The sequence below is a fragment of the Pseudomonas sp. Y3 TE3536 genome (assembly GCF_053629175.1).
This window is the reverse complement of record NZ_JBRJHU010000001.1, coordinates 5,328,973-5,386,643: the sequence shown is the minus strand read 5'-3', so window position 1 is coordinate 5,386,643 and position 57,671 is coordinate 5,328,973. Positions and strand designations below refer to the sequence as shown.

At 62.3% G+C, this 57,671-nt stretch carries 46 protein-coding genes and 3 pseudogenes (2 of these 49 only partly in view); 19 read left to right on the top strand and 30 right to left on the bottom strand.

The genetic code is table 11. The features are described from left to right. The 4 genes from AB7M33_RS24115 to AB7M33_RS24100 all read right to left on the bottom strand — a co-directional run. Positions 1-811, bottom strand: the 5' portion of a protein-coding gene (locus tag AB7M33_RS24115) for a D-isomer specific 2-hydroxyacid dehydrogenase family protein (protein ID WP_274885248.1). It extends 134 nt beyond the left edge of the window; only the first 811 of its 945 coding nucleotides appear in the window; it begins with the start codon at positions 809-811; its stop codon lies off the left edge, out of view. Beyond that, positions 808-1,944 carry an acyl-CoA dehydrogenase family protein gene (locus AB7M33_RS24110; RefSeq protein WP_454243825.1) on the bottom strand — a complete coding sequence of 379 codons (1,137 nt, stop codon included), beginning with the start codon at positions 1,942-1,944 and terminating at the stop codon, positions 808-810. Before AB7M33_RS24110 ends, AB7M33_RS24115 begins: the two co-directional genes overlap by 4 nt. Positions 1,945-2,078: 134 nt before the next feature. Beyond that, entirely contained in the window at positions 2,079-2,993 is a 915-nt protein-coding gene (locus tag AB7M33_RS24105; protein ID WP_027593377.1) for a LysR family transcriptional regulator, read from the bottom strand. Between the two features lie 97 nt (positions 2,994-3,090). Then, positions 3,091-4,137, bottom strand: coding sequence for a LacI family DNA-binding transcriptional regulator (locus AB7M33_RS24100; RefSeq protein ID WP_454243824.1), 1,047 nt, complete (start codon positions 4,135-4,137; stop codon positions 3,091-3,093). A 260-nt stretch (positions 4,138-4,397) separates the two neighbouring features. Between AB7M33_RS24100 and AB7M33_RS24095 the strand changes: the two genes are divergently transcribed. The 4 genes and pseudogenes from AB7M33_RS24095 (at position 4,398) to AB7M33_RS24080 (ending at position 10,068) form a co-directional block, all read left to right on the top strand. Further along, the gene (locus AB7M33_RS24095; protein WP_454243823.1) at positions 4,398-6,605 is read left to right on the top strand and encodes a TonB-dependent receptor; all 2,208 of its coding nucleotides are present in this window, start codon (positions 4,398-4,400) and stop codon (positions 6,603-6,605) included. 154 nt (positions 6,606-6,759) lie between these two features. Next, the gene (locus tag AB7M33_RS24090) at positions 6,760-8,094 is read left to right on the top strand and encodes an LLM class flavin-dependent oxidoreductase (protein WP_454243822.1); all 1,335 of its coding nucleotides are present in this window, start codon (positions 6,760-6,762) and stop codon (positions 8,092-8,094) included. Continuing rightward, a pseudogene (gene mgrA, locus AB7M33_RS24085) lies at positions 8,091-9,135 on the top strand (L-glyceraldehyde 3-phosphate reductase). Before AB7M33_RS24090 ends, mgrA begins: the two are co-directional and overlap by 4 nt. A gap of 3 nt (positions 9,136-9,138) precedes the next feature. Then, positions 9,139-10,068: an aliphatic sulfonate ABC transporter substrate-binding protein gene (locus tag AB7M33_RS24080; RefSeq protein WP_274885255.1), complete on the top strand. Its 930-nt coding sequence runs from the start codon at positions 9,139-9,141 to the stop codon at positions 10,066-10,068. A 149-nt stretch (positions 10,069-10,217) separates the two neighbouring features. On the opposite strand, the gene AB7M33_RS24075 is transcribed toward AB7M33_RS24080, so the two are convergent. Then, a complete protein-coding gene (locus tag AB7M33_RS24075; RefSeq protein WP_027593371.1) occupies positions 10,218-10,697 on the bottom strand; it encodes a GNAT family N-acetyltransferase in 480 nt (159 codons plus the stop codon). A gap of 125 nt (positions 10,698-10,822) precedes the next feature. Between AB7M33_RS24075 and AB7M33_RS24070 the strand changes: the two genes are divergently transcribed. From AB7M33_RS24070 to AB7M33_RS24055, 4 genes are all read left to right on the top strand, one after another. Then, a complete protein-coding gene (locus AB7M33_RS24070) occupies positions 10,823-11,452 on the top strand; it encodes a LysE family translocator (protein WP_172960357.1) in 630 nt (209 codons plus the stop codon). 21 nt (positions 11,453-11,473) lie between these two features. Beyond that, on the top strand, positions 11,474-12,346 hold the full coding sequence (locus tag AB7M33_RS24065; protein WP_099429241.1) for an alpha/beta fold hydrolase: 873 nt from the start codon (positions 11,474-11,476) through the stop codon (positions 12,344-12,346). Between the two features lie 101 nt (positions 12,347-12,447). Continuing rightward, on the top strand, positions 12,448-13,323 hold the full coding sequence (locus AB7M33_RS24060; RefSeq protein ID WP_454243821.1) for a pirin family protein: 876 nt from the start codon (positions 12,448-12,450) through the stop codon (positions 13,321-13,323). A gap of 202 nt (positions 13,324-13,525) precedes the next feature. Beyond that, positions 13,526-13,786, top strand: a complete 261-nt coding sequence (locus tag AB7M33_RS24055; RefSeq protein ID WP_027593367.1) for a DUF1652 domain-containing protein — start codon at positions 13,526-13,528, stop codon at positions 13,784-13,786. A gap of 20 nt (positions 13,787-13,806) precedes the next feature. Here the strand turns inward: AB7M33_RS24055 and AB7M33_RS24050 are convergent, their stop codons facing one another. From AB7M33_RS24050 to pmrG, 16 genes are all read right to left on the bottom strand, one after another. After that, positions 13,807-14,421 (bottom strand): Yip1 family protein, encoded by a 615-nt coding sequence (locus AB7M33_RS24050; RefSeq protein ID WP_027593366.1) that lies wholly within the window; start codon positions 14,419-14,421, stop codon positions 13,807-13,809. Positions 14,422-14,506: 85 nt separating this feature from the next. Then, a complete protein-coding gene (locus tag AB7M33_RS24045) occupies positions 14,507-14,794 on the bottom strand; it encodes a hypothetical protein (RefSeq protein WP_027593365.1) in 288 nt (95 codons plus the stop codon). 49 nt (positions 14,795-14,843) lie between these two features. Beyond that, complete coding sequence (gene alkB / locus AB7M33_RS24040; protein ID WP_454243820.1) at positions 14,844-15,518, bottom strand: DNA oxidative demethylase AlkB; 675 nt, start codon at positions 15,516-15,518, stop codon at positions 14,844-14,846. A gap of 236 nt (positions 15,519-15,754) precedes the next feature. Next, positions 15,755-17,200: a curlin gene (locus tag AB7M33_RS24035; RefSeq protein WP_238213878.1), complete on the bottom strand. Its 1,446-nt coding sequence runs from the start codon at positions 17,198-17,200 to the stop codon at positions 15,755-15,757. A gap of 16 nt (positions 17,201-17,216) precedes the next feature. Then, positions 17,217-17,690 (bottom strand): curlin, encoded by a 474-nt coding sequence (locus AB7M33_RS24030; RefSeq protein WP_454243819.1) that lies wholly within the window; start codon positions 17,688-17,690, stop codon positions 17,217-17,219. 16 nt (positions 17,691-17,706) lie between these two features. Beyond that, positions 17,707-19,938 carry an Ig-like domain-containing protein gene (locus tag AB7M33_RS24025; protein WP_454243818.1) on the bottom strand — a complete coding sequence of 744 codons (2,232 nt, stop codon included), beginning with the start codon at positions 19,936-19,938 and terminating at the stop codon, positions 17,707-17,709. 32 nt (positions 19,939-19,970) lie between these two features. Next, positions 19,971-21,299, bottom strand: a complete 1,329-nt coding sequence (locus AB7M33_RS24020) for a hypothetical protein (RefSeq protein WP_027593360.1) — start codon at positions 21,297-21,299, stop codon at positions 19,971-19,973. Between the two features lie 224 nt (positions 21,300-21,523). Then, complete coding sequence (locus AB7M33_RS24015; RefSeq protein WP_454243817.1) at positions 21,524-22,660, bottom strand: DUF6708 domain-containing protein; 1,137 nt, start codon at positions 22,658-22,660, stop codon at positions 21,524-21,526. A 133-nt stretch (positions 22,661-22,793) separates the two neighbouring features. Beyond that, a complete protein-coding gene (locus AB7M33_RS24010) occupies positions 22,794-23,930 on the bottom strand; it encodes a DUF6708 domain-containing protein (protein WP_454243816.1) in 1,137 nt (378 codons plus the stop codon). 133 nt (positions 23,931-24,063) lie between these two features. Then, positions 24,064-25,200 (bottom strand): DUF6708 domain-containing protein, encoded by a 1,137-nt coding sequence (locus AB7M33_RS24005; protein ID WP_454243815.1) that lies wholly within the window; start codon positions 25,198-25,200, stop codon positions 24,064-24,066. 124 nt (positions 25,201-25,324) lie between these two features. Continuing rightward, entirely contained in the window at positions 25,325-26,461 is a 1,137-nt protein-coding gene (locus tag AB7M33_RS24000; protein WP_454243814.1) for a DUF6708 domain-containing protein, read from the bottom strand. Further along, positions 26,461-29,133, bottom strand: coding sequence for a T6SS effector BTH_I2691 family protein (locus tag AB7M33_RS23995; protein ID WP_454243813.1), 2,673 nt, complete (start codon positions 29,131-29,133; stop codon positions 26,461-26,463). Before AB7M33_RS23995 ends, AB7M33_RS24000 begins: the two co-directional genes overlap by 1 nt. 11 nt (positions 29,134-29,144) lie before the next feature. Further along, positions 29,145-30,023 (bottom strand): DUF4123 domain-containing protein, encoded by an 879-nt coding sequence (locus AB7M33_RS23990; protein WP_454243812.1) that lies wholly within the window; start codon positions 30,021-30,023, stop codon positions 29,145-29,147. Next, the gene (locus AB7M33_RS23985; RefSeq protein WP_454243811.1) at positions 30,023-32,182 is read right to left on the bottom strand and encodes a type VI secretion system Vgr family protein; all 2,160 of its coding nucleotides are present in this window, start codon (positions 32,180-32,182) and stop codon (positions 30,023-30,025) included. Before AB7M33_RS23985 ends, AB7M33_RS23990 begins: the two co-directional genes overlap by 1 nt. Before the next feature lie 471 nt (positions 32,183-32,653). Next, complete coding sequence (locus AB7M33_RS23980; protein WP_454243810.1) at positions 32,654-33,532, bottom strand: phosphatase PAP2 family protein; 879 nt, start codon at positions 33,530-33,532, stop codon at positions 32,654-32,656. 2 nt (positions 33,533-33,534) lie between these two features. Beyond that, complete coding sequence (gene pmrG, locus AB7M33_RS23975; protein ID WP_454243809.1) at positions 33,535-34,224, bottom strand: lipopolysaccharide core heptose(II)-phosphate phosphatase PmrG; 690 nt, start codon at positions 34,222-34,224, stop codon at positions 33,535-33,537. A 314-nt stretch (positions 34,225-34,538) separates the two neighbouring features. Here pmrG and AB7M33_RS23970 point away from each other — a divergent pair, with 314 nt between their 5' ends. The 8 genes and pseudogenes from AB7M33_RS23970 to AB7M33_RS23935 all read left to right on the top strand — a co-directional run bounded on the left by AB7M33_RS23970 (position 34,539) and on the right by AB7M33_RS23935 (position 44,162). Further along, the gene (locus AB7M33_RS23970) at positions 34,539-35,279 is read left to right on the top strand and encodes a gluconate 2-dehydrogenase subunit 3 family protein (RefSeq protein ID WP_454243808.1); all 741 of its coding nucleotides are present in this window, start codon (positions 34,539-34,541) and stop codon (positions 35,277-35,279) included. 3 nt (positions 35,280-35,282) lie between these two features. Continuing rightward, positions 35,283-37,067 (top strand): GMC family oxidoreductase, encoded by a 1,785-nt coding sequence (locus AB7M33_RS23965; protein ID WP_238213912.1) that lies wholly within the window; start codon positions 35,283-35,285, stop codon positions 37,065-37,067. Positions 37,068-37,079: 12 nt separating this feature from the next. Next, positions 37,080-38,372, top strand: a complete 1,293-nt coding sequence (locus tag AB7M33_RS23960; RefSeq protein WP_454243807.1) for a c-type cytochrome — start codon at positions 37,080-37,082, stop codon at positions 38,370-38,372. A 649-nt stretch (positions 38,373-39,021) separates the two neighbouring features. After that, positions 39,022-40,044, top strand: a complete 1,023-nt coding sequence (locus tag AB7M33_RS23955) for a LacI family DNA-binding transcriptional regulator (protein WP_085272906.1) — start codon at positions 39,022-39,024, stop codon at positions 40,042-40,044. Between the two features lie 63 nt (positions 40,045-40,107). Next, positions 40,108-40,887 carry a sugar phosphate isomerase/epimerase family protein gene (locus AB7M33_RS23950; protein ID WP_454243806.1) on the top strand — a complete coding sequence of 260 codons (780 nt, stop codon included), beginning with the start codon at positions 40,108-40,110 and terminating at the stop codon, positions 40,885-40,887. After that, positions 40,880-41,830, top strand: a complete 951-nt coding sequence (locus AB7M33_RS23945; protein WP_454243805.1) for a sugar kinase — start codon at positions 40,880-40,882, stop codon at positions 41,828-41,830. The genes AB7M33_RS23950 and AB7M33_RS23945 overlap by 8 nt, the downstream gene beginning before the upstream one ends. A gap of 53 nt (positions 41,831-41,883) precedes the next feature. Beyond that, positions 41,884-43,150: pseudogene (locus AB7M33_RS23940) on the top strand (MFS transporter); the annotation flags it as partial. A 37-nt stretch (positions 43,151-43,187) separates the two neighbouring features. Next, positions 43,188-44,162, top strand: coding sequence for a 2-hydroxyacid dehydrogenase (locus AB7M33_RS23935; protein ID WP_454243804.1), 975 nt, complete (start codon positions 43,188-43,190; stop codon positions 44,160-44,162). Positions 44,163-44,180: 18 nt separating this feature from the next. On the opposite strand, the gene AB7M33_RS23930 is transcribed toward AB7M33_RS23935, so the two are convergent. From AB7M33_RS23930 to AB7M33_RS23900, 7 genes are all read right to left on the bottom strand, one after another. After that, on the bottom strand, positions 44,181-45,146 hold the full coding sequence (locus AB7M33_RS23930; protein ID WP_454243803.1) for an endonuclease: 966 nt from the start codon (positions 45,144-45,146) through the stop codon (positions 44,181-44,183). Between the two features lie 197 nt (positions 45,147-45,343). Continuing rightward, positions 45,344-46,981, bottom strand: a complete 1,638-nt coding sequence (locus AB7M33_RS23925) for a BCCT family transporter (protein WP_454243802.1) — start codon at positions 46,979-46,981, stop codon at positions 45,344-45,346. 72 nt (positions 46,982-47,053) lie between these two features. After that, entirely contained in the window at positions 47,054-48,190 is a 1,137-nt protein-coding gene (locus tag AB7M33_RS23920) for an FAD-binding oxidoreductase (RefSeq protein WP_454243801.1), read from the bottom strand. Between the two features lie 5 nt (positions 48,191-48,195). Then, on the bottom strand, positions 48,196-49,389 hold the full coding sequence (locus AB7M33_RS23915; protein WP_454243800.1) for an aromatic ring-hydroxylating oxygenase subunit alpha: 1,194 nt from the start codon (positions 49,387-49,389) through the stop codon (positions 48,196-48,198). Positions 49,390-49,709: 320 nt separating this feature from the next. Next, positions 49,710-50,897, bottom strand: a complete 1,188-nt coding sequence (locus AB7M33_RS23910) for an MFS transporter (protein ID WP_454243799.1) — start codon at positions 50,895-50,897, stop codon at positions 49,710-49,712. A gap of 195 nt (positions 50,898-51,092) precedes the next feature. Beyond that, complete coding sequence (locus tag AB7M33_RS23905) at positions 51,093-52,322, bottom strand: pyridoxal phosphate-dependent aminotransferase (RefSeq protein WP_454243798.1); 1,230 nt, start codon at positions 52,320-52,322, stop codon at positions 51,093-51,095. Next, positions 52,319-52,987, bottom strand: coding sequence for an RraA family protein (locus tag AB7M33_RS23900; protein WP_454243797.1), 669 nt, complete (start codon positions 52,985-52,987; stop codon positions 52,319-52,321). Before AB7M33_RS23900 ends, AB7M33_RS23905 begins: the two co-directional genes overlap by 4 nt. 104 nt (positions 52,988-53,091) lie before the next feature. Between AB7M33_RS23900 and AB7M33_RS23895 the strand changes: the two genes are divergently transcribed. The 3 genes and pseudogenes from AB7M33_RS23895 to AB7M33_RS23885 all read left to right on the top strand — a co-directional run. After that, positions 53,092-53,988: a LysR family transcriptional regulator gene (locus AB7M33_RS23895; protein WP_454243796.1), complete on the top strand. Its 897-nt coding sequence runs from the start codon at positions 53,092-53,094 to the stop codon at positions 53,986-53,988. Between the two features lie 93 nt (positions 53,989-54,081). After that, positions 54,082-54,897 (top strand): alpha/beta fold hydrolase, encoded by an 816-nt coding sequence (locus AB7M33_RS23890; RefSeq protein WP_454243795.1) that lies wholly within the window; start codon positions 54,082-54,084, stop codon positions 54,895-54,897. A gap of 57 nt (positions 54,898-54,954) precedes the next feature. Beyond that, positions 54,955-55,486, top strand: a pseudogene (locus tag AB7M33_RS23885) (alanine:cation symporter family protein); the annotation flags it as partial. Positions 55,487-55,764: 278 nt separating this feature from the next. On the opposite strand, the gene AB7M33_RS23880 reads toward AB7M33_RS23885, so the two are convergent. After that, positions 55,765-56,760: an aldo/keto reductase gene (locus tag AB7M33_RS23880; RefSeq protein WP_099429272.1), complete on the bottom strand. Its 996-nt coding sequence runs from the start codon at positions 56,758-56,760 to the stop codon at positions 55,765-55,767. A 116-nt stretch (positions 56,761-56,876) separates the two neighbouring features. Continuing rightward, positions 56,877-57,671: the 3' portion of a LysR family transcriptional regulator gene (locus AB7M33_RS23875; protein ID WP_085272897.1), read on the bottom strand. It continues 57 nt past the right edge of the window; only the last 795 of its 852 coding nucleotides appear in the window; the start codon falls outside the window, past its right edge; its stop codon occupies positions 56,877-56,879.

Here is a 57,671-nt window from a genome sequence, read left to right as displayed (position 1 = left end):
ATACGCGGGGGTGGTGGTACAGCGGGTGGCCCGCCGGCAACGGTTCCGGGTCGGTGACATCGAGGCTGGCGCGGCCGATCAGCCCGCTGTCCAGTGCTTCGAGCAAGGCCTGCTGGTCCAGTAGGGCGCCGCGGGCGATGTTGATCAGGTGCAGGCCGGGCTTGGCCTGGGCCAGCACCTGGCGGTCGATCAGGCCACGTGTGGCTGGGGTCAGCGGTGCGGCGATGACCAGGTGATCGCTGCCTGCGAACAGGTGCTGCAGGCGCTCGACGCGCTCGACACCGGGCACTTCGGCAATGGGTTGCCCTGGGCGGTTCAGCGCCAGCACGCGCATGCCGAGCGCGGTGGCCTTGCGCGCCAGGCTCTGGCCAATGCTGCCGAAGCCGAAGATGCCCAACGTGCGGCCGCGCAACGGCGCCAAGGGCGTCAGGCGCCAGTCGGCGTCCTTCACCCACAGCCCCGGCAGTTGCTTGGCGGCGGCAAACACCAGGGCCAGGGCAAACTCTGCGACCTGCTCGGCGTTGGCGCCCTTGCCGCTGGTGACTGGCGGCCCCTGGAATACCCAGTCGGGGTAGAAGTCGATGCCCGACGACACCACCTGCACCCAGCGCAGCGACCAGGGCCAGCCTGGCGGCGGGGTATCTACGCGGTTACCGCGAATATTGATCGGGCGCACGATGAACACATCGGCAGGCACATCCACGTGCAACTGGCCGGGGGCGAGGTCGATGACTTCGTGGTCGGGCAGGTGCTCGCGCAGGTATTGATTGGCCTGGGGGTCAAGCTGGCTGGCAATGATCGAGTGGCTCATGCTGCCACCTCCGCCAGTGCGCTGCGCCCGACTTGGGCCAGCACCACATCGTCCTGGGGCGTGTGGATGCGGCTGCACAGCACGTCACGGTAGTGCCGCTCCAGCGGGTTGCGGCGGGACAGGCCAGGGTTGCCGGCAGCCTCGATGGCCAGCTCGACCGCCTGTATGGCGTTGCGGCTGACCAGGTGTTTGATCTGCCCGGCATGGCGCGGGTCAATGTGCCCGGCGACCGCCGAGTCCAGCAGGCTGCGGTTGGCGAACAGCAGGGTATCGATGCGCCCGACCACGTCCTGGAAGCGCGGCAGGCTCGCCAGCGATGCACCCAGGTTGGAGGGTGTGCGGTTGTTGAGAAACTGCAGCAGCCAGTCACGCGCGGCCTGGGCGACGCCGTCATAAAGGGCCGGCAGCAGCACTGACATCCACAGCAGGCCGGTGCCATCGAGTTCGGGCCGCGGCGCGCTGGCAGGGCTGACACTGACGGCGTGGTCCAGCGGGATCAGCACGTCGTCAAAGCGCACCTCGTGGCTGCAGGTGGCGCGCATGCCCAGATGGTCCCAGTCTTCGACGATGTTGATGCCGGGCGTGTCTTTGTGCACCAGAAAACCACCGACCAGCGGGTCTTTATCGTCGCTGCGCGCCCACACAAGGTACCAGGTCAGGCCGTAGCTGCCGGTGGAGTAGATTTTGCGCCCAGACAGCCGCCAGCCTGCAGCGGTGCGCCGCGCCACGGTGGCCGGCAGGCCGCCACGGGCCGGCGTGCCCAGTTCGGGTTCGACACGAAAGGCGTTGATCAGCGCACCGTTGGCCACCGCGTCACGGGCAACCTGCAAGCGCAACTGCTCGGGCCAGCGGGCTTCGTCCTGCAGGCGAAAGTGCTGCAGGTACTGCATGACCAGGATCAGCGCCGTGGAGGGGTCGCCCTTGCCAACGGCGGCAACTACCTGACGCGCAGTGGCCAGGTCGGCCCCGCCGCCACCCAGGGCGCGGGGCACGGTCAGGCTGAGCAGGCCGTGGCGGTGAAGCAGGCTGAAGTTGTCGGCGGGGAACTGACCGCTGCGGTCATAGCGCTCGGCATTGGCGGCAAGGGCCTGGGTCAGCTCGGCAAGAGCAGCGGTGGATGGGGGGTGACTCATGGAGTATTCATCCCTGGAACACGGTGGGTTTCTAAGACCGTATTCGTCTGGATGAGCGCTGTAAAAGTCTTTTTGGTTCTATGCTAATTATTTGTTTGTAGAATTTAAAAAATACTTACTATGCAAATGTTTTATTATGTGTGGTCTCCTGCTGTGGGCGCGGCCTGCAGCCTGTTCCCGGCAATCTCACCAAACAGCTCCACCGGCTCCTGCAGGTTGCCCAGATACCGTGGATGGAACAGCCACAAGTCCACCTGCGGTTTGAAATCCGTCACGTTGACCACATCCAGTGCATCCCGATGGCGGCTGCTCTGCAGCAGCGGCTCGGGCACCAAACCCAGCCCTTGCCCGTTGGCGACCAGGCCCAGTTGCAGGTCGGTGCCAAAGGTTTCCAGGTTGATCGACAGGCTTAGCCCTTGTTCGCTCAAGGCCCGCTGCAGCCCCGCACGAAAACCGCAGCCGTCGGGGTTGAGCACCCAACCGCGGGTGTAACAATCCTTTAGCTTGTAACTGCGCTTGCTGGCGCTGCCTTTGGCGGCCACCACGCGCAGTGGCATACGCGCGATGGAGCGGCTGGTGATGCCCTCAGGGAAGATTTTGCCAGGCGGGAACAGCGCGGCAGCGGCGTCGAGTTCGCCGTTTTCCATGCGTGCGATCAGGCTGCTGCCCCAACCACTGGTGACTTGGGTGCGCAACACCGGGTAGGTGTCGCGAATCTGCGCCAGGGCGTCGAGCAGCACCACGTCCCCCAGGGTTTGCGGCACGCCCAGGCGCAACGTGCCTGACGGGGCGCCGTCATTGGCGACCAATTCACGCAGTGAGTCGATCTCCCGCAGGATCGCCTTGCACTGCTCATACACCCGCAGGCCCATTGGCGTTGGCTTCAGCGGTTTGGTGTTGCGGTCGAGCAGGGTGGCGCCGAGGTCTTCCTCGAAGTTCTGCACGCGACGGGTGATGGCCGGCTGGGTCAGTTGCAGGGCCTCGGCGGCGAGGTTGGTCGACTGGCAACGGATGACCGCCACGAAGGCGTCCATGTCATCGATTTTCATATTCGGCGCTCACATATTGGGGCTGTGGGACATACCTTGGAAGAATAATCCTCATTGTGCGGATTGTCACAGCGCCCGATGCATCAGTGCCTTGCCGTCAGGCGCTTTCGCGGGCTACCAGTTCGCAGGCGAGCAGGTTCAACCGTTGCACCTCACCCTCATGCGCGATGGCGCCCAGGTGTTGCAGGACGCGCAAGGCCGCCACCTCGCCAATCTCCCGCGAGGGCGGCCGCAACGTGGTCAGGCTGGGCAGCAGCATGTCGGCGAAGGGGTAGTCGCCAAAGCCGACGATCGCCACGTCATCCGGTAGCCGCAGCCCCGCACGTTGGCCAGCCAACACGGCGCCGGCAGCCAGGTTGTCATTGGCAAAGATGATCGCCTCGGGGCGTGGCGTGCGGCGGATCAGCGCCTCCATTGCCTGTTTGCCTGCCTCGAACGGAGCGCAATCGGCGGAGGGCACGAACACCCAGGGTTCAAGGCCGGCCTCGGCCAAGGCCTCGATGTACCCGTCACGCCGCTCCAACGCGCTCAAGTCGCCGGCTGCGCTGTTCTGCACGAAGGCGATGCGTCGATGCCCTTTTTCCAGCAAGTAGCGGCACGCCTGCACGCCGACCTGGTGATGCAGAAAACCGACCTGCAACGGCGCCCGCTCGGGGCGGTAATCCCAGATCTCGACCACGGGCACGTCAGCTTCGGCCAGCATCTTTTCAGTCGCCGGGCTGTGGAAATGGCTGGTGACCACCAACGCCGCCGGCGACCAGCCGAGGAACGCACGCACCGCACTCTCTTCCTGTTCTTCGCTGAAATAGCTGGACGCCAGCAGCAACTGATAGCCATGGCGGCTGAGGGTGTCGCTGAAGGCCTGGATGGTCTGGGCAAAGATCGGCCCCGAGATGTTTGGGATCACCATGCCGACAATTCGCCCGCGCGCCGAGGCGAGGCCCCCGGCGACCAGGTTGGGAACGTAGCCCAGCGCCTGCACAGCGGCCTCTATGCGCTGACGCAGAGGCGGTGAAACCTGCTCAGGCTGGTTGAAGAAACGCGACACGCTGATCGCCGATACGTCTGCCGCGCGCGCCACGTCGGCCAGGGTGGCGCGGCCTGCACCACGGCGCTTTCGGGGGGAATCCTTGGCTTGGCTCACAGGGTCGCCTCATCGGGAAATGGCGCGATGGTAGCGCTAACGCAATGGCGCCTGGCAAATAGCTTTATTGCATATCAATCTGACTTTTAAGTATTTGACGTACTAAGCAGCGGCCTCTGATACTTGTTCATGTTAGCGCTAACAAGCGCTGCTGTTGGCAAGCGCCTGCCACTCGCACGAGCGAGACCAGACAACCACAGCACCCTCCGTGTCGGCCCGTGAACGTGGGCCTGGTCTGGTCCCATAAGGCAGTGAGCAGCATGCAGACAACTCCGTTTCCTACTACACAACGCCGGCCGCTGGCAGCGGCCATTTTGTTGGCCGCGTTCGGCCAGGGCGCCCAGGCTGCCGAACCTGCCGAGAGCGCGCCGCAAGCGACGGCCCTCGGCGCGGTGACGGTCACGGCCACACGCCGTGAAGCCAGCCTGCAGGAAGTCCCGGTGGCGGTTTCGGTGATCGATGGCGAGCAGCTCGAACGTGACAACCGCAACAACGTGGCCAGCATTGTCCAGCAGGTGCCGACACTCAACTACCGGGCAGGCGCCTCGAACAAGGACACCTCGCTGTTCATCCGGGGCGTCGGCACCATTTCGACCTCCCCAGGCGTCGAGCCCACCGTGGCTACCGTGGTCGATGGCGTGGTGTTCGGGCGGCCGGGCCAATCTACCCTCGACCTGCTCGACCTGGAGCGCATCGAAGTGCTGCGTGGCCCGCAGGGCACGCTGTTCGGCAAGAACGCGTCGGCCGGCGTGCTGAACGTGGTCAGCAAGGCCATCCCCGAGCAAACCCGCGGCTACGTGGATTACTCGCACTTTGGCGGTGGCGATGAAAACCGCCTGCGCTTCGGCATTGGCGGGCGTCTCAGCGAACAGTTCAAGGGCTCGCTGAGCACCTTGTGGGGCGATTACGACGGCAATGTCGAAAACGTTGCCAATGGCCACGACGTCAATGGTTACCAGCGCAAAGGTGCCCGCGGCAAGCTGGAATTCGAACCCAACGAAGACCTGCGCCTGACCTTGATCGCTGACTACATGAAAGGTGAAGACACACTCCCCAGCGGTGTGATCACAAGCGCCAGTACAGCGTTTGCCAACCAACTGCGCCCGGTCACCCCTAGCGCGCACAACCGCGATATCAACAGTGACTTCAAGACCCACGTCGAAGACGAGAACCAAGGCTTGTCGGCCCAGCTCGACTGGCAACTGGGTGACTACACCCTGACCTCGATCAGCGCCTGGCGCGGCTGGGACAACATCCAGTACCAGGACGGCGACCGCCGTGCGTTGCTCCCCGTGACCGCGTCCCATGACAAGGGCACGGTGGACTACGACCAGTACAGCCAGGAGTTTCGCCTGACCTCGCCCAAAGGGCAGTTCAACGAGTACGTGCTCGGCGCCTTCTACATGCACGGCACGTCCAACGAAACCTACCAGCGCCTGTCGGTCAACGGCGGCGTGGCCAACACGGGGCGGGCAGATTACTCAACGACCAACGACAGCGTCGCGCTGTTCGGTGAGAACACCTTCAACTTCACCGACGACTTGCGCGCCATCTTCGGCCTGCGCTGGACCCACGACGACCTGAAGTACGACCACCGCCGGGTCTCCAGCTCGGCCACCGCGGTCACCGGCATCCAGCCTTCGACCGCCAGTTCCGGCTCGGTGGACGAGGACGGTTGGAGCGGGCGCACCGGCCTGCAATACGACTTCAACGACAACCTCACCGGCTACGTCACCTATTCGCGTGGCTACAAAGGCCCGGCCTACAACGTGTTCTTCAACATGCAGCCGCGCGACACCGGCGCCCTCAAGCCGGAAACCTCCGACGCTTATGAAGTCGGCCTGAAGAGCACGGCGCTGGACAACCGGCTGACCGCCAACCTGGCGGTGTTCCACACCGACTACGACGACTACCAGGCCAACTTCTTCGACACGGTGGCCAATCAGGTGGTAACGCGCTTGGTCAACGCCGGCAAGGTCAAGACCCAGGGCGTGGAGCTGGATGCCAGTTTCCAGGCGACGTCGCAGCTGAAGTTGACTACTGCCGTGGCCTACACCAAGGCCCGTGTCGACCACTTCAACTGCCCGGCAGGGGCCGCGGCCAACTGCAACATCGACGGTGGCCACCTGCCGTTTACCCCGGACTGGAAGACCTACGTGCGTGCCGACTACGTGATCCCGCTGGACAACGGCCTGGATGTCGAGCTTTCCAGCGACTACAGCTGGCAGGATTCGGTGCAGTTCAGCCTGGACCAGAACCCGGACACCGTGCAGGGCGCCTACGGCATCTGGAACGCCAGCATTGCCCTGGCCGACTACAACGACGGCTGGCGTGTGGCACTGCTGGGCAAAAACCTGGGTGACAAGTCGTATGCGCAGATGCTGGCCAGCGGTGGCGATTACATCTACCGCTCCGTACCACGCGACGACGGGCGCTACTTCGGCGTGCAGTTGCGCAAGGATTTTTGAGTCACTCGAATCCTGCGCATGACCTGTGTAGGAGCAGCCTTGTGCTGCGAAGAGGCCGGTACGGCTTATACAGAGGCTGTGGCGTTACAGGCCTCTTCGCAGCACAAGGCTGCTCCTACAAAAGCGCAGCGACAACCCCATCAAGGAGATCGACATGAGCCGTCAACTGAGCCTGGGCGCCTTCCTCATGGCTACCGGGCACCACGTGGCCGCCTGGCGCCACCCGGAAGTACCGGCCGACCCCATGGACTTCAGCAGCTACCGCCGCGCCGCGCAGGTCGCCGAAGCGGCCTGTTTCGACGCGTTGTTCGTCGCCGACAGCGTTGCCGCGCCTACCGACGCCCTGGCCAGCCACAGCGCACGCTCCACCTATTTCGAACCGCTTACCCTGCTGTCGGCGTTAAGTGCCGTTACCGAGCGCATCGGCCTGATCGCCACCGCCACCACCAGCTACAACGAGCCGTACCACGTAGCACGCAAGTTCGCCTCGCTCGATCACCTGTCCGGCGGCCGCGCTGGCTGGAACCTGGTCACCTCGGACGCGGCCGCCGAAGCGGGCAACTTCGGCCGCCAGGCGCATATCCCGCATGCCGAGCGTTACGCTCGAGCCCGGGAGTTTCAGCAGGTGGTACAGGGCCTGTGGGACAGCTGGGCTGACGACGCCTTCGTGCACGACAAGGCCGGTGGGCTGTTCCACCGTCCTGATGGGGTGCGTGCCCTGGATCACGCAGGCGAGCACTTTCGCGTGAAAGGCCCGCTGAACGTCGCCCGCTCGCCCCAGGGGCGGCCGGTGCTGGTTCAAGCGGGCTCCTCGGAAACCGGCCGCGAGCTGGCCGCGTTCAGTGCCGAGGTAGTGTTTACCGCGCAACCGAGCCTGGCCCGCGCCCAGGCGTTCTACGCCGACCTCAAGGGCCGGCTGGCCGCTTACGGGCGGAGCGAGGATTCGCTGAAGATCATGCCTGGCGTGTTTGTGGTGGTTGGGCATAGCCAGGCTGAAGCCGAAGAGAAGTACCAGCAGTTTCAGGAACTGGTCGACCCGCGCGTCGGGGTTGGTTTGCTCGGGCGCATGCTCGGCAATTTCGACCTTTCCGGTTACCCGCTCGACGGCCCGCTGCCCGAACTGCCGCCCACCGAAGATGGCCAGCGCAGCCGCCAGCAACTGCTCACCGAACTTGCCGGCAACGAGCAACTGACACTCGCCCAGCTTGGCCGGCGCATCGCCGGCGGGCGAGGGCACTACAGCCTGGTCGGCACCCCGGCCCACATCGCCGATGAACTGCAGGCCTGGTTCGAGGGCCGTGCCGCCGATGGCTTCAATGTGCTGGTGCCGCACCTGCCCCTGGGGCTTGAGGATTTCGCCAACCTGGTCGTGCCCGAGCTGCAGCGCCGCGGGCTGTTCCGCCGCCAGTACCAAGGCCGCACCCTGCGTGAACACCTGGGGCTGCAGCGCCCTGCCAATCCCTTCTTTACCGAACGAGGTCAACCATGAGCTACGCCGCCCACCCCGAGCGCTACGCGCGCATGCCTTATCGCCGTGTCGGCCGCAGTGGCCTGGTGTTGCCGGCCCTGTCCCTGGGCCTGTGGCACAACTTTGGTGATGCGACGCCTATCGATACCCAACGCGCGTTGCTGCGCACCGCATTCGATGCGGGCATCAACCACTTCGACCTGGCCAACAACTACGGCCCGCCCTACGGCAGCGCCGAGACCAACTTCGGCCGGCTGCTGCGTGAAGACCTGCGCAGCTACCGCGACGAACTGATCATCTCGAGCAAGGCGGGCTGGGACATGTGGCCAGGGCCGTACGGGCAGGGCGGCAGTTCGCGCAAGTACCTGATCAGCAGCCTCGACCAGAGCCTGCAGCGCCTGGGCCTGGACTACGTCGACATCTTCTATTCGCACCGTTTCGATGCCGACACGCCGTTGGAAGAAACCGCCATTGCCCTGGCCGACATCGTGCGTCAGGGCAAGGCGCTGTATGTCGGCATTTCGTCCTATTCGGCGGGCAAGACGGCTGAGGTTGCGGCGCTGCTGGCCGAGCTGAAGGTGCCGCTGCTGATCCACCAGCCTTCGTACAACCTGTTCAACCGTTGGATCGAGCGTGACCTGCTGGCCACCACTGATGCGCTCGGGGCCGGGGTGATCGTGTTCACGGCGCTGGCCCAAGGCCTGCTCAGCGATAAGTACCTGAACGGCATTCCCGCCGATGCCCGCGTCAACCGCGCCGGCGGTGGCTCGTTGCTGCCCCAGCACCTGTCGCCAGACAACATTGCCCGCGCCCGCGCCCTCAATGAAATCGCCCGGGGGCGAGGCCAGAGCTTGGCGCAACTGGCCCTGGCCTGGACCTTGCGCGACCCGCGCGTGAGTTCGGCACTGATTGGTGCAAGCCGCCCCGAGCAAATCATCGAGAACGTGGCCGCACTCGATAACCTGGTGTTCAGCCCCGAGGAGTTGGCGGCCATCGACCAGTACGCCGTGGAAGGCGGCATCAACCTCTGGGAAAAACCCCTCGACCGACTGGAAGAAGTGACCCATGCGTGTGCTACGCCTTGCCGTCCTGTTACTGCTGAGCTTGGCCGGTGCTGCCCAGGCGGCAGACCCTGCGACGTTGCGCATTGGCTACCAGAAGGGCTCGATCAGCCTGGTCCTGGCCAAGCAGCATCGCCTTCTGGAGCAGCGCTTTACTCACACCCAGGTTGAGTGGATCGAGTTTCCGGCCGGCCCGCAAATGCTAGAAGCCTTGAACATTGGCAGCCTCGACATCGGTTCGACCGGTGATATTCCGCCGATCTTCGCCCAGGCGGCCGGCGCCGACCTGCTGTACATCGGCGCTGAACCGCCCAAGCCGCAGGCCGAGGTGATTCTGGTACCGAAAGACAGCCCGGTGGCCAGCGTTGGCGACCTCAAGGGCAAACGGATTGCCCTGCAGAAAGGCTCGAGTGCGCACAACCTGTTGCTGCGCAGCCTGGCCAAGGCCGGGTTGAGCATCCGCGATGTGCAGCCGGTGTACCTGGCGCCTGCCGATGCGCGTGCGGCGTTCGAGCGCGGCAGCGTGGACGCCTGGGCGATCTGGGACCCGTTCTATTCGGCCATCGACTTGGAGGGCAAGGCGCGGCTGTTGGCCGATGGCCAAGGGCTGGGCTTGATCGGGCCTTTCATGCTGGGGGCGCGTGAGTACGTCGAGGCCAACGGGGCGTTTGTCGGTCAGCTACTGGATGCGATCAGCCAGGCCGAGGCGCTTACGCGCAGTGACGAAGCCGGGAGCATCCAGTTGCTTGCACAGTTCATGGGCTTGCCGGAGGCGGTGGTGCGGCGCAGCTTCAGCCATCGGCCGGCGTCGCCGGTGATACCGGTGAGCGATGAGATCGTGGCAGCGCAGCAGCGCACGGCGGAGCTGTTTTTCCAGAACAAGGTGCTGCCCAAGCGGGTGGATATTGCCGGGGCGGTGTGGCGACGGAACTGAGCCAAACACAACGTTCGGCTTTCATTGACCTGGTAGGAGCAGCCTTGTGCTGCGAAGAGGCCGGTGTTGCCACACCATTTATGTGAGCTTTGCCGGCCTCTTCGCAGCACAAGGCTGCTCCTACAGGGGGACTTCGGCGGTATTTGGGGTCAACCCTGGGCAAACGCCAACAACTTCTCGCCATCGAGCCGATATTTAACCCACTCAGCCTGCGCTTCGGCCCCCAGCGACTGGTAGAACCCGATCGCAGGTTCGTTCCAGTCCAGCACACTCCATTCCAGGCGCCCGCAGCCGTTCTCCACAGCCTCGCGGGCAATGTGCCGCAGCAATGTGCGCCCGGCACCATCGCCGCGCTGCTCGGGCGTGACGTACAAGTCTTCCAGATAAATCCCGTTACGCCCCAGCCACGTCGAATAACTGTAGAAATACACGGCAAAACCGATCGCCTGGCCATCCCGCTCGCAGATCAGGCTGTGCACTGTACTGCCCTCGTCGAACAGGCTGCGCTCGATATCGGCGACCGAGGCGATCACCTCGTGGCGCGCACGTTCGTAGTCGGCAAGCTCGGTGATGAAGGCAAGAATCTGCGCGGCGTCGGTACGCACCGCGGGGCGGATAGTGAGGCTCATGGGGCGGGCTTCCTAGAACGAGATGAAATCAGTACAGTATTTGTATCTATTTAATTTAGCAAAACTGTACCGGTCGCAAGGCAGGGCGACTCCGTTAGTGTGACAGCACCAATAATGATTGTGGAATGCCTGCCATGCTTGCCTCTGCCGACCTGCTTACAGCGTTCGTGCTGTTTGCCTTCGTATCCTCCATCACCCCGGGGCCGAACAACACCATGCTGCTGGCCTCGGGTGTGAACTTCGGCGTGCGTCGCTCGATCCCGCACGCCATGGGCATCAGCCTTGGCTTCATGGTCATGGTGCTGGCCGTCGGTTTGGGCCTGGGCGAGGTGTTCAAGGCTTGGCCGCCGTTGTACACCGTGCTGCGCTACACCGGCGCGGCCTACTTGCTGTACCTGGCGTGGAAAATCGCGACCTCGGGGCCAATCGGCACGGATTCGGCCAAGGCCCGCAAGCCGCTGGGGTTCTGGGGCGCCGCCGCGTTCCAGTGGGTCAACCCCAAGGCCTGGGTGATGGCGGTGGGGGCCATCACTACCTATACACCGGCCCAGGGCTACGTGATGAACGTGGTTGTCATCGCCGCGCTGTTCGCCCTGGTCAACCTGCCCAGCGTCGGGGTTTGGGTCATGTTTGGCAGCGCTTTGCGCAACCTGTTGCAGAACCCGCGCTGGCTGATGCTGTTCAATGTCCTGATGGCCTTGCTGCTGGTGATTTCACTCTACCCGCTGCTGTTTGTAGAATCGGCGTTTTCATAGACCGATGAGTACAGCAAGCCGATGCAGTTGATCCCCTGGTCACACCTATGCCCCGAAGGCTTCACCTTGCGCGGGTGGCGCACACCCGCCAGTGGCAAGCCTTTGCTGCATTTTCTGCACGGCAACGGCTTCTGCTGCCTGGCGTACCAGCCGTTGCTGATGCGCCTGGGCGAGCATTTCGACCTGTGGCTGTGCGATGTGCAAGGCCACGGCGACAGCGACCATGGCGGCGTGTTTCGCGGGTGGAACCGCACCGCTGAATTGGCGGTGGAGGCGTTCGAAAGCGGGCGTGGCGAGTATGGCGAGGTGCCGCGCTTTGCCCTCGGGCACAGCTTTGGTGGCGTGCTCACGGGGCTGATCCTGGCCAGCGCACCCACGCTGTTCGAGCGGGCCGTATTGCTTGACCCGGTGCTGTTCAGCCGCCGTATGATCGGTGTGATGGGCGCGGCTGCGCTGGTCGGCCTGCATCAGCGCCATGCCTTGGCGCGCAAGGCGGCCAACCGCCGCAGCCATTGGCCTGATCGTGAGGCGGCACTGGCCTCGCTGCAGGGGCGCGGCATTTTCAAAGGCTGGACCGATGCGGCAATGTTGGCCTATGTGGAGCATGCCATTGGCGATTGTGGCGAGGCGGTAGTGCTCAAGTGCCGGCCCAGCCGCGAGGTGGAAATTTTCAGTTCGTTCCCCAAGCGCATGTGGGCAAACCTGGCCGCGATCCACACACCGACGCGGGTGCTGTATGGCGAACAGACCTATCCCTTCGTGCCGCATTCGGTCAAACGCCTGGCGGCGCTGAACCCCAACGTGAGCGCGCGGCAGGTCGCCGGTGGGCACTGCTTCATGCAGGAGGACCCGGCCATGGCCGCCGAGCAGGTGTTGGCCTTCCTGCAACCGTGACGTTGTCGTTCCATAGGTGAGACGATGCATGCCATTTAAGCTGCCTACCGGCTTATTGGCATCATTGGTAAGGTGATCCCAGCCAAGAGAGGAGACTTCTCATGAAAAAGATTCTGGGTATTCACCGCAGCCCCCACGCCCACTGGGTAGGCGATGGCTTCCCGGTGCGCAGCCTGTTCACCTACGACGACCTGGCCCGCCAGATCAGCCCGTTCTTGCTGCTGGACTACGCCGGCCCGCACGACTTCACCCCTACACGTGACCGACGCGGCGTCGGCCAGCACCCGCACCGTGGTTTCGAAACGGTGACCATCGTCTACCAAGGCGAGCTCGAACACCGCGATTCCACGGGGGCCGGTGGCTTGATCGGCCCCGGCGACGTGCAATGGATGACGGCGGCCAATGGCATTATCCATGAAGAATTCCATTCGCCGGCATTCGCCCGCACGGGTGGCACACTCGAAATGGTCCAGCTGTGGGTCAACCTGCCTGCGCGTGACAAGCGCGCCGCGGCGGGTTACCAGACGTTGCTTGCCACGGATATCCCGGTGGTGGCGCTGGATGACCAGCGTGGCAGCCTGCGGGTGATCGCGGGTGAATTCCAAGGCCACCAAGGCCCTGCGCGGACCTTCACCGCGATGGATGTCTGGGATTTGCGCCTGAATGCTCAAGCGACTTTGCAACTGCCCGTAGCCGCAGGGCGCAACGCCGCCTTGGTGGTGCTGCGCGGGACTGTGCGGGTCAACGATGAACGGGAAGCCGGGCCAGCCAGCCTGGTACTGCTCGAGCGTGGTGGTGAGGACATTGTGCTCGAGGCGCTGGAAGGCGCCAGTGTGCTGCTGCTCAGCGGTGAGCCGATCGATGAGCCGATCGTTGGCTATGGTCCATTCGTGATGAACAGCCAGGCAGAAATCGCTGAGTCGTTCGACGACTTCCATGCCGGCCGGTTCGGGCAGATGCAGGCCGAGGGCAGCTGAGACCGCTCGTCGTCAACTCTGTGCAGCCGATCGAACAGTCCTGGCTGGCCTGTGATCTTCCACTAAGGTGCTAGATGATCCCGCGCACCATCATTGCTCCGGCGCATGGACGGCCGCCTGAGCATGCGCAATATCAATTGGCACCATGCCTGGCAAAGGCGTACCTAAACAACAGGCCATCCAGTACAGAGAGGGTCGTACAATGTCGTTGATAGGCGTTTCAATGCTAGAGATGCGGCAAATGATCGAGCAAGCCTGCCTGCCTGATCGCTGCGAGGTCAGTTGCGCGGATGGCGCCCACCTGACCATCCGCCTGGGCCAGGGGCAGCGCCTCGAAGCGGGCGTTACCCTGACAGGCGTTGCGCTGCAGGACCTCAACAGTTGCCGCGACGTGGTGAACCTGGTTTCGCAGCTGCATGCGCTGCGTGACAAGCCGACCACGCCAATAAGGGCGATTGCCTGAGCCTGCACCTTGTGTCCCGGTCAGCCGAGGCTGGCCGGGCGCACATATTCCGGCATCAGGCCGTTGAACCAGAACAGGATCATCGACACCAGGATGGTCACCAGCACCAATAGCCCAACCCCCCACACACAGGCGGCGAACAGCATGGCCTGCTCCTTGCGTAACCGCAGAAACGTCTGCAGCCCGCCAAACAGCAGCACGCTGGCATAAGCCGAAGCAGCCAATAGCGCGGTCAGCGCCAGCCAGCGAATCGGCAGCAACCCAACCACCCCCGCGAAAAACCACGGCGTGGCGCAGTAAGCGGCAAAGCCGATGCATTGCTGCAGGCTGGGTTGCGCATCGAAGCCGCGTGACATCCAGCGGATCATCACGCCCATGATCATGACCCCGACCACTGTGGCTGCGTACAGCAGGCCTGCCAACTGCGCCGCGCTGCCAATGCTCAGGCGCACGCGTTCTTCGGCGGCCAGGCTCCAGCCGAACGTGGTGGTGCCGACAAACAGGCAAATGGCGGGGATCAGCGCCAGGGCTAGCAGCCGAGGCAGGTATTGCTGCGGATGGTCCTCTTCGGCGCGGCGTATCTCCATCCAGGCATCGGACGGGCGGGTGAAGAGCTTGAGCAGTGGACTGTTCATGACGGTCTCCAAGAGGCATGGGCTCTTTTCTATGGAGACGCGCAGTTGCGGGCAGGTTCAGCGCATTTGATCGCCGTTGATCACCTTATTGCAGCTCAAGCAGGAGGTTCAGCCCGCCATCGCCACATTTGCCCTGGTCACGCACCACCCCGCGGTAGGTGCGGCCATCCCAGACGAACGCCACGCTGTGGGCGCGATCGACCTTGTCGGGCAGCGGCGGGCAGATGTGCAAGCGCAGGGCAGGGCGGCCCTGCAGGTTGAGGGCGGCGAGTTGGCATTGGCATTCCACGCTCTGGGCGACCGGGCCGAACAACGTATCGCGTACGTAATCCAGCTGCACAAAGGTATTGGGTGCGCGGCCGGGCATTTTCATGGGCATGGGCTCCTTGTGAAAGCTGACGCGGCTCCTCTTTAGAAACCGTTCAGGCCCGGATGTTCAAGTTTTTACCTGAGCAGCCTGCTTTGCGCAGGGTCAGGTTGATCCGCCGCTCGCCCATGCGCGGATGCACGCCGGGTTTGATGGGCAGCACGCCGTGAAAGCGCAAGCGATCCTCACCGCCCCATACCAGCACATCGCCATGGCTCAACGGCACACGCTGGGTTTTGTCCGAACGCTGCAGCCCGCCCAGCAGGAACACTGCGGGCAAGCCCAGTGAAATCGACACGATCGGTTGGCTGAAGTCCTGCTCGTTACGGTCCTGGTGCAAGCTCAAACGGGTGCCTGGCAAATAGTGGTTGACCAGGCAGGCGTCGGGCACGAAGCCGTCGAAACCGGCGACGGCCGCAGCGCGGTTTGCCAGGCCGAGCAGCACCGGCGGTAGCGCAGGCCAGGGGTGGCCACTCTGCGGGTCGGTCAGGGTGTAGCGGTAGCCGTGCTCGTCACTGACCCAGCCCAGTGCCCCGCAATTGGTCAGTGCGACAGCCATGTGCAGGCCACCGGGCGTGTGCATGTGCCGGAACGGCGCGGCGCGCAGCACCGGGCGCAAAGCGTCTAGCAAGGCCTCGAGCTCGGCCAGGGCGAAGCCGGGCAGCAGCACGGTATGGCTGGCCAGGCGTTGCGGCTGGGGGCCGAACAGGTCGAGGTCGGACTGGATCATGGAAGCAGCACCAGGCTTACGGTGTTCCATTCTACCCCGGCTCATGCGCTCCCCGTGTAGGAGCAGCCTTGTGCTGCGAAGAGGCCGGTGATAGCAGCGCAAATTTACTGTGTTTTCACCGGCCTCTTCGCAGCACAAGGCTGCTCCTACAAAGGGCGGTGAGGTAGCAGGGAAACAATAAAAAAGGAACCGCGGCACCAGGGAGAGTGAGCACCGCGGTTCAAGGGGGGAGCAGGTTATTTTTGGGTCACAGTGGCCATGTTCGCGCTGCCCAGCTGGCTGATGGTGGCGGTTTGCGCCATGCCGCTCTGGTCGACGAACGCCTTGTTGCCCTGGCCACCCTGGGTCACGTAGGCGACGTTGATGCTGTCGGCCTGCTTGATGGTGGCCTCGTTGCCACTGCCGTAGAGCTGGTTGGTGTAGCTCTGGTTGCTATAGCCGGACTGGTCCAGGTTGATGACGTTGCCGGTGCCCTCGCTGCTGCCGAAGGCATAGTTGTCGGTACCGCGCTGGTCGGCGACCAGGATGTTGTCGGTGCCGTTTTGCTCGAAGAACAGTTCGTTGTTGCTGTCGGCCTGCTTGGTCTGCATCGCGTTGTTGTTGCCGGTCTGGTTCAGCGTGGCCAGGTGGTTGTCGCCGTTCTGCGTCAGGTTGACGCCGTTGCCGTTACCGTACTGGTTGATCACGGCCGTCTGGTTGACGCCGAACTGGCCGCCCATCTTGTCGCCTTTCCAGTTGCTGGCGGTGATCTTGTTGCCGTTGCCTTGGGTGGTCACGGTCAAGTTCAGGTTTTCGCCGTTCTGGTAGGTGTAGTGCAGGTTGTTGTTACCGGTCTGCGAAATGGTGGTGGTCGAGTTGTTGCTCTCGAACTGGTCCGACCAGCTGGCGTTGGCCTTGCCTTTTTGCGTGAGGGTGGCCTTGTTGGCGTCGCCGAAGCTTTGGTCGATGTAGCCTTCGTTGAGCTGGCCGGTCTGGGTGACGTTGGCCTGGCTGCCGACTTGCGTGTCTTGCCAGACCTCCACCGAGTTGCCGGTACCGGTCTGGCTGAGGCCGATGGTGCCACCCTCGCCGTCGCGCTGGTCACCGTAAGCCCAGTTTTCCTTGCCGTCCTGGTAGATCTGGATGTTGCCGTCGTTATGCGTCAAGTGCTCGGCGGCGGCGTAGTTGTCGGCGCCTGCCTGGATGATCATGCTCTGGTTATTGCTGCCGCCGAAGGTCTGCTCGACGAAGGCTTCGTTGCGCTGGCCGGACTGCTGGGTGGTGGCCTGGCTGCCCAGCTGGCTGTCCTGCCACACGGTCGAGCGGTTTTCAGTGCCTTGCTGGGTCTGCAGCGACTGGTTGTTCTCGCCCAGCGACTGGCTGGCGAAGGCATCGTTATAGCTACCTCCGGCCTGCTGGGTGATCTGGCTGCCATTTTCGAACAACTGCTCGGCGTAGCCTGCGTTGTACGAGCCGGTGGCGCTTTGTTGGATATCGCTGGTGCTGTTGGCCTGCACCGCCAGGTGATTGTGGCCCTTGCCGGTCTGCGACTGGGTGGCCGAGGCGAACGGCGCGAGGGTCTGGGTCACTTCGGCAATGTTTTCCTTGCCGTCTTGGGTCTGGGTCGAGGTGCTGTCGGCAGCCATGACCTGGCCTGCAAGGGCGAGGACGATAGCGGCACTGAGGGGAGCGAGCTTGAACATGGTGGTGCCTCCAGGTCTATCGGTATTGGGTGATCTGAACATGCTGGCCATTGCCGGCTTGGGTCACGGAGCTGTTGAGGCCCGTGCCGGACTGCACGATGTTGGCGCTGTTGTTGTTGCCGATCTGGTCGATGGCAGCGCTGTTGCTGCTGCCGCTCTGGCGGATCGACGCGCTGTTGCCATATCCCTGCTGGCTGATGCTGGCCATCAGGTCACTACCTTCTTGCAGGATGTACGCCTCTTGCGCGCCCCCGGCCTGGACGATGCGGCCCAGCAGGGCCTGGCCGTTCTGGTCGAGGGCGGCGCGGTTGCCCGTGCCTTGCTGCTCGATCACCGCTGTCTGGCCGGCGCCGACCGGTAACAGGCGGATGATCACGGGGTCACCGAGGTCATTGCCGGCCGCAAGGTCGGCGTTGTCCATCAGGTCCTCGGCCCAGCTGGCCTGGCCCGCCAGGGCCAGGCAGAGCAACAGTGGATACAGGCATTTCATGGCGTTCTCCCGCCTTCTACTGCACGACGACGTTGACGGTGCGTGTGGTCCCTGGGCTGGTGGTGATGGTCGCCGTCGGCGCGGCGGTCGGGATCACCGTGGTGCTGTTGCTGACCGCCAGGCGCCAGCGCCCGGTGACCGGTACGGTAGTGGTGCCCAGGGTTTGCACGCCGGTGGTGGTGGTGACACGTACGGTCACAACGTTGCCGGTGGTCACCGACGAGGTGCCGCTGATGTCCCAGTTGTACCGGTTGTTGGAGCGTGCCGTGACCGTGGCTGCGGTGACCGCAAAGGTCTCGGCGGCTGGGCGTGGCGACACGTTGACCGTGACGGTGCCGGCGTTGGACAGCGCCCCCAGCGAGTCACGCACCTGGTAGGTGAAGGTGGTGGTAAAGGCCGCCGTCACCGTGGCCGGTGGGGTGTAGGTCACCGTCGTGCCATCGGTGCTGACGGTGCCTCGGCCGGCAGCGGGTTGTGTGACGGCGGCAACGGTCAACGGCAGGTTGCCTTCCGGGTCGGTGTCGTTGGCCAGCACGTTGATGGTCAGCGGCACGCCCAGGGTGGCGACCGTTTCCGGGTTGGCCGTTGGCGCCTGGTTGGGCGCAACGTTGATGGTCACCGTGGCCGGTTCCGACTTCAGGCCTTTGGCATCCACCGCCCGGTAGTTGAAGGTGGCCACCAGCGGTTGCGTGGCACCGGCGGGTGGGGTGTAGGTGACCGAGGTGGTGCCATTGAGCACGACGCCGCCAAGGCCGGTACCGGGTTGGGTCAGGTCGCTGATGGCCAGCGGTACGTTGCCGTCCGGGTCGCTGTCGTTCAGCAGCAGGTTGAGGGTCAGCGGGATGCCGACACTGGTGCTGCCGACATCGGCCTGGGCCAGCGGCGGTTGGTTGGCCGCCTCGACCGGCGCATTGCCGACCACGATCACCGGTTCCACATCGCTGCCGCCATGGGCCGACTTGACTGTGACAGTGGCCGGCGGCTGTGCCAGGTCATTCACGGTCAGGCTCTGCAACGTGCCCGATTTGGACATCCGGCCATAGCCTTGGGCGAGCATGTCGGGGATGGCCACTTCGTCGCTGGAGCGGGCCTCGATAAACAGGCGCTTGTTGGCCCAGTCGTAGCGTGCGGTGCTGACCTTGACCACGTCAGTCAGCTTGCTCGACAGTGCGGTCGGCTGGGTGCCGGCAGTGCTGTTGCTGGCAGTCACCACCACCACGGCGGGCGGCACGGCCTGGCCGAACTGCTGGCTGAAGAACAGCCCGTTGTTGTCTGTCAGCAGGTTGAACTGGCAAGGCGAAGGCGGCGCGCCGATCAGTGCCAGGCCATTGCGCATGCACAGACTAGCGTCATGCGGGGCCTTGGCGAACACCTCCACACGGGTGCCGGAGCCGTTGCGCGAGTAGGTGGCGCGCTCCAGGGTCACTGGCGTTTGCGCACGCTGGTCGAGCACCTTGCCAGACACCGTGAACAGCGACGTTTCGATGCGCCCGGGCGGGCCGTCGATACGGATGAAGTTGGTGTTGAATGGGCTGCCGACCACGGTCTCGGGCCTGTTCGGGTCACCAATGAAGGTGTCGGTGGCGCCGGTGTCTGGGTTGACCTCCAGGTACGGCCCGCCAGCGCCTCTTAGCCATGGGCCAAGCGCACCGTTGAGCGCACCGGTGAAGTTACCGGGGGCACCGATGCCGATGTCACGGGTGATGTTGATCGCGCGCCGGCCAGGGGTGGTGACGTTGACCGTCTCGACACCGTAGGGGTGGGTAATGGTGTAGACACCGGCCCGGGGTACCGAGACGCGGATGCGGATGCGGGCAAAGCTCTGCTGGTCGCCATCCACCGGGTTTTCAGCAGCAAAGGCGGCCTCAAGGCCGGCGACATAGGCGTCCAGCTCATAACCGCTGTTGCCCACTGCCGGGATGGTGGCTTCGGCCAGGAACCAGAACATCTCGGGTGGCCAGTTGTCGGGGAACACCAGGGGCAAGGCGTCGTCGTAGATGCCCGGCTCCGGCAACAAGGTACACATGTAGGACGGTGCACCCGGCGCCCCGGCAACCCGCGAACTGGTGGCGCGTGACTGGCACAGTTCAAGCGACAGATCGTTGCCGTCCTTGTACCACATCGGGTAACCGCCGGTGGCGAAGGTGTAGGGCCCGGGGTCGACATCGGACAGCGCGGCGAAGGCAGCGCTGGTGACAGTGAGGGAGAAACCGGCGGCGAACAGCGCACGGCGTGGCCAAGTGTTCATGCTGCCTCCTTGAGGGCTGAGCCTTTGTCTGTTCATGGCACCAGCACCACGTCTTCGCTGTCGCTACCGCCATTGGCGCTGGTGACTTGCACCTTGGCCGGTGGGATGGGCGAAAGGGATGTGCTCAATGTCTTCACCGCGCCGTTGCCACTGAGGTTGCCCAGCAACGTGCCGTTGCCGGTGTGGGCGGTGAGGGCGGGCGGGCTGGTTTCGTCACTGGTGCTGGCGACCAGCGTCAGTTGCCCGGTGGACAGGTGGTATTCAGCCTGAGTGATGGTCACCAGGTCGGTCAGTGGCAGGTTGGCCGTGGTCAGGCTGCTGGTCGGGATGGCCACGCTGTTGTCGGCGGTCAGTACCAGCGTGGTGGGCACATTCGGGTTGAGTACCGACTGGGCGTACCAGGCACCGGTGCCGTTGGCTTCGGTCAGGTTCAGGTTTGGTGTCTGGCTGGTCAGGGTGACGGCGGCCGGTGGCGGCGGGGCCATGACGAAGACATCTTGCTGGGCGTGCAGGTCGCCATTCTCGGTGCGCCGCGAGTAGGTGGTGCGCTGCGGCATCAGCGGCGTGGGCAGGGCAACATCGGAAAGCTTGCCCGAGATCGAGAACAGCTCGGTCCGCAGGTCGATGCCCCCCGGGCCTTCGATGCGCACGAAGTTGGTGTTGAACGGGCTACCGGTCACACGCTCATCCAAGTTCGGGTCGCCGATGAAGCGCTCGCTGCCTTCGGTGTAGGGGCCATTGACGCTGCGCAGGAACGGCCCGACATCGCCTTTGAGTGCGCCGCTGAAGTCGCCAGCGCCAGCGATGCCAATGTCGCGGGTCATGTTGATCGCCCGGCGCCCACCGGCCGGTACGTCAAAGACTTCGACGCCGTAGGGGTGGGTGACCACGTAGGTGCCTGCGGTCGGCACATCGACGCGAATACGCACCCGGGCGAAGCTGACCTGGTCGCCTTCGACGGGCTCTTCGGCGGCAAATGCTGCCTCGATGGCCGTGCCGTAGCTCAGGTCGATGCCCCGTGCAGCGTCGACGATGGCGGCGTCGGCGGTGAACCAGAAGGCTTCGTCAGGGAAGTTGGTGGGGAAGGCGATGGGTTGGGTGTCGTCGAACACGCCGGGGGTGGGTAGCAGTGTGCACATGTACGCCGGCGCGCCGGGAGCACCGGCGACCCTTGAACTCACCGCTTTGGTCAAGCACAGGTCGAGGGTGCGACCATGACTGTCCTGGTACCAGCCTGCAAAGTTGCCATTGGCAAGGTTGTAGGGGCCGGGGTCGACAGCGTTCAATGCAGCCTGTGCCGGGATCTGGAGCATGCCGGCGAAAATCGCCACTGCCAGCGGGTGGGGTATCGGTCGGAGCATGAGTCAATTCCTCCTGCAAACGGGCCCATGGACTTGGGGCGTCTGGGAGGAGATCGGCAATAGGCGTGCCAAACCGAAATAAATGACTCGCAGGCCGCACACAACGGGGGATGCGGCCGTTTCGTGGGTTTCTTTTACGGTGCTGGCCAATGGGCCCGGTACCCCCAGCATTGGGGAATTGGGTCGGTGGTTGCGACCCACTCGCTTGCCTGTGCGGCCCGCTTCTATGTCGGTGTTTTTGGTGATTTGGAAGTGCGTGGTTTGCGTGGTTTCTTCTCGGGACGCTTGCCGGGTTTTAGCTGCCAACGGTCGGCATTGGCGAGTAGGCGTTCCTGGATGTCGGGCGGGTAGTCACTCAAGGTGGTGGGTGGAGGCACTGGTTTGCCGGGCAAACCTGCCTCACGGATCACCTTTGGCCAGCGTGGTCGCCAGCACAGCAGCAGGCTGACCCAGTGCGCGGTGCCGATGATGACGAAAGCGGGCCAGACCATGAGCAGGGCGAGTTTGAACAGCCAGCTGCTTTTGCGGAAGAAGCGGCCGAGGCCTTCGAATTGGGCGCTGAACGCCTGAATGGGCGAAGGCAGTTGGGTGCTTAGACGGGGGCGGGGGACGGCGTGAGGGCCTTCTTCCATGTAGCGGCGGATGAACTCCCATTCGTCACGGAGTTCGCTGCCGCCTTGGCCTTGCTTGCCAACGAAGGCCATTTCCATGTGGGGGAGGCCGGTATGGCTGGGGTGCCATATCAGGCCTAGTCTCACGCCTACGCTGAGCGAGTCGTCCTCTGGATACAAGCCTGTGCTTCCGGTTGTTCTCCAGGGGAAAGTTACGATGCCGCCGCAATAACTTGGTCGATGAAGGTGGACCTGTTGGGTTTTTCGATTGAAGCGAATGAGTAAGTGACGGCTGGTCAGCATCTCCAAACGTGTGATTTTCATCCCATATTCTGAATATAGATATAGTGTGGTGCCAGCGACTAGTATCATGATAAGAGTGAGCGTCACAGATATAAATGAGCGTGAGGTTTGATCCGTTATATCAACCCAAAGGAAACTTAGTGCGGTGATTGTCGTGACGCCTATGATTGGCATAACTCCGACGAGCATCGCAAGCGTAAGTAGTCCACGTTTTTCTTCTGAACCACCGCAGCGCATCTCTATAAAATCATCGTTGAAGGCGAAAATGGGGCCGCGCGTATTAGGTTTTTCGCTGACAGGCCGGAAATGAATATCTTCTTCCAGATCCCCCTCGTATAAGTCTTTAGCTGATCGCTTCTCTGAAGGTGTCATCTGTGCTTCGGAGGCTTTTCGTGCGGCTTCTGACTCGGTTGCCATCTGCCAAAATCCCCATTCGATCAAATACAATTTGAGACCTCGCTGAAAGCCGAATACGGAGCGCCTAACTCCTCCTGTCGCTCAGATGCAGTTGGCTGTTGCTCGGAGCCGTAGCTGGAAGTGATACACCTGCGCAGGTCGAGCGTGTCGATCATGGATGACATCAATCGAACGCCTTCGACTTTTTAGGCGTACGCGGTTTGCGTGGTTTCTTCTCAGGACGCTTGCCGGGCTTGAGCTGCCAACGGTCGGCATTGGCAAGCAAGCGCTCCTGTATGTCGGGCGGGTAGTCACTCAATGTGGTGGGTGATGGCACTGGTTTACCTGGCAAGCCGGCCTCGCGAATCACCTTTGGCCAGCGTGGTCGCCAGCACAGCAGCAGGCTGAACCAGTGCGCGGTGCCGACAATGACGAAAGCGGGCCAGACCATGAGCAGGGCGAGTTTGAACAGCCAGCTGCTTGTGCGGAAAAAACGGCCGAGGCCTTCGAATTGGGCGCTGAATGCCTGGATGGGCGAAGGTAACTGGGTGCTTAGACGGGGGCGGGGGACGGCGTGTGGGCCTTCTTCCATGTAGCGGCGGATGAATTCCCATTCGTCACGGAGCTCGCTGCCGCCTTGGCCTTGCTTGCCGACGAAGGCCATTTCCATGTGGGGGAGGCCGGTATGGCTGGGGTGCCAGATCAGGCCCAGTCTCACGCCCACGCTGAGTGAGTCGTCCTCTGGATACAGGCCTGTACTTCCGGTTGTTCTCCAGGGGAAAGTTACGATGCCGCCGCAATAACTTGGTCGATGGAGGTGGACCTGTTGGGTTTTTCGATTGAAGCGAATGAGTAAGTGACGGCTGGTCAGCATCTCCAGACGTGTGATTTTCATCCCATATTTTGAATATAGATATAGTGTGGTGCCAGCGACTAGCATCATGATGAGGGTGAGTGCCAAAGTTATAAATGAGCGTGAGGCTGGAATCGTTATATCAATCCAGAGGAAACTTAATGCGATGAATGTCGTGACGCCTATGGCTGGCATAACTCCGACGAGCACCGCAAGCGTAAGGAGTCCACGTTTTTCTTCTGAGCCACCGCAGCGCATCTCCATGAAATCATCGTTGAAGGCGAACACGGGGCCGCGCGTATGAGGGTTTTCGCTGACAGACCGAAAATGAATATCTTCTTCTAGGTCCCCTTCGTAAAAGTCTTTAGCTGATCGCTTCTCTGAAGCTGTCATCTGTGCTTCGGAGGCTTTTCGTGCGGCTTCTGACTCGGTTGCCATCTGCCAAAATCCCCATTCGATCAAATACAATTTGAGACCTCGCTGAAAGCCGAATACGGAGCGCCTAACTCCTCCTGTCGCTCAGATGCAGTTGGCTGTTGCTCGGAGCCGTAGCTGGAAGTGATACACCTGCGCAGGTCGAGCGTGTCGATCATGGATGACATCAATCGAACTCCTTCGACTTTTTAGGCGTACGCGGTTTGCGTGGTTTCTTCTCAGGACGCTTGCCAGGCTTGAGTTGCCAACGGTCGGCATTGGCGAGTAGGCGTTCCTGGATGTCGGGCGGGTAGTCACTCAAGGTGGTGGGTGATGGCACTGGTTTACCTAGCAAACCGGCCTCGCGGATCACCTTCGGCCAGCGCGGTCGCCAGCACAGCAGCAGGCTGACCCAGTGCGCGGTGCCGACGATGACGAAAGCGGGCCAGACCATGAGCAGGGCGAGTTTGAACAGCCAGCTGCTTTTGTGGAAGAAGCGACCGAGGCCTTCGAATTGGGCGCTGAATGCCTGAGTGAGCGAGGGTAACTGGGTACTCAGACGGGGGCGGGGGACAGCATGTGGTCCTTCTTCCATGTAGCGGCGGATGAACTCCCATTCGTCACGGAGCTCGCTGCCGCCTTGGCCTTGCTTGCCGAGTAGGGCCATTTCCATGTGGGGCAGGCCGGTATGGCTCGGGTGCCAGACCAAGCCGAGTCTCATGCCGAGACTGAGTGAGTCATCCTCAGGAGATACAGCGGTGCTTCCGGTGGTTTTCCATGGAAACGTCACGATACCCCCGCAGTATGCAGGTCGATGAAGATGAACCTGTTGAGTTTTTCGATTGAAGCGGATAAGCAGGTGTCGACTGGTGAGTATTTCTAGACGTGTAAAGCGGAATCCATATTTAGCATAAACATAGTAAAACCCACAGCCTATGGACAGCATGTATGTGCTGAATAAAATAGAGAACACTGAAAGGAACTCAGCTTGGGTGGCGTTGATGTAAATGGAGCCAAAGGTTATATGCAGCCATGCGTAGGTCATTGGGCCTAGGCCTCCGAGAGTCATCATTGTGATTACTCCACGTTTCTCTTCCGAGCCGCCACAGCGCATATCCATGTAGGTGTCATTAAACGCAAATACGGGGCCGCGCGAATGCGGAGTAGTGCTCACCGATTTGAAATGAACACCCTCCCGTAAGTCACTCTCGTACAGATCCCAAGCTAGATACTTATGGGTTGGTACTGTCTCAGCATCAGCTGCCGTGCGCGCAGCTTTTGACTCAGTGCATGCCTTCCAGAATCCCCATTCGATCAAATACAATTTGAGACCTCGCTGAAAGCCGAATATGGAGCGCCTAACTCCTCCTGTCGCTCAGATGCAGTTGGCTGTTGCTCGGAGCCGTAGCTGGAAGTGATACACCTGCGCAGGTCGATCATGGATGACATCAATCGAACTCCTTCGACTTTTTGGGCGTACGCGGTTTGCGTGGTTTCTTCTCGGGGCGCTTGCCGGGCTTGAGCTGCCAACGGTCGGCATTGGCAAGCAAGCGCTCCTGTATGTCGGGCGGGTAGTCACTCAATGTGGTGGGTGATGGCACTGGTTTACCTGGCAAGCCAGCCTCGCGAATCACCCTTGGCCAGCGTGGTCGCCAGCACAGCAGCAGGCTGAACCAGTGCGTGGTGCCGACAATGACGAAAGCGGGCCAGACCATGAGCAGGGCGAGTTTGAACAGCCAGCTGCTTTTGCGGAAAAAACGGCCGAGGCCTTCGAATTGGGCGCTGAATGCCTGGATGGGCGAAGGTAACTGGGTGCTTAGACGGGGGCGGGGGACGGCGTGAGGGCCTTCTTCCATGTAGCGGCGGATGAACTCCCATTCGTCACGGAGCTCGCTGCCGCCTTGGCCTTGCTTGCCGAGTAGGGCCATTTCCATATGGGGCAGGCCGGTACGGCTGGGGTGCCAGACCAGGCCTAGTCTCGTGCCTAAGCTGAGTGAGTCGTCCTCTGGATACAGGCCTGTGCTTCCGGTTGTTCTCCAGGGGAAGGTTACGATGCCGCCGCAATAGTTTGGCCGATGAAGATGGACTTGTTGAGTCTTTCGATTGAAGCGAATAAGCAGATGGCGGCTGGTCAGCATTTCTAATCGACTAAGTTTTATGCCGTATTTCGAGTAAAAGTATAGTGCGGCTCCTGAAGCCCAGGCCAAGGTTATCGTGAGCACTACTGCTAAAAAAGAGCTTGAAGCACGGCTTGTGATGTCGAGCCAGATGGAGCCAACTGCTATATAGATTCCTAAGGCAATGCCTGGGAGAATCCCGCCTAATGTGATAAGTGTAATTAGCCCCCGCTTTTCTTCAGAGCCGCCGCAACGCATGTCCATAAATATTTCATTAAAGGCAAAAACAGGGCCCCGCGTGTTAGGCTTTTCGCTGACCTGCCGGAAATGTATGTCCTTCTCCACGTCGCCCTCATAAAAATCCTGATTGGCGCGTTTCTCTCTTGGCGTAATCTCTGCCTCGTACGCCTTACGTGCGGCCTCTGACTCTGTTGCCATTTGCCAGAAGCCCCATTCGATCAAATACATTATAAAACCTCGCTGAAAGCTGAATGTAGAGCGCCCAACTCCTCCTGCTCTTCATATGCTCTGGAGTATCTGCCCATTCGAAAGCAGCTGCGTTTGCACCATTTTTCTAAAGCATCGTCTTCAAAAAGATAAATAATTAGCGTGAGGACGATGCCTGCCCAAAAGAATCCCAGTATTAAGCGCGAAAGAATGAGGCGACTGGCTTGTGTTCCTAGTTTTTTTGAAAGAACTCCCATGGACTTTGCTAACATTCTCACAAATTTGGTTTTGGCGCTGTGGGATAGATAGTCAAAAAAAGGCTTGGCGATTGCAATAGCTGTTCCTATTTCCGTCAATGAGAGTGCTATAGTCGCTAGAGCTCGCATTGCATATGCGGGCGCCAAAATGTCGGAGTTATTTTTATTGTCTCGGTTAGCGCCATCCTGACGATATTTAAAATGCTCAGCCGCATCGGCGAAGTCCCACCACGCCAGTACTAGGCCTCCCATACCCGCCAAACTACCCCCCCAAAGTTTCAACCTTCCCAAGGTCGCCGCCGCCCCTCTCCCGGTCACGCTATTCGCGCCATACCGCGTCACAACTTGGTCCACATAACTGGCGCCAATCTCGAAGCCCGCCGCAGCCGTAGTCATGGCCGCTGCAAAGAGTTCGGTTTTCACCCGTGCATCACTGTCTGGCAGTTCGCGCGCCTTGAAGGCCATCAGCATGCCTTCGAGCAAACACACCAGGCCTGCAGCACGCACCTTGTAGAAGTCGCTGTTTTTGGCCTGCATCAGGCCTTCAGCCCAGGCCTGGTCCAGATAGCGTGCAACCCGGGCACCACTGCGCTGTGGGTTAAAGGGATGCCCACTGCGAGTCACTTCGCCCAGGCGTATGTCGACGGCCGTTTCATGTACCGAGGCGAACAATGTCAGGCGCAGGCCATGGTGCAGCGCGCGGTCCACACTGCTGGGTGCCCCGGTACGCAGCACTTGGCGCCCCAGCGCGACGTACCAGGCATACAAGCCGATGCTGGCGGTGCTGTTTCTGCTTTGTAGCTCCTCGTACAGCGTGTTGATGCGCCCGAAGGCATTCGCCGCGATGTGCGCCTGCCGGGCGAGCGACTCACGCAATGTGAAGGATGTCTCTGAGGCCGGCTCGGCCTTGGCCGCTTCCAGAAGCGCGGCAAGCGCTTCGCGGATGTCATCCTGGTTGTAGCTGATGCCGCGCATTGCCAGATTGCTCCGATGCGCCACATCGCTGCGCCACCAGTGGTCCAGTACCGTCGCGCCCCACTCGCTGAGCTCCATGCCGATTACGCACTGGCCTGTTTGCTCGGCAAAGGCCAAGCCATTGATCAGGTCGGCATTGTCGTAACGGTCCAGGGCCTGCAGCAGGCGTTCGCTGAGGAGCCATCGGGTATGGTCTTTGGCGCGGTCTTCTGCAGCCTGCTGGGCTTGTTGCATCGCTTGCTCGAAGCCTGCGAGCTGATCGTGCATGGCTTGGCGGTCGACCAGATGGCCGTATTTCTGGTCGAACTTCTTGCTGAATTCGCCAGCATCCTGGCGGGCCTGAACCTTGGCCCGGACTTCGCGTTCGTACTGCGCCAGATGAGGTTTCATCCGGGCGTCATGTGCATCGGCCTGCTGGCGAGCGTGGTTGGTGAACCCATAGAAGTCCACAGGCGTCACCGGCTGCTTGCGCACGGCCTCGGCCATGACCTCGCGCTTGACGATGCGCTCGGCCATCATCTGCGGGTAGAGCTTCTCGATTTCCAGAAACGACTGAGCAACAAGCAGTTTGCGCTCATTGTCCACGCCGGGTTCCACAACGCGCTGTAGCCAGTGGGTCTTCACCTCGTCGACGGCTGCATTGCGCCAGGCATTGAGCTCTTGGGTAATGCCGAGGGCATCCTCGATCACGATAGCGGCGCCGCGCGGCTTGGTTTGATTCATGGGCGGTGCCAGGGCTTGCCGTGAAGCGTGCGGGGATACGATCTGAGCGTTGTTGAACGGCTGCAGGTCGAGCAGGGCCTGCAGGTCTGCGTCGTCCTGGGCCTTGAAGTCGGCTACCCAGTTCAGTTGGTCGTGCTTGAGCACATGGGGCTGTGGCGGCGCGTCAGAGGGTTGAATGAACCCTGCGATATCGATCGCGGGCAGGCTGCTGCGGTACTCATCTTCGAGCAGGCGGTAGTTGTCGAGCATGCGTGGCGTGAGCGGGGAGGGGCTGAACAACGGGCGCAGCTCCTGGATGTCGTCCAGGTCGTAGAGCGTGATGGTCCAGCCGAAGGCGCGGATGATGTCCTCCAGGTTGCCTGCGCTAGGGGCAGGCTCCCATGGGGCGTCGGCGCTGATGTACAACAGTGAGCCATTCGGCGCCACGCGGTACTGGCTGTGCCATTCGTGCGCCGGTGCGCTGTGGCGTTTGATCAGCAGGTAAAGAAAGCCTTCGCGCAGCGGACGGATGGCGTAGCTGGAGTGGGTCAGCGCAGCCACCTCCTGAAAGGGGCTGAGGTAGCCCGGCAACTTGGGCAAGCGGGCGCGTTGTGCCGGGTTGCCGCCAACGGCGGCATAGCGCAAGGGCAGCAGTTCGAAGCGGCGGGTGCAGTCGGCGACGGGGCTGTTGCGTAGCGCGGGGCGGTAGCCGGTTGTGATACGTCTGCACAGGTCGAGCGTGTCGGTGAGCGAATCCATGGGCGTGTGTTTTAGTCCTTTGTGCGCAGGCGTCGCTGCACGTTGTCGATAAGGGCGGTGTGCTGTTCGCGGGTGGCGATGATTGCCTCCTGCCAGGCCGGTGAGGTGTTGAGCTGATCACCGTCGCGAGCCATCATCAGTACATAGGTGATGAGATCCTCCTCACGGGCCAGGCCTTGCTCGCGTGCCTGGTCGAGGTAATGCTGGATCAGGCCGACGCGCGTGCCGTGGCAGGCACCCGCCAAGGTTGGGCAGTGCTGAACGTCCTTCAGTACCTCGGCAAGTTGGTAGCTCAGCGGGTCGCCGGCCAATGCTGCCCAGCAATCTTCGTCCAGTGTGATCGGCGTGACGTGCGCAGCGTGAGGTTGGTCGCCGCCCGCTATTTGCAACCACAGCGTTTTGTGTGGATGTGCTACAGGTGCCCACCAGTGATAGATGGGCGCCAACCATTCGCTCACCCCAGGCAAGTGACGGTGGCTATCGAGCGCTTGCAGTGCAGCAGCGGTGTGGTAACGCAGAAGGTACGAATGGCCATCTGCGCCTGTGACGATGTTGGCCTGGCTCAAATGCAGCGCGAGTTCGGCAGGTGGCAATGCGCTGATTATCCAGCCACATACCGCGCCCTCTGCACCTTGTTCGAGCTGCCATTTAAAGTCGTACTGGGCTGAAACATCGGAGCCGGGACGCGAGCCGAACAGCCAGGGGCCCACTGCCCGCAAATTGCTGAATTGGGCTTGCTGTAACAGTGGCCAGCAGCGCTGCGAGTAATACTCGAGCAGGTTGTCCCGAGCCTTCGGTGAAAGATCGGCCATTTCCACAACCGCGCTCAGGCGGTACCGGTCGGATACTCGCAGGGCCTTGACCAGTGCTCTGACGAATGGGCTGGGCATCAGTGTGCTCCCGCCATACGGATCATGGTGTGGCCGTTTGTGATCGCTTTCCGCAAACAACTGAGGCAAACGGGCTCGCCGGGTTCAGGAATGCCAGCGGTCGAGGTTGTGCGTTGGCTGCCCTTTGCCTGCTGGTGGATCGGCCCTTTGAAGGCCACTGCCACACCGTCCAGCGTGACACCGGCCCCATCGATTCGCAGCAGCCCGCCTGGGCTCCGGATCGTGAGGCTCTCGCTGACCTGTATGTCATAAACCTTGGTGGTGTGCCGGATGGCTTCGCCGGTCTGCAATAGGTGATGACCGCCCACCACCTGTTCGAGGTGGCCACCAATTTCTACCGTGTGGTTGGCTTTGGTAATGTCCTGGCGCTGGTTGCCAACCGTCTCGATGCGGTCCTGGCCGGTGACGATCGTGTGCGTCCGGCCAATCTTCAAGCTGTTGTCATTGCCGATGTCGTGAATCCGATTTTGGCCGATGCTGACGGACTCGTCCCGGCCGACGTCTTCCCGGCGGTCCTGGCCAATCGAAACCGTTTCGTCACGTTCGACCCGTTCGGCGCGATCGTTGCCGACCTGCGTCGTTTCGTTATGCTTTACAACGTTGTTCTGGTCCCTTTCTGCATGGATGAACACCTCCTGGCGACCCAGTTCGTCCTCGAAACGCAGTTCGTTGAAGCCATCGCCCTTGTGGGTCTGGCTCTTGATGGTCATGCGCGTCTTGTGCTCGGGCAGGTCGTACGGGGGCAGCTGATTGCCGCAGTAGGTGCGGCCGGTGATCATCGGCTGGTCCGGGTCGGCGTTGACGTACTGGATGATCACGTCCTGGCCAATACGCGGGATGGCCATCGAGCCCCAGCTGCCACCGGCCCAGCCTTGCGACACCCGCACCCAGCAGGAGCTGTATTCATTGTTTTCGCTCTCCCTGTCCCAAGGGAAGCTGACCTTGACCCGGCCCCATTGGTCGCAATAAATCTCCTCGCCAATTGGGCCGACGACGGTGGCCATGTGCGGGCCGTCGATGCGTGGCTTGGCCAACGGCGCCGGGCGCCACTCGGTTTTGCCTGGCACCAGCACGGCGTCTTGCGTGTAGCGCGTGCCTTGCCTGGCGCTGGCGGCTTCTTCCTGCAGGCTGGTGAACTGGGTACCTTCGTGGTGCACGTTGACCACACGCCAGTGATCGTTCAAGTCTGGCCGCGGGTGCCCGATCAGGGTGAAGCTCAGCCCCGGTTGCAGGCGCATGTCATCGCCTTGCACTTCGGCAATGCGGGCATCATGGCGCAGCGCGGTGATCCGGGTGGCGGTGAAGGGCACGCCGACCGCATCACGCTTGTAGCGGCCGGGGTAGTCGAAGCGCTCGTACGCGGTGGATTGGTGCGTCAGGCCACTCGCGTCTGCGCGGTGTTCCTGGCGGTATTCGGGCTTGGTGAACGTATAGTCGCGTTGCACCTGTCGTGCAGTGCGCACCTGCTCGCTATAGCGTAGGCGGCGTAGACAAGGCTTTGCCTGAGCGCCGCCGCTATTGGCGTGGTACAGCACTAAGTTGGGGTCGATGTCATCGTCATCACCGGTCTTGTTGCCACCCTGGCTGATCTGACCCAGCGAAAGCAACCGATCAGTAATGACCAGCATGTGGTGTTTGGGTGTGTGCTCGAAGCGGTAGATAAAGCCTTCTTCGGCTGCCAGGCGGGCGATGAAGTCCAGGTCGGTTTCACCGGCCTGCACGCAGAACTCCCGTACCGCATGGTCACCGCAGCTGTGCAGCTCAAAATGAAGGATGCCTTGGCGCTTGAGCATGAGCTCAAGAATCTGCGGGGCGGTTTTGTTCTGGAAGATGCGCCAGTTCGAGCGCAGCCCGGCACGCGCCACCGTGGGTTCGACCAAGGCGCGGTAACGCGTACGGTGAATGCTTGTCTCACCTTGGCTGAAGGTGCTGACCAGGCCGTGTACGTAGCGCAGTGGCTGGTCTCCCCGCCAGAGGGTGAACAGCACCGGTTTGTCGAGCAGCTGGCCAAAATCGACATCGTCTTGGTAACTGACCAGCTCCAGGTTTAACTGGAAGGGTGTGCTGATCGCTTCGTCGAGCTCGAACGAAACCACTTCAAACTCAACCTGGCCAACCAGCGGCTGGAAGGTGAAGCGCAAATCGGATTGGCTAGGCATACGGATTCCCCCAAAAGTGCCTGAGTACGGTCATGACGAGCACTTGCCCGCTACTGCTGCAAGATGACGTTGAGCGACTCGAGAACTTCGGCGGGGATGACGGAGAGTACCTGCGGGCTCCAGGGTGTTGCCGACAGCTTGCGCAGTGGGGGGGCTTTCACGTGGTGGACGGCTATGCGACGGCTGCTCCCCACGCGCGTCTTCAAGCAGGATTGGCTGGTTGGTGGGCACTGTTTTACCAATGCCATCGGGCTCACTGAACATTCCTGGTCCTCGTGTTTGGGCAGGCAGCGTATGCACTGGGCATGGGCCGACCGTGTGGCCAGACGCAAGCATTTAGCTGAAGCCTGAACACTAACGAGGAATCAATTCATGGGTGAGTACTGAGCGTCCTATAAACGTGTAGGAAAGTTCGATTTCTATTCTGTTAAGAAACAATTGGTTGCAGGTAAACAAGGGCGAAGGGTGTGTTCAAGCATCTCGATTCGGCTCTTGCTCGGCGCAAAGCTGGGCTTGCAAGGGTAGTGAGCTGATCGAATGAACTGGGGAACAATGCCTTGCAGGGTTGTGATTTGGCGCCTGCAGGGCCAGGCGCCCATAGAACAGCAAGGCAGTGGCCCAGGTGGTGAACCAGACGAACAGCCCTGCCCAGAAGGTGTGGGACATGTAGTGCCAGCCTTGCAGCACGCGGGTGGTGCCGTAGACGAACCCCAGCAACAGGATCGCCACCAGCAGCTTGCGCGCATGCATCCAGCGGTGGCGTAGCGCCACGAAGTACAGGGCCAGCAAGGTGAATCCACTGGACGCATGACCGCCTGGCCAGCATCGGCCATCGCCGGCCTTGTCCAGCCAGGAGAAGTGCTCGAACCACTCGACCCGCGCCTGCTGGCCGCCGTACAGCGTCGTTTCCACCGGGCAGTACACGCTGGTATGGCTTTTCAGGTAGTGGATGACCGTGGTGCACAGCGCGAACGCGACCACCACGAACAACAAGTCGCGGCGGTGGTGGGTCGTGAAGCGCAATACGGGTGCGATTCGGGCGGTTTCCAGCCACCGCGTAAGGCCCCATTGCGGGTGATTGGCCAGGCGCGGCCAGGCGAACGACAGCAGCGAGCCGATCACGGCCAGTTCACCGGTCCAGTTCGGTAATACCCGCGGCCACTTGTGGGTGACCTTTTCGAACCATTGATTGTGCAACAGCGGAAACTGGCCGGTGGCCGGGTCGATCAGCAGGTTGCTGATCCAGCGGTCGAGTTCGGTCAGGTCGAAGGCGACGAAGATGATGCCCGCCAGCAGCAGCGGTAGCAGCAGGTTGTTGCGGTAGAAGGCGGCGCGTGAAGGTACAGGCATGGTCAGATTTCCCGGGCATCAGCGAGTTTGCGCCACTGGCTGGCATCCATCTGGCCCAGCACGCGGGCCTTGCCATCTTCGCCCTGGGTGATGAACAGCGCGCTGGCGTAGCGGTTGGAATCCGCGTCAGTGTCGACGTTGAGCTGGCGCTCCACCTGCTCCAGGCAGCCGCTGTGGCTGACCAGCACCAGGTTGCGGCCGGGTTGCTTATGGGCGAAGGCATTGCTGGCGAAGGTGTGGTCACACTGGTTGAGCCAGTCCTGGGTGGTGATGGCCTTGCCGAACATGAACTGCGCGGTCTGCCGAGTGCGCACTTCCGGGCTGGCCCACACATCGGCGCTGAGCAGGCCAAGGCGTTGCAGGCCTTGGCCGACGTCGGCGGCTACCCGGCTGCCCGCCAAGGTAATACCGGTGGGGTCGTCCAGGCAGGCACCGCGTGAGCGGTCGCAGCGTTCGGCGTGACGAATTACCACAATGACTGAGCCCTTGGACCAGGCGCTGTGCAAGCCGCTGCTGTGCAGCGTATGCGGGTTGCCAAGGTCTGCAAGGGCGGGGCGTGCGGTTGCCCAGGCAGCGAGAGCCACCAGCGCGAGCGATACGCACATCGCCACCAGCAGCGCTTTGGCGCGGGGCAATCGGTAGGGCCGGGCGAGTTTAAGGGCCGGCGGGGTGTCGATGACGCCATGCAGCATGCTGTCACTCCAGTGAGCACGGGCAACGGAAGCGAACCTGAGGCTCGGATCCTTTGAGAGTGCGCGCACTTTAGGCAGGCGGATGTCAGCAGTAAGTGAGGCAGATGTGAAAATTGTCTTGCCGGGTATGCCCATGCCGGCAGCTTATCGCTTACGGAACATCAATAAAGTCAAGAATGAAACCGGTTTCAAAACATTTCTGAACGCGCTAGATTATTCGGCTGTCTTCTACACGCGCCCGCTTGCGCGAGTACCCCATTGAAAAATCAGATGGCGCAAACCAAGGCCGCCCCTAACGCTGATGAGGATTTGAAATGCCTGAGCATGCCCCAGACAATCCGCGCCGGGAATTCCTGCGCAAGACCTTGACCTTGATACCGGTCGCCACCGTGGCCAGCACCGGGCTGGGCCTGGGTGCCAGCCAACTGCTGGCCGCGCCGGTGCGTGAGCCTAAGGTGCCTGTCGCTGCGCCTGCGGGCGATTATCAGCCAACCTTTTTCACCGCCGAAGAATGGGCCTTCGTGCAAGCGGCCGTGGCCCGCATCATCCCTGCGGACGAACTGGGCCCAGGTGCGCTCGAAGCGGGTGCCGCCGAGTTCATCGACCGCCAGATGAATACCCCCTATGCCACTGGCGCCCAGTGGTACATGCAGGGGCCGTTCAACGCCGACGCCCCACCAGAATTGGGTTACCAACTGCAACTCAGCCCGCAACAAATCTACCGGCTAGGCATCGCCGCCGTGGACGGCTGGTGCAAAGCCAACTCGGGCCAAGTGTTTGCTGTGCAAGATAGCGCTACCCGAGACCGCATTCTCGCCAAGGTCGAAGCCGGTGAGCTGGTGTTCGACGCGCTGCCGGCCAAGCTGTTTTTCAGCTTGCTGGTACAGAACACTCGCGAGGGGTTCTTCTGCGACCCGATTCACGGTGGCAACAAAGGCATGGTGGGCTGGACCCAGATCGGCTTCCCCGGTGCACGGGCAGACTTCATGGACTGGGTCGAGCGCAACGAGCCTTACCCGTTCCCGGCAGTGTCGATCCGTGGCGAGAGGGCCTGAAGCATGGCGAATGTGTTGAAGAAAGTAGACGCCGTGATCGTAGGCTTCGGCTGGGCCGGCGCGATCATGGCCAAGGAATTGACCGAGGCGGGGCTGCAGGTGGTCGCCCTGGAGCGCGGGCCAATGCAGGACACCTACCCTGAGGGCAGCTACCCGCAGGTGATCGATGAGCTGACCTACAGCGTGCGCAAGAAGCTGTTCGTCGATGTATCGAAAGAGACCGTCACTATCCGTCACAGCGTCAACGACGTTGCGTTGCCCAACCGTCAGTTGGGCGCCTTCTTGCCAGGCAAGGGCGTGGGCGGCGCGGGCTTGCACTGGTCCGGCGTACATTTTCGAGTAGACCCGATCGAGCTGCGCATGCGCAGCCATTACGAAGAACGCTACGGCAAGGCGTTCATCCCTGAAGGCATGACCATCCAGGACTTCGGCGTCACCTACCAAGAGCTTGAGCCGTACTTCGATTTTGCCGAGAAGGTGTTCGGCACCTCGGGCCAGGCCTGGACCGTCAACGGCACGGTGGTGGGTGAAGGGAAGGGCGGCAACCCCTATGCGCCTGATCGCTCCAACCCGTTCCCGCTGCCTGCACAAAAAAATGTGGTGTCTGCAAAACTGTTCGAGAAGGCCGCCACCAGCCTCGGCTACAAGCCGTACAACCTGCCTTCGGCCAACACGTCGGGCCCTTACACCAACCCGTACGGCGCGCAAATGGGGCCGTGCAACTTCTGCGGCTTCTGCAGCGGCTACGTGTGCTACATGTACTCCAAAGCCTCGCCCAACGTGAACATCCTGCCCGCACTGCGCCAGGTGCCGAATTTCGAGCTGCGCGCCAATGCCCATGTGCTGCGCGTGAACCTGGATGACAGCAAGCGCAAAGCCACGGGCGTGACCTACATCGACGCCCAAGGCCGAGAGGTGGAGCAACCGGCGGACCTGGTGATTCTCGCAGCCTTCCAGTTCAACAACGTGCGCCTGATGCTGCTGTCCGGCATCGGCAAGCCTTATGACCCGGTCAAGAACGAAGGCGTTGTCGGGCGCAACTTCGCGTACCAGAACATGGGCACGGTCAAGGCGTTCTTCGACAAGGACACCTACACCAACAACTTCATCGGTGCTGGCGGTAACGGCATTGCGATCGATGATTTCAACGCTGACAACTTCGATCACGGCCCGCACGGTTTTGTCGGTGGTTCACCCATGTGGGTCAACCAGGCGGGCAGCCGCCCGATCGCCGGTATCGCCAACCCGCCCGGCACGCCCACCTGGGGTAGCGCCTGGAAAAAGGCCACGGCCGACTACTACACCCACCAGGTTTCGATGGACGCGCATGGCGCGCACCAGTCGTACCGTGGCAACTACCTGGACCTGGACCCGACCTACCGGGACGCCTTTGGCCAGCCGTTGCTGCGCATGACCTTCGACTGGCAGGAAAACGATATCAAGATGAACCAGTTCATGGTCGACAAGCTCAGCAAGATCGCCCAGGCGATGAACCCGAAGTCCATTGCTGTGTTGGGCAAAAAGGTCAAGGAACACTTCAACACTGCCAGCTACCAGACCACCCACCTCAACGGTGGCGCAATCATGGGCACTGACCCCAAGACCAGTGCGCTTAACCGCTATCTGCAGAGCTGGGACGTCCATAACGTTTTCGTCCCGGGGGCGTCGGCATTCCCGCAGGGGTTGGGTTACAACCCGACCGGTTTGGTCGCGGCATTGACGTACTGGTCTGCACGGGCGATCCGTGAGCAGTACCTGAAAAACCCTGGCCCACTGGTTCAGGCTTGAGGAGCGATGAGCATGAAGACACTGTTGATCGCCTCGATCCTGTGCGGTGCAAGCCTTTCAGCCCAGGCTGACAGCGCGCTGGTCAAGCAAGGCGAGTACCTGGCGCGCGCGGGCGACTGCGTGGCCTGCCACACGGCCAAAGGCGGCAAGCCATTCGCCGGCGGGCTGCCCATGGAAACCCCCATCGGCACGGTCTACTCGACCAATATCACCCCTGATGCCAGCGGCATCGGCAACTACAGCTTCGAAGACTTCGACCAGGCCGTGCGCCATGGCGTCGGCAAGGACGGCAGCACGTTGTACCCGGCCATGCCGTATCCCTCGTATGCACGCGTCAGCGATGACGACATGCGCGCGTTGTATGCCTACTTCATGCAGGGCGTCGAGCCGGTGGCGCAGCCGAACAAGGCGACGGACATCCCCTGGCCGTTGAGCATGCGCTGGCCGTTGGCGATCTGGCGGGGGTTGTTCGCGCCGCAGGTGAAGGCCTGGCAGGCCTCGGCTGCCACCGACCCGGTCGTCAACCGCGGTGCTTATCTGGTCGAAGGGCTGGGGCACTGTGGCGCATGCCATACCCCGCGCGCCCTGACCATGCAGGAAAAGGCACTGAGCCCGCAGGATGGCGAGCAGTTTCTGGCAGGCAGCGCCCCGCTTGAAGGCTGGATTGCCAAGAGCCTGCGCGGTGATCACAAGGATGGCCTGGGCAGTTGGAGCGAAGCGCAACTGGTGCAGTTTCTCAAGACCGGCCGAAGCGACCGCAGTGCGGTGTTCGGTGGCATGAGCGATGTGGTCGAGCACAGCATGCAGTACATGAGCGAGGCTGACCTGACGGCCATTGCCCGGTACCTGAAAACGCTGCCGCCCAGCAACCCCGATGACCAGCCGCATGCGTATGACAAGCAGGTCGCCGAGGCGCTGTGGAACGGCGATGACAGCAAGCGCGGGGCGTCGGTATACATCGACAACTGCGCGGCGTGCCACCGCACCGATGGCCACGGCTATAGCCGGGTGTTCCCGGCACTGGCCGGTAACCCGGTGGTGCAGACCGCCGATGCTACCTCGCTGATCCATGTGGTGCTGGCCGGTGGCACGGTGCCTGCGACGCACACCGCCCCATCGAACTTCACCATGCCGGCGTTTGGCTGGCGCCTGAGCGATCAGGAGGTCGCGGATGTGGTGAGCTTCATTCGCACCAGCTGGGGCAACCAGGGCGGGGCGGTGAAGGCGGGTGATGTCGCCAAGCTGCGCACGGATGACCTGAAACACACCTCTGGGGATGACCTTGGGCAGGTAACGACCCACTAGTACTGCGCAAAATTCAAGGCTTGCACGCCCCCTGTAGGAGCAGCCTTGTGCTGCGAAGAGGCCGGTCCAGACCACAGAAATTCGTGGTTGGTACTGGCCTCTTCGCAGCACAAGGCTGCTCCTACCTTCGCGCCAGCTGGGGCAAAGGCGGACGATGTCGTGAAACACACCTCTGGGGATGACCTTGGGCAGGTAACGAGCGACTAATACTGCGCAAAATTCAGAGCTTGCACGCCCCCCTGTAGGAGCAGCCTTGTGCTGCGAAGAGGCCGGTCCAGACCACAGAAATTAGTGGCGGGTACTGGCCTCTTCGCAGCACAAGGCTGCTCCTACCTTCGCGCCAGCTGGGGTGACGGCGGGCGATGTCGTGAAACACACCTCTGGGGATGTCCTTGGGCAGGTAACGAGCGACTAATACTGCTCAAAATTCAGCACTTGCACGCCCCCTGTAGGAGCAGCCTTGTGCTGCGAAGAGGCCGGTCCAGACCACAGAAATTAGTGGTTGGTACTGGCCTCTTCGCAGCACAAGGCTGCTCCTACCGGGAATGTGTAAACTTGCCGACGAACGGTAGGTGACGAAACGCGCCGGTTTTGGTGTATTGAAACCGGTTTCATAGCCTGTCACCGACAATAATCACAAGGGACACCCATGACCGATATGCCTGCCAATGCCCGCGAGCGGGTGACCATCAGCGAAGTAGCCCGTGTGGCCGGTGTGTCCAAGGCCACCGTCTCGCGCTATATCGGTGGCGATCGCCAGTTGCTGGCCGAGGCGACCGCCAAGCGCCTGGAAGAAGTCATCGAGCGCCTCGGCTATCGCCCCAACCAAATGGCCAGGGGCCTCAAACGCGGCCAGACCCGGCTGATCGGCATGCTGGTGGCAGACATCCTCAACCCCTATTCGGTGGCGGTGATGCACGGCGTCGAAACCGCCTGCCGCCAACACGGCTACAGCCTGGTGGTGTGCAACACCAACCGCGACGACGATCAAGAACGCCATCACCTGGTGGCCCTGCAGTCCTACAACGTCGAGGGCCTGATCGTGAACACCCTCGGCCATCATCCCGGCGAACTGCTGAACCTGCAGCGCGACATGCCCATGGTGCTGGTGGACCGCCAACTGCCTGAACTCAATGTCGACCTGGTCGGCCTGGACAATGCCGACGCCGTCGAACAGGCCCTGGATCACTTACAGGCGCAAGGCTACCGCGACATTCTGGCGGTAACCGAACCGCTCGATGGCACCAGCTCGCGCCAAGAGCGGGTACAAGCATTTGGCGCTTCCATCAACCGGCGCCCGGGCATGCGTCAACAGGTGCTGGAAGTCAGCCCCGACCTTCACGCCGGCCTGGCTTCATTTCTTTCGGCCAGCGGTCATGGCCCTCAAGCTATCTTCACCTTCAACGGTGTGGCGACGCTGGCCGTCACCCGAACCCTGCACGACGCCGGCTGCGGCTTATTCGACGACGTTGGCCTGATCGCCCTCGACGAACTGGACTGGTACCCCTTGGTCGGCAGCGGCATCACGGCATTGGCCCAACCCACCGAGCGCATCGGCGTGGCGGCATTCGAGTGCCTGCTGGGCCGCCTGCGCGGCGAACGCGGGGCGCCACGGCGCATCGACTTCAAGGCCGACCTGATCATCCGAGGTTCAACCCACTCACGCGACTGAACGAAAGGCACGTTGCGGCTTGACGTGCATAAAAATGAAACCGGTTTCATAAGGACAATAACAATGCGCTCGAACCCCGTTTCCATCAGCCTCTCCAGCTACGGTGCCAGCTTGGTACGGCAGCGCGGCCAGCAACATTTTCTGGACATGCTGGCCGCTGCCGGCGTAACCCGTGTCGAATTTCGTGAAGAGCTGTTCGAAAGCGCGCCGGACACCGACGCGCTGGCCGCAGCCGTCACCGCGTTGCGGCTCGAATGCCTGTATTCCACGCCTCTTGAACTGTGGACGGCGCAGGGCCTGCCAGACCCACGCCTGACGCAGAAACTGGCGCTGGCCCGCGCGATGGGCGCGGTGGCCCTGAAGGTATCGCTGGGGCATTTCGATGACACCTGCGATGTGGCGGCCTTACGCTCGCTGTTGCCTGACGATGGCCCCCAGCTGTTGGTCGAGAACGACCAGACCGAGCAAGGCGGGCGCATCGCGCCGCTGCTCACGTTCTTCCAGCGCGCCGATGACCTTGGGCTGGCGCTGGGCATGACGTTCGACATCGGTAACTGGCAATGGCAGGGCGAGCCTGTGCAGCAAGCGGCTCGCCAACTGGGGCATTGGGTGCGCTATTTGCACTGCAAGGCGGTCGAGCGCCAGCCCGGTGGGCGACTGGTCGCCGTGCCGCCGCAGGCTGACGATCTGCAAGCGTGGGATGCCTTGCTGGCCGCGTTCACGCCCGGCGTGGTGCGTGCCGTGGAATACCCGTTGGCCGCCGACGACTTGCTCACGCTGACCCGTGCCCAGGTAGTGGCGTTGTCCGCGCTGGGCCTGGCCGAGGAGGTCAGCCATGCATGAGCATGACGTGCTGTGCTTCGGCGAAACCATGGCCATGTTCGTCGCCGAGCAGGTGGGGGACCTGGCGCATGTCGGGCAGTTCGGCAAACGCATCGCCGGTGCCGACAGCAACGTTGCCATCGGCCTGTCGCGGCTGGGCTTCAAGGTCCGCTGGCTGAGCCGGGTGGGCGACGATTCTCTTGGGCGTTTCGTCCTCGACAGCCTGCGCCGGGAAGGCCTGGACTGCAGTGACGTTGAAGTCGACCCGCAACACCCCACCGGTTTTCAGCTCAAAGCCCGCTGCGATGATGGCAGTGACCCGGCAGTGGAATACTTTCGCAGCCATTCAGCGGCGCGCCGTTTGTCCCCGGCATTGATCCGCCCACATTGGCTGCAGGCCCGCCACCTGCATGCCACCGGCATTCCGCTGGCGCTTTCAGCCGAGTGCAGGGCCTTGTCGCATGCATTGGTGGATGGCATGCGCGCTGCCGGGCGCAGCATTTCCTTTGACCCTAACCTGCGTCCATCGCTGTGGCCGGACCGCACGCACATGATCCACGAGATCAACGCCCTGGCAGTCAAGGCTGACTGGGTACTGCCGGGGCTTGAAGAAGGCCGCCTGCTGACCGGCCAGCACGCACCGGCGGACATCGCCGCGTTCTACCTCGACAAGGGGGTGGAGTTGGTGGTGATCAAGCTTGGGGACGAAGGCGCGTACTTTCGCACCGCCAAAGGCGATGGCCAGGTAGCCCCGGTGCCGGTGGCCAAGGTGGTGGACACCGTCGGTGCGGGTGATGCCTTTGCTGTCGGCGTGCTCAGTGCGCTGCTCGAAGGCCGTGAACTGCCCGAGGCGGTGGCGCGTGGCAACTGGTGTGGCAGCCGCGCCGTGCAGTCGCGCGGCGACATGGAAGGTTTGCCGCTGCGTCACGAACTCGAAACCCATCACCTGCGCATAAGCGCCTGAACGCCTGGCCCCTACCTGTTGCGACAAAAACAAAAAGCTCAGGAGTACACATGATGCAAACGACAAGTCTCGCGCGTCGCCGTTGGTGGTACATCATCCCAATCGTGTTCATCACCTACAGCCTGGCCTACCTGGACCGTGCCAACTATGGGTTCGCGGCAGCGTCCGGCATGGCCGACGACCTTAAAATCACCCCGGTGCTGTCGTCGTTGCTGGGGGCGCTGTTTTTCCTTGGTTACTTTTTCTTCCAGGTACCTGGGGCCATCTACGCCGAAAAACGCAGCGTCAAGAAGCTGATCTTCGTCAGCCTGATCCTCTGGGGCGGCCTGGCCACCCTGACCGGCATGATCAGCAATGTGTACATGCTGATCGGCATCCGCTTCCTGCTTGGCGTGGTCGAAGCCGCCGTGATGCCGGCGATGCTGGTGTACCTCTGCCATTGGTTCACCCGTGCCGAACGGTCGCGGGCCAACACCTTCCTGATGCTCGGCAACCCGGTGACCATCCTGTGGATGTCGGTGGTGTCGGGCTACCTCATCAAGCACTACGACTGGCGCTGGATGTTCATCATCGAAGGCCTGCCTGCGGTGATCTGGGCGTTCTTCTGGTGGCGCCTGGTGGACGACCGCCCGGCTCAGGTCAAGTGGCTTAGCGAGCAGGAAAAGACCGATCTGGAAAACGCCCTGGCAGCAGAACAGCAGGGCATCAAACCGGTGAAGAACTACCGCGAAGCGTTCCGCTCGCCTCAGGTGATCATCCTGTCAATGCAGTACTTCTGCTGGAGCATCGGCGTGTACGGCTTCGTGCTCTGGCTGCCGTCGATTCTGAAACAGGCGGCCAACGTCGACATTGTCCAGGCCGGCTGGTTGTCGTCGGTGCCCTATCTGGCGGCGGTGCTGGCCATGGTCGGGGTGTCCTGGGCGTCGGACCGCTTGCAGAAGCGCAAGCGCTTCGTCTGGCCGCCCCTGTTGATTGCGGCGCTGGCGTTCTATGGGTCCTATGCCTTGGGCAGTGAGCACTTCTGGTTGTCCTACGCATTGCTGGTGGTTGCCGGCGCCTGCATGTATGCGCCCTATGGGCCGTTTTTCGCCATCGTGCCGGAGATCCTGCCCAGCAACGTCGCCGGTGGCGCCATGGCCTTGATCAACAGCATGGGCGCGCTGGGTTCGTTCGGCGGCTCGTGGCTGGTCGGTTACCTCAATGGCGCCACCGGCGGGCCGGGCGCCTCGTACCTGTTCATGTGCGGTGCACTGCTGACGGCAGTCGCGCTCACGGCGGCGCTTAAAACCTCACACACCACTGGCCGGGCCAAGCGCGGCGGCTCTCATCTGGCCACGAGCCACTAGGAAATCCTGCTATGAAGAAGCGAATCGTCCTTTACAAGCGCCTGTCCGACACGTTGATGGCGCGCCTGCAGCAACAGGTTGACGTGACCTGGGTGGACACGGCCGGGCCCGATGGCCTTGCCCGCCTGCGCGATGCGTTGCCGGGCGCTCAAGGGCTGCTGGGTGCCAGCCTGCGCTTGGACAGCAGCCTGCTGGACCTGGCCCCGCAACTGGAGGTGGTCGCCAGCGTGTCGGTAGGCGTGGACAACTACGACATCGCCGACCTGACCCGGCGTGGCGTGATGCTGACCAACACGCCCGATGTACTGACCGAAACCACCGCCGACACCGGCTTTGCCTTGATCCTGGCCAGTGCGCGTCGGGTCGTGGAGCTGGCGGGCTGGGTGCGTGACGGCCAGTGGCAAGCCAACCTTGGGCCTGCGCACTTTGGCACGGATGTGCACGGCAAGACCTTGGGCATCATTGGCATGGGGCGGATTGGCGAAGCGTTGGCCCGGCGCGGCGCGGCCGGTTTTGGCATGCGTGTGCTTTACCACAGCCCACGCGCCAAGCCTGCGGTGGAGGCCCGTTACGACGCCCGCCACTGCAGCCTTGACGACCTTCTGCAACAGGCTGATTTCGTCTGCCTGACTGTGCCGCTGAGTGCCGCCACCGAGGGCTTGATCGGCGCGCGTGAGCTTGCCCTGATGAAGCCTGAGGCAATGCTGGTGAACATTGCGCGTGGGCGCGTGGTGGACGAAGCCGCGCTGATCAAGGCCTTGCGGGAGAAACGCATCCGCGGCGCGGGCCTGGATGTGTTCGTCCAGGAGCCGTTGCCCAGTGATTCGCCGCTGCTGCAACTGGACAACGTGGTGGCGACCCCGCACATCGGTTCGGCCACCCACGATACCCGTGAGGCCATGGCGCGCTGTGCGGTTGACAACCTGCTCAGCGCGCTGGCCGGTGAGCGCCCGGCAAACCTGGTGAACCCAACAGCCGGGCGTTGATGCACCGAAGCGCAGCGGTTACCGGCAGTTGCCCGCCTTGCGGTAGCCGGCCGCTTGCGCCTCGCCCTCGGAGCCGAACATCACCTGGTTCTTCGAAGCCACCTGGGTGTAGCCCGGGCAGCCATTGGCCAGGTGATAGACATGGCTGTTGCGGTTGCCGAGCACAGCGCCTGTTGCGGCAGTGCTGGCCAGGCTGGGCTTGGCCGCTTCGCTGACCGGTTTGGGCGGCATGGCTTGCACGACGCCACTGCCAGCAGGCTTGTAGTCGGCTGTCCATTTGCGTTCGCCCGTCACGAACGGGTTGGCGTGCCCCATGATGGCGGCGATGCGCCGGTCACGTTCTTTTTCCCAGGGCGAGACGGGGTGCTGTTTGTCCCAGGCCATCAGCAGTTGCTGCTGTTGACGCGACATGCTCAGCTTATAGCGGTCGAACATGTAGAAGGTGGTACGGGCAACCAGGCCCTTCACTTCGTCACGCGGCTCGGCGGCGCGCTGCACGAAATCGACCTTGGTCGAGCACTGGCCGTATTGCCCGGCGTTGCCAGCGACCATGCCGTAGTTGAAGTTGCTGCGGTCACCGTTGACTTCGCCCACGGCCGGGTAGAGGTTGAACAGGTCGGCTTCCATCGCGCGGAAGACCGGGTCGTCATCGACACAATGCTCGCGGCCGCCGTTTTTCCAGCATTGGCGCTGATTGCCGAAGGTGTAGGCCGGCACAATGTGTTCCCACTCGGTACGCTCGGCGCGGTTTTGCTGTTTGCGGGTTTCATAACCGCAGGAGGCAGCATCGATGCGCCCACCTGACTTGCCCACCCAGGTCCATTTGCAGCCGCAATACAGGTCGCCCATGGCGCTGCTTGCCTGGTCCAGGTAGACCTTTTGCTTGGCGACGACCTTGGCTTCGGTGAAGGTAGAAGGCGGGTTGGCGAAGGCGGGGAGGTTGACGGCGAGCAGGAGCGATACGGCATAAAGCAGTTTTTTCATGGGGGGCAGCAGGTCTCAGTTAAGGAACTGCATTCTAATCGAAATCTAACCTATTGATTTGGATTGAATCCCCCTCCGGTCAAGCGCGGTCCTGGTAGGAGCAGCCTTGTGCTGCGAAGAGGCCGGTACAGACCACAGTATTTCTCTCTGGTACTGGCCTCTTCGCAGCACAAGGCTGCTCCTACAATGCGATGACGTCAGCTGGCTGCCAGTTCGTTGGCAGGCCGTGGGGTTTCTGCGCCCGCATGCACCGGCGCCGCTCCAGTAATCACCGCATCACTGGCAAACAAGCTGCGCATCAGGCTGTACCCGGTCAGCAGCATGTAGAACGCAATCGGCAGGCCGACCACGATGCTGGCCATCTGAATCGCCAGCAAGCCGCCGGCAATCACCAGGCTGGCCGCGATGGCGCCCTCCAGCACACACCACAGCACGCGTATCCAGTTGGGCGGGTCAATGCTGCCCAGCGAGTTGAGCATGCACAGCACCTGGGTCCCGGCATCGGCCGCAGTGACGAAATGCACGGCCAGCAGCAGGCAGATGATCACGCTGAGGATTGCTCCCAGCGTCGGGCCGTCGAGGCGGTCGAGCAAGGTGAACATGGCCGTGGTGGTTTCCTTGCGCGTGGCTTCCAGAATCGGGCCACCCTGGAACGCGCCGGCCGCTGCCTGCTCGGCGACCGGCAATGCTTGATAGGCGTGGCGCACTTGCTGCTCATCCTTCAGCGCGGCACCGCCGAACACGGCCATCCACAAGATAGTCACCAAGGTCGGCACCAGCAACGCGCCGAACACCAGTTCGCGGATGGTCCGGCCACGGGAAATCCGGGCAATGAACAGGCCAACGAACGGTCCCCAGGTCATCCACCACGGCCAATAGAAAGCGGTCCAGCTCTTCTGCCAACTGCTGTCGGCCTGGGCGTCGGTCCAGAAACTCATGCCGATGATGTTCTGCGCGTAGTCGCCCGCCGACTCGAACAGCAGGTTCATGATGTAATGGGTTGGGCCCACGGCCAGCACCACCAGCATCAGCCCCAGGGAAATCCACATGTTCAGCGTCGACAGGCGCTTCATGCCGCGCGATACACCGGCCACCAGCGAGATCGAGGCGATCACGGTGACGACGGCGATGATGCTCAGCTTGAACGACAAGGTGACTGGCGTGCCGAACACCTGATGCATGCCCATGTTGATCTGCTCGACGCCCAACCCCAGCGATTGCGACACTCCGAATGCAGTGACCGCGCCACCAATGATGTCAACCGTATGGCCAATCGGCCCGTAGATGCGGTTGCCGATGATCGGGTAGAGGATCGAGCGCAGCGCCAGCGGCAGCCCTTCACGGTAGGCGAAGTAGGCCAGGCCCAGGCCGATCACGGTGAAGATCGCCCAAGGGTGCAGGCCCCAGTGCAACAGGGTAATGCGCATGGCCATGGACGCGGCCTGGTCGGTGAGCCCCGGTGTGAACGGGTTGCTGGCGTAGTGCAGCACCGGCTCTGCAACCGACCAGAAGATCAGCCCAACGCCCATGCCCGCACTGAACAGCATGGCGATCCAGGCGGCAAAACTGAACTCGGGTTTTTCGTCGGGGCGCCCGAGCTTGAGGGTGCCATAGCGGCTGAAGGCGATGTACACCAGTAAGCCGAGGATGGCGCTGACCAGCGCCAGGTAAAACCACTTGAGGTGGTCGAGAATGGCGTCCGACGCGCCTTTGAATACACCCGCGGCTTGGTCGCCGTGTGAGGCGCAGAGCACCACGAACGCCACCACGATTGAGATCGACCCTACCGTTACAATAGGGTTCAGGCCTTTGAAAAGGCCTTGTTTTGCACGCATCGTCCATATCCTTTTTATTTTCGCAAGACGGCAAAAAAGGACGCCCCAGTAACAGGGCGTCCTTGTCGAATGTCAGAGGTCGATCACCAGGTCCGACGTCGGGCGGCTGCAGCACAGCAGCCGCAGGCCTTTGTCGATTTCACGCTGGCGAATGCCGCCGTTGTGCTTCATCTCGACGCTGCCCTGCAATACCGCGGTCTTGCAGGTACCGCATACACCTTGGCTGCACGAGGAGGGGACTACGGCACCGGCTTTTTTGGCAGCGGCCAGTACGGTCTGGTCGGCGCTCATGGTGAATGCCTTGCCAGAGCGGGCAAGGCGTACGGTGAAGCTGTCCAGGGCCTGGCCGGGGGCAACGGGGGCGGCTGCCGGCTCGGCTTCGGCGTTGATGTCGAAGCTTTCCTGGTGGTAGCGGGCCAAGTCGAAACCAGCACCCGCCAACAAGGCCTTGGTCGCCTCCATGTAGCCTTTTGGCCCGCAGGTGAATACCGCCCGCTCCTTGAAGTCGGGGATCTGGCGCTGCAGTGCGTCCAGCGACAGGCGCCCGATCGGGCCGTCCCAGTCGGGCTCGTCGCCAGCGCCTTCGCAGAAGAACAGCGTCCGCAACCCTGGCATGGAGCGTCCGAGGCGCGCCAGTTCATCGCGGAAGATGATGTCTTTAGGCGTACGCGCACTGTGCACGAAGACGATGTCCAGGTCGGCGTGCAGGTCGGCGGCGGCGCGGGTCATCGCCATCAGCGGGGTGACGCCGGAGCCGGCCGACAGGTACAGCAATTTGCGCGCAGGGCCCGCCACTGGGGTAAAGACGCCCGCGGGGCCAGAGGCGGCCAGGGCGTGGCCAGGGCGCAGGTTATCGTGCAACCAGTTGGACACCGTGCCGCCCGGCACCCGCTTGACCGTGATGGCAAAGGTGAACGGCCGGGTCGGTGTCGAAGACAGGGTGTAGCAGCGCGACACGCTGGCCCCCGCAATCACAGGCGACACGGTGAGGAACTGGCCCGGTTCGTAGGCAAGCGCCGGGTAGTCTGGGCTGTGGAAGGTGAAGGTCTTCACGTCGTGGGTCTCGTCCACGACGCTCAGGCATTCGATGCGTTTGCTTTCACCGCTGGCCCACTGGGCACCATGGGCGGCCCAGTGGTCGGTGTCGGTGAAGCGCTGGTCGGCACGCAGGCCGGCAATGTTCTGGGCAAGGTTCTCGAGCACGGTCATCTCCTTCACACCCCATGTGCCGCGAGGCGCGAGGTGTACCAACGGGCGAACTGGTCGACGTACGGCTCGGTGTAGGTGGAGTAGGGGCCTGGGACGAAGGCGGGGTCTTGGGTGCCACTGTGGGTGATGGCGACCAGGGCAGCGTCCTGTTGGGTGGTGGCGACCCAGACCTCGGTCAGGCGCTGCAGGTCGTAGTCGACCCCTTCGACGGCATCGCGGTGCACCAGCCATTTGGTGCGCACCAGGGTGCGGTCCGGCGAGAGCGGGATGATCCAGCTGATCATGGCGTGGTCGCTCATCACATGAGCCCAAGCGTTGTTGCCCCACAGGTGGGTGTCGCCCAGGTCGCGACGGGTCAGGTTGCCCAACAGTTTGCGGCAGGCAACCTGGGTATCGAGTGTTTGCGATTCACCCGCACCGGCGATGATCATGCGCTGGGTGCGAAACTGCGTGGGGGCGTCATCCTGCAAGTGCTCCACAGTCTCGTAGAGCAGGCCCGAATTGGCCCAGTCAGCTTCGATGCCGGCCTTGCGAATTTGATAGGCATCGTAGGACGCGCGAGCCTCGTCGCTCATCTCTTCCAGGCTGACGCCAAGGTCTTCGGACTGGTAGGACACGATCAGTTCCGGGTGGGTGCCGGCGCAGTGGTAGCACTCCCGGTTGTTCTCCATCACCAGCTTCCAGTTGCCGTTCTCGATGTAGTCGAGTTCGTAGGCGATGCGGGTATTGGTCAGGTCGAACGGCGCGAAGCGCGGTCCCATCACCGCTTCGAGGTCCTTGATGTCTTCAGGTGGGTGGTCGCCCAGGCACACCAGTACATGGGCCCCGACGACCTTGCAGTGCACCGGGATCAGGCTGCGGCACTTGGGGTCGAAGCCTTTGCCCATGTGGCTGGCATGCTTGAGGCTGCCGTCCAGGTCGTAGGTCCACTGGTGGTAGGGGCATACCAGCATGCCGACAGTGGATTTGCCTGCTTCTTTCAGGCGCGCGCCGCGGTGGCGGCATACATTGCGGTAGGCGCGGATCTGTTCATCATCGTCGCGCAGGATCAGTACCGACGATTTGCCGATATCGACGGTAAAGACATCACCGGGTTCATCGACATCGGCGGTAACGGCGACCTGTATCCAATGCTGGTTGAAGAAGATTTCCATGTCGGTTTCGAAAACATCCTGGCGGCTGTACAACGCGCCATTCATGCCAAAACCAGGTTGGCGGGATGCAATCAGTTCGCGATGGGTTTTGCTCGATGAAGGGCGCATTGTTGTCCTCAGGCACTTTTATTTTTAATCGACCAAGACGTCTGGCGCGGATTATTGAAGTGGCCCTGAAAAGGCGTCAATGCGCTTAATTTTCTGTGTGGTATTACTTGAGGTTATGCGAGCGGGAGGCTGTGGGGCGGGGGTTTTAAGCGATATTACGGATGGGACAATTAATAGAAGTTTGCTGCGTTAATTAATGCAAGTTGTTCTGTTTCATAGCGGGATCGGAGGCGCACAGCGCCCCCGAATAACCGGTTTTAATGCCCACCCTTCATACGCCGGGCAACGAGGTAAATGCCCAAGCCGACCAACGCGGTTGCAGCGCCGATATAACCCGTACTCGTCCAGCCCATGCCTGCGGTGATGGCCATGCCACCCAACCACGGCCCAAGCGCATTGGCCAGGTTGAACGCGGCGTGGTTCGAGGCTGCTGCAAGGCTGGGGGCTTCATGGGCAATGTCCATCAGGCGGATTTGCAAGGGGGCTGCCAGTGCAATCATGGTGCCCACCAGGCCGACGCCCAGCAGCAGGGTCCACAATGAATGCGCTGCGAAGGTAAAGAACAGCAGCACTGCAATCGACCAGATCAGCACCAGCCCGACGGCGCGGAACTGCAAGCGGTCGAACAACTTGCCACCGGCGATGTTGCCGACGATGCCGCCGACCCCAAAGGCCGCCAGGCCGAAGGGGATCCACTGCGGCGATACCTGGGTCACGTGCAGCATGGTGGGCGCCAGGTAGCTGAACACACAGAACATGCCGGCAAAGCCGATCGATGCAATGGCCAGCGCCATCCACACCTGGGGCAGGGCGAACGCTTTAAGTTCCTTGCGCGGGTCGCTGCGCACTTCATCGTGCGGTTGCGGCACGAAACGCCAGACCAGGGCGATGGTGCACAGGGCGATCGCCCCGACCAACACAAAGGCAGAGCGCCAGCCGAAGTACTGGCCCAGTAAGGTGGCAACCGGGTTGCCCAGCAACATGGCCAGCGTCAGGCCCATCATCACCCGCGCCACGGCGCCTGCCCGTTGGTTGTTGGCGACCATGCTCGATGCCACCACCGCAGCGATGCCGAAGTAGGCGCCATGGGGCAGGCCGCTGATGAAGCGGAAAGCGACCAGGCCGCCGAACGAGGGGGCGAACGCCGTGGCCAGGTTGCCAAGGGCATACAGCGCCATCAACAGCAGCAACATGTGCTTGCGCAGCAGCTTGGCCCCCAAAATCGCCAGGGTCGGGGCACCGACCATCACGCCCAGCGCGTAGGCACTGATGGCGTGGCCCACCTGCGGCTCGCTCAGCTGCAGGTTGCTGGCGATGTCCGGCATCAACCCCATAATGGCGAATTCGCCGGTACCGATGGCAAAGCTGCCTAGCGCCATGGCGGCTTCCATCTTGGCGACAGAGCTTTTGGGCAGGGCTAGCGGTGGTGCTTCATGGACAGACATTTGAATCCCTTTTGAAACATGCTGAAACGTTCAACGCGGGATCATAGACAATCTCTGGCCAAAACGTCGAGGCCGCAGCCTCGCCCACAGGCGCAACCCTTCGCTGTAGGAGCAGCCTTGTGCTGCGAAGAGGCCAGTGCAAGCAACGAAGACTGATGGTGTTTTCACCGGCCTCTTCGCAGCACAAGGCTGCTCCTACCTGGCCGCGCGACAGAAGCGCCCGAGCGCATCACACGCTGCCATCAGCGACGCATCGTCCAGCGCGTAGGCAATGCGCAGGTAAGGCCCGAGCCCGAAGGCACTGCCATGCACCACGGCGACATCGGCTTCGTCGAGCAGTGCCAGCGCGACATCCTCGTCAGTGGCCAGGTAACGACCACCCGCGGAGGTCTTGCCGATCAGCCCGGCGCAATTGGCAAAGGCATAGAATGCCCCGGCCGGTTGCTCGCAGTGCAGCCCTGGGATCCCATCAATCGCCTTCACCATCAGGTCACGGCGGCGCTGAAACACGTCCCGGCTTTGATGGATGAACGCTTTCGGGCCTACCAGCGCAGCAACCGCCGCCTGCTGAGAGACCGAACACGCCCCCGAGGTCTGTTGCCCCTGCAGCTTTTCCATGGCCGCCAGCAGCCAGCGCGGGCCCGTTGCGAAACCGATGCGCCAGCCCGTCATGGAATAGGCCTTCGATACGCCGTTCATGGTCAGCGTGCGTTCGGCGAGCCGAGGTTCCACCTGGGCCAGGGTATGGAAGCGCTGATCGTCGAAAATCAGGTGCTCGTAAATGTCATCCGCCAGCACCAATACCTGTGGGTTTGCCAGCAGCACCGTAGCCAAGGCCTGCAGCTCGGCAACGCTGTAGACCGCGCCGGTCGGGTTGGACGGCGAGTTGAGGATCAGCCAGCGGGTGCGCGGCGTGATCGCGGCACCAAGCGCTTCAGGCGTCAGCTTGAAACCGCTGCTGGCCTCACACGTGACGATCACGCTGCGGGCGCCACACAGTTGGACCATCTCCGGGTAGCTGACCCAGTAGGGTGCTGGCACGATGACCTCGTCGCCGGCATTGAGGGTCGCTGCCAAGGCGTTGTAGATCACCTGTTTGCCGCCGCTGGCGACCAACGTGTCCTGCCACTCGACCTGCAAGCCATTCTCGTGGCGGAACTTGGCCGCCACCGCTTCGCGCAGGTCGCGGCTGCCAGCCACTTGGGTGTAGCGCGTATGGCCTTGGTCGATCGCCTGCTTGGCGGCGTCGCGGATGTGCGCTGGTGTGTCGAAGTCTGGCTCGCCCGCGCACAGCGAAATGATCGTGGCCCCCGCCGCGCGGCGTTGGGCAACGCGGTCCATGATGCCGTAGGTGGCCGAGGGGCGGGCGCTGGCCAGGTTCAGGTTCAGGCGCTGGATGCCGCCGTCGGTGTCCTGCTCGCTCATCGGTGGTGCTCCGTATTGATCGCATCAAATTGGCTGTCATGCATCACGTCGGCCACCGAGCGGCCATCGCGCACGGCATCCACCATGCCGGCCTGGCGACGGGCGATGCGCTCGGCCAGGTCCAGCACCTGGCCGATGTGGGCCTGGGTGACGAAGACAGTGCCGCAGTTGTCGGCAATCACGTAGTCGTTTTCATCCACTGCTACACCTGCCACCTGGACGGTGCAGGCCGCGTCGACCTGGACCACGCGATTGCGTGCGCTGACCATGGTCACGCCACGGCCATACACCGGATAACCGATGTCGGCGCTGCCGTCGATGTCGCGGCTGCAACCGTCGATGATGCTGCCGCGCACGTGCCGGGCCACGGCGGCATTGGCCAGAATGTCGCCCCAGCAAGAGATCCCGTCGATGCCGCCGGCGATCACCAGTACGCGGTCATCACTGGCGATCGCTTCGATCACCGGGCTGATCAAGTGCACGGTCGGTGCACGGTCGGTCTTGGCGGCCAGTTGCACAGTGCTGGCGCGGCCGACCACCTTGGGGCAGTGCCATAACGGGCGCAGACCGAACGTGGCGCCAGGCAGGCCGAGGAAGTCGAGGGCGTCGGACACGGTGTTGGTGTCCAGCGCCGCCAGGCGTTGTAGCACGCTGTCTTGGCTCATGGGTGAACCTCTTTGGTGAAGGAGGCATGAGTGTCCGACAGGCTGTTTGATAGGTATATTCCTTATCAAGGATGTTAAACATATGCCCAACCTATGGAACCGCCATGATCAATTTCCGCCTTATCCGCCACCTTTGGCTGTTCCTGGCTGTTGCTGAGGAAAAGAACTTTGGGCGGGCCGCCAAACGCCTGGGCATGACCCAGCCGCCGCTCACCGAGCAAATCCAAATTCTTGAGCAGGCATTGAAGGTCAAGCTGTTCGACCGTTCCCGGCGCGGTGCGGCGTTGACCCCGGTGGGCGCCGCCATCCTGCCGGCGGTGCGCAAGTTCGCCGACCAACTCGAACGCCTGGAACTGGCCGTGGAAGAAGCCGTGGCGGGCCATCAGGGCATGGTCACCATCGGTGCCATCTCGTCGGCCATGTTCGACGTGCTGCCGGAGGTGATCGAGCGCTTCAAGCAGGACCACCCTCAGGTCACGGTGTCGGTACGCGAAATCGACAGCGTCGAGGCGGTGCCTTCGCTGGAGGCGGGCGATATCGACCTGGCGTTCGCGAGGCTGGATGGCGACCTGGGCAAGGGCATCGAATGGCGCCCGCTCACCGAGGAGCAATTGATGGTGGCACTGCCGGTTGATCACCCACTGGCAAACCATAGCGAGATCGCGCTGGCGAGCCTGGCCAGCGAGCCGCTGGTGATGTTCGCGCGCAAGGTCAGCCCCTTGTACTTCGATAACCTGATTGCCACCTGCCGCGCCAACGGGTTTTCGCCTCGAGTGCTGCACGAAGTGCGTTCGGTGGCGTCTCAGATAGCCTTCGTCAGCTGCGGGCAGGGTATCTCCCTGGTACCGGCGGCCATGAAAAAGCTGGCCCCGGCGAACGTGGTCATACGCCCGCTGGCGCAGCAGGTGAGTGTGGTGACCACCACCTATGCCTGGAATGCCGAGCGCGCCAACCCACTGGTGCAGGCATTGGTAAACCAGCTGAGCGAATGCATTTCATAGGTTTGACCTATGAAATTGATCGCTGATGAGGAATTTACAGATTGTTGGTGGGCGTCGAGAGTGTGCCTCTCAACTACAAGAGGAGTTTACGGCGTGCCCGAATCCCAATCGTTCCGCCAGTTCGTCCTGCCTTTGAACGTGGAGGGCGTCGACCTTGAACTGTCCACTGTCCACCGCGAGGGCCGTGGGGCGCCGATCCTGTTTCTGCACGGGTTCGGCTCGACCAAGGAAGACTATGCCGGGCTGACACGCCAGCCGGCGTTTGCCGGCCGCCCATTCGTGGCCTACGACGCACCGGGGTGCGGGCAGACCCACTGCAGCGACCTTTCACGTGTTTCGATTCCGCTGCTGCTGGCGACCGCGTTGCAGGTGCTGGAGCACTTCGGTATTCAGCGTTTTCACCTGGTGGGCCACTCGATGGGCGGCCTGACGGCGTTGCTGCTGGCGCATCAATGCCCCGAGCGGGTGATCAGCTTCATCGACATCGAAGGCAATATCGCCCCGGAAGACTGCTTCCTCAGCCGTCAGATCGATGACTACCCGGCCAACGACCCGCAGGTGTTCTTCGACGCGTTCATCGAGCGCACCCGGCACAGCAGTGACCCGGCCAGTGCCTTGTACGCTGCCAGCCTGCCTTACAAAGTGCGGGCAGAGGCCGTGCGTGGGATCTTCAGCTCGATGGTAGAGCTGTCTGACCACGGCGACCTGATGAGCAAATTCCTCGGCCTGCCGTGCCCACGCATGTTCATGTATGGCGAGCAGAACAGTCACCTGTCTTACCTGGCGGACATCCAGGCGCAGGGTGTAGAGCTGGCCAGCATCCCCGCGTGCGGGCACTTCCCGATGTATTCCAACCCTATCGAAATGTGGCGCCGAATCGCCGGCTTCCACGCGCGTCACGCCGGCTAAGGCTGTCAGCACCCCCGGCTTCGCGGGGGTGCCATTTCCACCCTAAAGAATCGATGTGCGGCCGCGGGCCTGGAACCGGCGTTTGCGGGCCTGGTGGGCAGTGCAATCGTCATGGGCGTGAAGCGCGGCGTGTTCGCCAACGAGGCTGGGCTGGGCAGTGGTATTTATCAGCGTTGCGCTGGCGCTGTTCGTGTTTACTTCGATTCTTTACAACTACTACCTGGGCGAAAACAATTTGCGTTACCTGGCGGCTAACCGACGGTGGCCGATCCTGGTGTATCGTGGCGTGGTGCTGTTGCTGATTCTGTGGGGTTCGGTGCAGAACCTGGGCACGGTGTTCGCGTTTGCCGACATCACCATGACCTTGCTGGCCCTGGTCAACCTGGTAGCACTGGCGTTGTTGGGCAAGGTGGTGCTGCGCCTGATTGACGATTATGACCAGCAGCGCAAGGCCGGGGTGCAGATACCGGTATTTGATGCTAGCCAGTTCCGCGATCTAGACCTGGACCCACGCGCCTGGCCGGAGGGCGATCAGGTTGCGGCTGAGGGGGAGGGGCGTAGCGAGACGCGCATGCCTCAAGCTCTTTAGCGCCTGCGGGATCGAGCGCCGCCCGCGCGGCGCTTCGCAGCACAAGGCTGCTCCCACATCTGTTTCGGGCCAGTGAGGCCTGTGATGTTTGCGCGCGACCGCCTTGTGGGTTTGACGCAATATTGCGCCATGCACCAAGACGGTCGCGTGCGTTTGCCCCAGGAATAATTGGCCCGAAACAAACGTAGGAGCGAGCGTTGCTCGCGATGCGCCGCGCGGGCGGCGCTCGATGTCTGCAGCCCCACAAAACGCCAGCCTTGCACCAGGGCCTACAACCCCTACTTAAACCCGGTAACCGCATGCGGCACATACGGTGCTTCCAACCGCGCAACCTCTTCATCAGACAACTGCAGCCCCAATGCCGCAATGGCATCGTCAAGATGCCCAGGCTTCGATGCGCCAATAATCGGCGCCGACACGGCGCGGTGCCTGAGCACCCAGGCCAAGGCAACCTGAGCCATGGGTAAGCCACGCTCGCTGGCAATCTGCTCGACCACATCGATCACACGGCCATCCTCGACTTCCGTCCCTGCATAAAACGACTTGCCAGAAACATCGCTGAGCGTGCGCGCGGTTTCCTGGCCCTTGGGCCGGGTCAGCCGGCCACGGGCCAGCGGGCTCCAGGGCATCAGCCCGACGCCCTGGTCCTGGCACAAGGGGATCATCTCCCGCTCTTCCTCCCGGTACAGCAGGTTGAGGTAGTTCTGCATCGACACGAACCGGCTCCAGCCATTGGCCGCTGCGACGTGCTGGGCTTTGGCGAACTGCCAGGCATACATTGAAGACGCACCGATATAGCGTGCCTTGCCGGCCTTGACCACGTCGTGCAGGGCTTCCATGGTTTCTTCGATCGGCGTGTGATAATCCCAGCGGTGAACCTGGTAGAGGTCGACGTAATCCACGCCCAGGCGGGTCAGGCTGGCGTCGATGCTGCTGAGGATCGCCTTGCGTGACAGGCCTTGCTCGTTCGGCTTGCTTGCGCCTTGCCACATGTTCGCCGGGTAGAAGACCTTGGTCGCGATGACGGTGTCTTCACGGCGGGTGAATTCCTTCAGCAATTGGCCCAGGATCACTTCCGATGTACCCGCCGAGTAGCTATTGGCTGTGTCGAAGAAGTTGATGCCTTGCTCTACCGCGTGGCGAATGATCGGGCGGCTCTGTTGCACATCCAGGGTCCAGGGATGGGTACCGGCATCCGGGTCACCGAACGTCATGCACCCCAGGCACAGTCGGGAGATGTCCAGGCCGGTGTTGCCGAGTTTGACGTACTGCATCTGTGAATCCTCTTGGTCAGCATTGCCCAGCGTGTGCAGCCGAGCGATGGAACAAGGTTAGCGGCGCGACGCGAGCGTGCAAATTCCCAGGATGTGCAGGTGATATCTGCAAAAATTCACAAGCGCAGCAGGGGTTTGACCTGCTCGAGCAGAAAATCCGTTACGGCCTTGATGCGGGGGGTGTTGCGCACGTCCTCGTGCACGGCCAGCCAAATTTCGATGCTCATCGACCTGTCGTCCTCGCAGGCTTGCTTGAGCCCGTACTCCTCGGCCATGAAGGCGGGCAGGCAGGCAACCCCTACGCCACCGGCTGCAGCTTGGGCCTGGATGCGCAGGTCGTTGCTGTGCAGGGCGAAAGGGCGACCTGCGGCCTGCTCAAGCAGCCAGCGCTGCTGTGGGGATTTCGCCTGAGAGTCGTCGTAGCCGATGTACAGGTGCGGTTCGCGTCGGCGCACGTAGGGCGCCGATGCGTACAGCCTGTATTCGAGATGCCCGAGCAGGCTGGCCACCAGGGTTGGCTCGGTGGGCCTGGCCAAGGTGATTGCCACGTCCGCCTCGCGGCGGGCCAGCGACGCGCGCGACTTGCTGCCGACCAAGGTGAGTTGCAAGGCAGGGTAACGTTTGTACAGTTCGCCCAGCCTACGCGCCACCATGCTGCCCAACAGCGCGGGCGGGGCGGCAATCACGACTTCGCCTTCAACGGCCTGTTGGTCGGCACTGGCAAAGTGCTCCAGCGCAAACGAGGATGCCAGCATCTGCTCGGCAAACTCGCCAACGCGCACGCCCTGCTCAGTCAGGGCGTAAGCCCGTGGGCGGCGGTCCACCAGCTTCAACTGCAGCGAGGCTTCCAGCGAACTGATCCGCCGCGCCACGGTGGCATGGTCAACCCCCAGGCGCTTGGCAGCGGCCGA

What these genes read in the sequence shown, in the direction of transcription:
- AB7M33_RS23955 (WP_085272906.1), top strand. Translation starts at nt 39,022, where the DNA reads ATGACCGATATGCCTGCCAATGCCCGCGAGCGGGTGACCATCAGCGAA.
- AB7M33_RS24035 (WP_238213878.1), bottom strand. Translation starts at nt 17,200, where the DNA reads ATGTTCAAGCTCGCTCCCCTCAGTGCCGCTATCGTCCTCGCCCTTGCA.
- AB7M33_RS24070 (WP_172960357.1), top strand. Translation starts at nt 10,823, where the DNA reads ATGCCTGCCATGCTTGCCTCTGCCGACCTGCTTACAGCGTTCGTGCTG.
- AB7M33_RS23880 (WP_099429272.1), bottom strand. Translation starts at nt 56,760, where the DNA reads ATGCAGTACGTCAAACTCGGCAACACCGGCCTGGACATCTCCCGACTG.
- alkB (WP_454243820.1), bottom strand. Translation starts at nt 15,518, where the DNA reads ATGATCCAGTCCGACCTCGACCTGTTCGGCCCCCAGCCGCAACGCCTG.
- AB7M33_RS23985 (WP_454243811.1), bottom strand. Translation starts at nt 32,182, where the DNA reads ATGCCTAGCCAATCCGATTTGCGCTTCACCTTCCAGCCGCTGGTTGGC.
- AB7M33_RS24080 (WP_274885255.1), top strand. Translation starts at nt 9,139, where the DNA reads ATGCGTGTGCTACGCCTTGCCGTCCTGTTACTGCTGAGCTTGGCCGGT.
- AB7M33_RS23900 (WP_454243797.1), bottom strand. Translation starts at nt 52,987, where the DNA reads ATGAGCCAAGACAGCGTGCTACAACGCCTGGCGGCGCTGGACACCAAC.
- AB7M33_RS23980 (WP_454243810.1), bottom strand. Translation starts at nt 33,532, where the DNA reads ATGCCTGTACCTTCACGCGCCGCCTTCTACCGCAACAACCTGCTGCTA.
- AB7M33_RS23910 (WP_454243799.1), bottom strand. Translation starts at nt 50,897, where the DNA reads ATGTCTGTCCATGAAGCACCACCGCTAGCCCTGCCCAAAAGCTCTGTC.
- AB7M33_RS24095 (WP_454243823.1), top strand. Translation starts at nt 4,398, where the DNA reads ATGCAGACAACTCCGTTTCCTACTACACAACGCCGGCCGCTGGCAGCG.
- AB7M33_RS23960 (WP_454243807.1), top strand. Translation starts at nt 37,080, where the DNA reads ATGAAGACACTGTTGATCGCCTCGATCCTGTGCGGTGCAAGCCTTTCA.
- AB7M33_RS23930 (WP_454243803.1), bottom strand. Translation starts at nt 45,146, where the DNA reads ATGAAAAAACTGCTTTATGCCGTATCGCTCCTGCTCGCCGTCAACCTC.
- AB7M33_RS23950 (WP_454243806.1), top strand. Translation starts at nt 40,108, where the DNA reads ATGCGCTCGAACCCCGTTTCCATCAGCCTCTCCAGCTACGGTGCCAGC.
- AB7M33_RS24065 (WP_099429241.1), top strand. Translation starts at nt 11,474, where the DNA reads ATGCAGTTGATCCCCTGGTCACACCTATGCCCCGAAGGCTTCACCTTG.
- pmrG (WP_454243809.1), bottom strand. Translation starts at nt 34,224, where the DNA reads ATGCTGCATGGCGTCATCGACACCCCGCCGGCCCTTAAACTCGCCCGG.
- AB7M33_RS24105 (WP_027593377.1), bottom strand. Translation starts at nt 2,993, where the DNA reads ATGAAAATCGATGACATGGACGCCTTCGTGGCGGTCATCCGTTGCCAG.
- AB7M33_RS23920 (WP_454243801.1), bottom strand. Translation starts at nt 48,190, where the DNA reads ATGACCGTGCTCGAGAACCTTGCCCAGAACATTGCCGGCCTGCGTGCC.
- AB7M33_RS24025 (WP_454243818.1), bottom strand. Translation starts at nt 19,938, where the DNA reads ATGAACACTTGGCCACGCCGTGCGCTGTTCGCCGCCGGTTTCTCCCTC.
- AB7M33_RS24050 (WP_027593366.1), bottom strand. Translation starts at nt 14,421, where the DNA reads ATGAACAGTCCACTGCTCAAGCTCTTCACCCGCCCGTCCGATGCCTGG.
- AB7M33_RS24110 (WP_454243825.1), bottom strand. Translation starts at nt 1,944, where the DNA reads ATGAGTCACCCCCCATCCACCGCTGCTCTTGCCGAGCTGACCCAGGCC.
- AB7M33_RS24020 (WP_027593360.1), bottom strand. Translation starts at nt 21,299, where the DNA reads ATGCTCCGACCGATACCCCACCCGCTGGCAGTGGCGATTTTCGCCGGC.
- AB7M33_RS24060 (WP_454243821.1), top strand. Translation starts at nt 12,448, where the DNA reads ATGAAAAAGATTCTGGGTATTCACCGCAGCCCCCACGCCCACTGGGTA.
- AB7M33_RS23990 (WP_454243812.1), bottom strand. Translation starts at nt 30,023, where the DNA reads ATGCCCAGCCCATTCGTCAGAGCACTGGTCAAGGCCCTGCGAGTATCC.
- AB7M33_RS23945 (WP_454243805.1), top strand. Translation starts at nt 40,880, where the DNA reads ATGCATGAGCATGACGTGCTGTGCTTCGGCGAAACCATGGCCATGTTC.
- AB7M33_RS23935 (WP_454243804.1), top strand. Translation starts at nt 43,188, where the DNA reads ATGAAGAAGCGAATCGTCCTTTACAAGCGCCTGTCCGACACGTTGATG.
- AB7M33_RS24030 (WP_454243819.1), bottom strand. Translation starts at nt 17,690, where the DNA reads ATGAAATGCCTGTATCCACTGTTGCTCTGCCTGGCCCTGGCGGGCCAG.
- AB7M33_RS23925 (WP_454243802.1), bottom strand. Translation starts at nt 46,981, where the DNA reads ATGCGTGCAAAACAAGGCCTTTTCAAAGGCCTGAACCCTATTGTAACG.
- AB7M33_RS24055 (WP_027593367.1), top strand. Translation starts at nt 13,526, where the DNA reads ATGTCGTTGATAGGCGTTTCAATGCTAGAGATGCGGCAAATGATCGAG.
- AB7M33_RS24000 (WP_454243814.1), bottom strand. Translation starts at nt 26,461, where the DNA reads ATGTATTTGATCGAATGGGGCTTCTGGCAAATGGCAACAGAGTCAGAG.
- AB7M33_RS24090 (WP_454243822.1), top strand. Translation starts at nt 6,760, where the DNA reads ATGAGCCGTCAACTGAGCCTGGGCGCCTTCCTCATGGCTACCGGGCAC.
- AB7M33_RS23965 (WP_238213912.1), top strand. Translation starts at nt 35,283, where the DNA reads ATGGCGAATGTGTTGAAGAAAGTAGACGCCGTGATCGTAGGCTTCGGC.
- AB7M33_RS23905 (WP_454243798.1), bottom strand. Translation starts at nt 52,322, where the DNA reads ATGAGCGAGCAGGACACCGACGGCGGCATCCAGCGCCTGAACCTGAAC.
- AB7M33_RS23995 (WP_454243813.1), bottom strand. Translation starts at nt 29,133, where the DNA reads ATGGATTCGCTCACCGACACGCTCGACCTGTGCAGACGTATCACAACC.
- AB7M33_RS24075 (WP_027593371.1), bottom strand. Translation starts at nt 10,697, where the DNA reads ATGAGCCTCACTATCCGCCCCGCGGTGCGTACCGACGCCGCGCAGATT.
- AB7M33_RS23915 (WP_454243800.1), bottom strand. Translation starts at nt 49,389, where the DNA reads ATGAATGGCGCGTTGTACAGCCGCCAGGATGTTTTCGAAACCGACATG.
- AB7M33_RS24045 (WP_027593365.1), bottom strand. Translation starts at nt 14,794, where the DNA reads ATGAAAATGCCCGGCCGCGCACCCAATACCTTTGTGCAGCTGGATTAC.
- AB7M33_RS23895 (WP_454243796.1), top strand. Translation starts at nt 53,092, where the DNA reads ATGATCAATTTCCGCCTTATCCGCCACCTTTGGCTGTTCCTGGCTGTT.
- AB7M33_RS23970 (WP_454243808.1), top strand. Translation starts at nt 34,539, where the DNA reads ATGCCTGAGCATGCCCCAGACAATCCGCGCCGGGAATTCCTGCGCAAG.